Origin of the sequence: Halocatena pleomorpha (genome assembly GCF_003862495.1) — an archaeon.
Lineage (GTDB): Archaea > Halobacteriota > Halobacteria > Halobacteriales > Haloarculaceae > Halocatena > Halocatena pleomorpha.
Map to the genome: position 1 here is coordinate 1 of NZ_RRCH01000033.1, position 57,671 is coordinate 57,671.

The following is a 57,671-nucleotide window of genomic DNA, read 5'->3' on the forward strand; positions in this document are numbered from 1 at the left end:
AGCGCTATCGCCACGTCTCCAGCGAAACAGGTGAGTCCGTTACAGCAGGACCCTAGACGGGTTGAAGCAACCGACAGGAACACAGGTTGACGTTGGTGAACGATGTTACAGCAGGACCCTAGACGGGTTGAAGCCTTGGTGACTTCTTCAAGGGCTACGTCGGGTCGAGTTACAGCAGGACCCTAGACGAGTTGAAGCACGGCCGATTCATGTTTTTCGACGACCTGGTTCCAGAACTACCCTAGTAGGATTGAAGGGCCGTTCGAGATCACAGCGACCGGCCAGAAAGATGGTTTCAGAACCTACCTAGTAGAATTGAAGGAGGGATCGCTGGCGGGATCGTCGGCGTGTCATCGTGTTCCAGAATTGCCCTAATAGGATTGGAGGAGACGCCGAGAGCGACAGCTGAGGCAATTCAAGCAGAACTCTCACCACCAAGACGAAGATTCTCCACGATCTCCCCCGTTACAGCAAGACGGTAAACGGGTTGAAGCCCCTTACAGGAGTCTGATCAGCCGATACGCCTCGCCAACTGGGCCTATCGTCGCTTCACCATGATCGTTGCCGGTCAGATCACTCAGAGCAGCAATACCGAACTGCGTGGTGATGACCGGCCGCCCTGACTCACGGCCGGTCGTTTGTTTTGAGTATCCTTGAATGCTGTCAGCAGGCATGTTGCCTCCGGCCCCGACTTAGTGCGAGAGTTGCGTTGCGGTCGCAGACGCGATTTCGATTTCGATTTCGACCAGCGATTCCGGTGGGTCATCGGTGAGCGCTTGCTGCAGGTAGTCAGGCCATGTCGCATCATCCGGACCAATATATTTTGGAAATATCTCCCACGCCGCCTCGTTGACACGCGCTGCCTCATCAGCCACTGTTGCCGTTCCCAACAAGGTCACCATCCACCCTGCGTTTTCAGCAGTGTGTTGTTCGATTGAGACGGCGACTTGTGGATTCTGCCGTATATTTGCAAGCTTCTTCCCGGTGGTTAGGACCGAGAGTACTCCGTCGTCGTAGCCATACCAGACCGGAGCAACGTGGGGCCGGCCATTGACCGGGGTGGCAAGATAGGCCACGAGATCGGCATCCCTGATTCGGTCTGCAACAGCGGATGGAACTCCCATACACCGACTTCAGTCGCTATCAGTAAAGCTTAGCCGGCCGCAACTGAATTGCGAGAATACGAGACCCTTCCTTGTGAGACAAAAACAGAAAACACGCACGGAACCTCGTCTATATCTTCACCTTATCGCCAGAACCACTTAAAGAAGCAGCAGTCACGGTCTAACTCTCGTTCATCTCGATACCGGGGAGTGCTCCGATCGGTCTCGATCGTTTCGTAGTACTGGCTTAGATCGAGAGTGCCGTCGACTGCCCGTTCTGTTCGAGGGATCAGTCCTCGCGGGTGAACAGTTTGTGGTAGTCTTTGAGCCACTCTACGTCGCGGTAGGTCACGTCGTCGCTGATGTCATATTCCAGCGGACGTGGCTTCGTTCTCCAGTTGTCGAACACAAGGTTGATTTCGATACAGGGGCCGTGGTCATGAACACAGTCGAATCCGTGTTCATCTGGGCAGACAACGCTGAACCAGCGGATGCGGAAGCCGAAGTGCTCACAGACATCGTTGACGACTGCTGCATCACAGAACGGCGTGTGAATCCATATCTCCCCGCCAGCATACGCGTTGGCTTTGACACACCACACTGCATCGAGTGACTGAAAGCACTCGCCAGCACGATCGTAGTGGGCTTTCGTCAGCCGGTCCCACCAGTTGTACCGTGTGAGTACATCTTCGAGCAGTTCGAAACAGCGTTCGCACACGCTGTATGTCTCGTCACCAAGAGCCATGTCCTGCCGGCCGTCGTGGTGAGTGAGCTCGCACGCATCGCACGGCGGTCGAGACACCGTGGCGCAGGGCGGACGACAGTCCTCTCCCTCGCGAAGAGGAACGAGGCCACTCCTATCGCTTCCAGTCCGCTCAGTTGCATCAGCGTCAGTATTCTCAGTCATTGTCATCTAACCGAAAACCATCAGCCACGCGACGTGACTGGGGTTCCGGTCAGAAGCTGACCGACGACGGACGAGCCATCTATTCCAGCAACAGATCGTCTCTATTAAATAGTTTCTGTACAGCTGAATAATGCTTGCGTGCCCGGCGGTAGTGGTCTCTCAGCGGTTATACTGAGTGAATTGGATCAAGCGCGACCCATTTGAGCTCGTGCTGGGTAAGTTCGCGCTCGGCCCGGTCGGTGATCGAGGGAGCAATGAGGATGCCGCGGACGGTTTTGGTGGTGTATTCGCGTTCGGCGGCAGCGACATAACGCGCGAGTTGGCCGACGGCGTCGGGGCCGACGCGTCGGCGCTTACATTCGACGATGACGGGTGTCCCATTGGCATCCACCCCATAGATGTCGACTGGCCCGGCACTCGTCTCACGTTCGGTCATCCGAGGCTGAAAGCCCTCCTCGACGAGTGTGGGCTGTTCAAGAATGCGCTGACGGAGATCGTCTTCGCTGCCGGTCACATCGCGGTCGTGGTCCTCTTCAAGCGCATACGCCGAGACCTGACGCAGGTCGGTAAAGCGGATCTCAACGCGTTCGTCGGGTGCATCGCGGCGACTCTGGAGGTGGAGTTCGCCATCGATGAGCGTGATGTCGTGCGTACCGCCGGGCGGTTGCCAGTTGACGGGCTTGTGGCCGGCGGCGTGGTGAACGAGGAGTGTTCCATCAGGTTTGCAGACGACGAGGCGCTCGCCCGCCGGTAGCGTGCTCTGGGTGCGCCCATCATAGGCCACCGTACACCGACCGACGATCGAGCAAACATGACCGGCATCGAGGCTCTCATCGATGAGTTCAGCGGCCGTGTGGACATCCGGCCGTGATCGTGTTGTCACGCCCATAGCTGTTGTTGACCGGTCGCGCCTCTTGGAGGTTGATATACTGCCCGAGCACACCACCGACTGAAGTGCGTGTTGTCTATTAACGTGACACTCGAAGTAAGCGAAGTGGTAAGATCTACAACGGGATGCTGAGTCACGAGAATCCGAACTCTTCTTTCCATGAAATAAATTACCTGGCCCAAAACTACTCACCGGAGAACACGCACGGAACCTCGTCTATATCTTCACCTTATCGCTAGAATCACTTAAAGGAGCAGTGCACCGCTCGCTGTCACCCAGACAGTCGCCACTGACATCCATCCCGATAAGCAGGCCTTCCTCACTTGGTGAATACGCCGATACTATTGTGAACGCGCATCCCTTGGGCCGTCGTCAGGACGACGGTCCCTGTGAGGCTAATGAAATCACTCCCTCATCGTGGCGGTCGTCGGTCGCGGTGAGTACCTACTGGAGTGACTGCCGACGAAACCGAGCGACTGAACGAGGAACCGGACGATTTTGCCGGACGATAGTATCGGCAATGGGGACAACAACGTAGCGGGAGTACTCTCTCTACCGTGAGTTAGTCAGGCTCACCTTCTGCACCCGATGGCTGTTGGGACTCGCTCTGGGTCTGTGGGTGCACTCTCTCACTAGGAGAACTGCACGGGGGTGGCCGTAGGAGAATGTCAGATTACTTTATGGCTATTTTGCGATTTCACCGCCACTGTTGATCCTCCTCACGGGAAGCCGCCACGTCTTGTCGTTCTATAACGAGAAGTTCTTCGTTTTCTTCAGCCAGACATGTCTGTCGCCGTCGGTAGAGATAGTATCCACCAACGATGGCATTAACAAACGGAATACCACCACCAGCAGCATATAGTAGTCCCTGTGGTGCCCACGCAGTTGCGTCAGCCAGACGAGCGGCCTCATAGTAGAGGGCGACCGGAAGGATGATCCAACTATTAATTGCTACGACACCAGCAGCCCTACCAATAAAGCCGCCATTGACACCAGCAATCCCGAACAGAAGACCAATACACCAGGTGATGGTGCCAATCAAGATAAACCCGAGATATACGTCTGCAGATATGTCTCTCCATGAAAATCCTCTCGCTGTTTCCAGTACACGCTCATACGTGGAGCGCTCTTGTTGATCTGGGCTCGGAATCTGTGACGGACTGGCTGCGGTTTCAGTCGTACTGAGATAGGTTTCGAGGAGATCATAGGCATCAGTTTCATCGATAAGTGCGATGAGTTCGTTTCCGTCGACGAGTTTGACATTCAGTTCGGTCGCCCGGTCTCGTGCGTGAGTGGTAAATCGATTCGTTGTGACTATCACGACCGCGTCTGCGTCGGGCACCTGCTGTTTAAGACTCGCGTATTGTTGGATATCAGGCCCCCCCGACGGTTGTCGTCGGTCCATACCGTTTTGCCTGAATGAGGTGCTTTTGATCGAACGGATCGTTTTTCGTTGCAACGACATCAATGCCAGCATCATTACTGAGTTGAGAGACCGTCGTGGTCCATCCCTGTCGCTCCCAGAGCTCACCGACGAATGATTCGAATGAGTCGGCATCCATCGTTTGCAACTGGTCGAGGAGCGTGTCCGAATTGTGTGTGGTCGTCATTGTATTGCTGTGAACGTTCGTCGTTTACTGAAGTGATTCACACGCGATACCATTACCATCCCGATCCAAACCTGATGGATCGCCAGGTGTCTCTTCGAGGACCGTCTGAGCCTGTTCATGGGTATCAAAGTCAGAACAATCGTAGGGATCACTTGTGCCTCCGCTTGGTGGGGGGAGATCAACCGAGTCATCAGAGGTCGATGGCTCTGTCGTCGGTGGGACGGATGCTGGTGTGTCTGTCGTCGTCGGAGTCGGAGTCGGTGTCGGTGTCGGCGTTGGTGTTGGTGTTGGTTCAGGCGTCTCACTTGTTGTTTCTGGCGTGGATGATGTCGGTGTTGAGGTGGATGGCGGCGGTGTTTCTGTCGGGGACGGAGTACTCACGACAGTTGTCGTTTTGGTCGTTGGAGATGGAGTCGACGTCGGTGTCGGGTCGGGAGTATTTGATAGCGGTGGTGTCATAGTCACTGTCGGTGTCGGTGTCCCTGTTTCGGTTGTATTGGTCGTGGGACTGGCTGTCTCCGGACTCCCACCAGGGGCGACGACGAGAATGGGAACGACAAGGCCATACCCAAACCCACCGATGGTGGTAACCGTTCCACCGCCCTCCTGGATTCCCGGTAATCGAGAGAGGCGATCGGCGCACCCTCGGTAGTTAGTACCAAGAGCTAAGCCACATATAATTGGAAGTAAATAGACTGTAAATACTAATAAAACCACAGCGATGCTCAGATAAGATAGGGCAACAATGACGTTTCTTCTTGGCTTGTTTTGGTGGAACCCTGGCAGAGTCTGCAGACGTCCGGCTGTGAAATCCATATGCTAGGATGTATACTGGGAATATATAAATATCAATATCTGATTATTGTATAATATACAAACATGAATACATTAGATAATAATTTTTAGGTATAGACTGTCTTTTTGAGTTACTATATAGTGAGGCCCCTGTAATCGCTACTATACATCCCCTTGTTCGTCTTCGCTCCTTTGGGCACAAGTCAGGTACAATGAGGAGTGCTTTGAGAGGCACAAGACGTACATGGACTAGATATTGAGAAGTACTCAACGGGTGCAAAGACTACCACGTCCCCGCCAACGAGAGTGGGATGGGCGGAAACATGCTAGGAGTGGTCTGGGTGGAGCCCCGAAAGGTTCGCCTCCATTCTTTTTTCAGCGCATGATTTATATCCTATTTGCTGGTAATCATATAGGAGTTACTAGACATGGTCTTGTTGCTATTCGATCGCCTCCCGCTGTTGATGTGGGGACTATGTTTTGGTGTGGCGCTTGGGTGGTGGCTGTTCCAGTCACGGTCGCCGCCACAAACAACGTCGGGCCGCGAGCAGTATGAACCGGCAAGAATGAGTGAGTCGATCCGCTCCCAGCTCTCGGACAGTGATATTCCCGTTGAACGGATCGACAAACGCGATCCGGAAGGACCAGTGACACTTTTGATATCTCCAAGCTAACCAATTATTGGATCTATCTCTGAAGCTGAATACTGTTCATAGTCAGAAGTGACGTAATATGGTTAGAAACAGTGCTCATCTAACGAACCGATAAAGATCTAACCTAGTGGAGAGCCAAGCTACGGGGAATCTATACTAAACCTCGACTCGATCGATGTTTTCCAGTACGTTTTGAATCAGTTCAGGTCGGACCCCAAATTGATAGACATAATAACTCCCTCCCCTCGATCCCATGTTTTTTTCGTCAACAGTCAGAAATCCCTTAAGATTCAGCTGATTGAGCCGATTTCGAATCGTCCTGTCTGTTTTTTTCTGGGTTTGGAAGTGTGATGCTGCTTTTTCATATTCGTCGTATATTTCTCCTGTTTTGGCAGGCAAATTGTCCTTCTCGTGTAGCCTTAGCAAAGCATATAACGTAATATGGCTCTGTGCAGGGAGTGACTGGAGTTCACTTTTTATCTTACCCTCCTTTATGAGTGGTTCAGCCTCACGCATATGAGATTCGGTGACTGCCTTCGCGTTGTCACCCCTCGCAAGATCTCCAGCTTTAAATAACAGCTTGAGAGCTTGTCGAGCAGACCCGGACTCCTGTCCAGCAATGGCCGCTGCCAACGGGACGACATCGTCCTCTAGGACACCACTAATAAAAGCACGCTCTGCTCTTTGGTGCAGGATTGACCGAAGCTGATCCGAATCGTATGGCGGGAAATGGATCTCTTCATCGCAGAGCGAGTCTGTGACCCGGGCAGATAACTGCTCTCGAAAGGTGAAATTGTTACTAATCCCGATCACACCAACTTTCGTTATCTCGGGAGGGACGTTTCCGTTGTCGTTACATCGGGGTAATTCGTAAAGAATATTATCATCCTTGCCTACGGCGTCGATCTCGTCGAGGATGAATAGTACGTGTGTGGCGTCGATTTCTTTGAGATGGTCCCACAGAAATTCATACACTGTGTCTGGTGGATACCCAGTAGATGGAAGCCTCTGGTCTTTTGGACGAAACTGGTTCACCAGTTTCACGGCAACCTGATAAGATGAAGTTAGATTTTTGCAGATGATATTGATTGAGTGTACGTCTAGATTATCGATCTTCTTTTGGTCTGTTTGGAGACGATCGATGACCATGTCGGTTGCAACTGTCTTTCCAACGCCCGTTTGTCCATATAAAAAGATGTTACGTGGACGAGCCCCGTTGATAACCGGTTGAAGAGAAGATTGGTACTCTCTCAATTCGTCTTCCCGTTCTAGCAACGTCTCTGGTTGGTGACTGTCTCGGAGGATATCCTCATTCTCGAAGATGGAATCCCCTGGTGTGAACGGTTCTAATCCCATCGTCTATCGCCTTGCGTTCCATCCACATAAACCCCCTCGTTTCCTGAGTTTCCCGAGAGTGATTTACTTATATACTACCCCCACTCCCCTATTTCTTGAGTTTCCCGAGTGACGATTGTTTATAAACCCCACACTCTCCTCATTTCCCGAGTATCGAGAAAGTGGCTAGCAATCGGTATAGGCTAACGATATATGAGTGTATTTTCATTATATCTTACAAACAATAACGCTAGCTAGTCTCCTAGATAACTAGTTCTAGAAAATTGTCTCTAGTAGAGAACCAGATTTTCTCCCAGTACGGCAACTGTTTGATACACTTTTACTTATAGCTTTCCCTCTTCTAGCAACCATCTATTATTGGTGCAGTATCCATGTACAGTCACTCAGGAAACGAGGAGAGTGTGGGGTACTTAAACGAACCACTCTCAGGAAACTCAGGAAACGAGGGGTAAGGAAATTCAGCGGATTCTACCAGGAGCCACACTCTCCGGAAGCAAGGAGGGTGGGTGGTACTTAAAGAAATGGCTCTTAGGAAACTCAGGAAACGAGGGGGCCAAATCAAGAGGGCAACGTCCATATCCGAATCTCACCGGCACAACAACTGTCAATCGTCCTTCCTTTCCCTGTCCGTTGAATTTAAAAACGCATTGGAGTTGCTGTCGATCATCATCCCAACCACCCCTTTGAGTCACCGTCATGCTTCGATGAGGGGAGCGAAATATGCTGAGCAACTCATAGGTACGGGAGCATCTGCCAGAAAGCTTATTGTCGGCTGTTTTGAGGGCTGAGACAATGCTTCAAAAACAGACGCTTGCGGTCGTGGTGCTTGTGATTATGGTTCCGTTGGCTGGCTGTGCCGGATCGGACGACGCTGCTGCTCCGACTGACACTGAGACGACGACACCCAGTCCGGCTCAGACAGCTACGCCATCGGCAACAGTGACGACTACTTCCTCCACGACGACACCCACAGCAACACCAACGTCGGCCACCTCAACAACACCGCCGACGCCGACGAGTACCTCACCGACACCGACACCAACGACGACGACAACGACACCGCCGCCCACCGACTCGGACGATGTCGACAGTCCGATCGACGGTGGAACTGCGAGGCTGGCGACAGTCACGGACGTGACGGACGGTGACACGATCGAGGTCGAATTCACGGACGGCTCGACTGACACCGTGCGACTGATTGGTGTCGATACTCCGGAAACACTGCCACAGAATGAAGATCCGTCAGAATTCAATGTGCCTGACACCGCTCACGGGAGCGAGTGGCTGCTCGACTGGGCGGATCGCGCTACTTCTTTTGCTGTAGAGGATATCGGTAGCAAGCAAGTCCGGATCGTCACCGATCCCGAGGGCGATACACGTGGGTCCTACGGGCGTCTCTTGGCCTATGTGTACGTCGACGGCGAGAACTTCAATCAGGAGCTCATTGAGAAGGGCTACGCACGCCGCTATGACGACTCCTCATTTACGCTCCGCGATGAGTTCGGACAACTCGAAGAAGAAGCGCAAAGTAACAACCGTGGGCTCTGGGCCTTCGAACGCGCTGAACCGACGGAGACAGCGTCGACTGTTGACCTCCCGCCTCCGAGCAACGACGGCGACCTGCCCGATCCATACGACTGCGGTGACTTCGACGGGTATCCGGATGAAGTGCTCAGGACGTACATGCAGAATAATCCGGACGATCCGTCAGAGCTTGATGCCGATGAAGACGGAGTAGCGTGTGGGGTCCGGTATTAATTCCAGAAATCATATAAAAACAACGACCATGCACAATTATTCCCGGTCCGACGGTCTCGACGAGCGGGGACGCCCGCAGTGTCCACACTGTGAAACCCGCTTTCGAGCCGCTGAGAGAGATCGTGAAACCATCATTGATCCGGATGGAACCTCATACGCAACCATCGACGAGGCCGATTTTTCCAACGGACCGTTGTTCTGTCCGCCGTGTTGGGCGGCTCTAGAAACAACTCGACTGGCGAGGCAATCCATCGATGGAAGTGGGAATGCATGAGCTGCAGTCCTCTCCCGATCGTTCGTTCAGCAACTGGTATTCCGGATCCAGAATAGTGCTCCCATGGGTGGTAGGTATCATCCCCTCCACGAACAGAACGGACCGAGCGCAAAACTCCCGTCTATATCTCCACCTTGTTGCGAGAACGACTTAAATGCCCGCCGGTCGCGTTCTCGTTAGACTGGATCATCCTCCTGTTCATCGGTATCCTCCTCGTCGAGTGCCTCGCCAAGGCGCTCGGCGAGTATTTCATCTGCGTTCTCTGGACTCCTGGGATCCATTGGACGGGGGTTGGCGTAGTGCATCCTACTCTCGCGTAACTTCCGGCTCAAGTGAGCCGGATCGTAGGTGACACCGTAGCGTTCTTCGATAAGTGCGTGGATCGCTCGTGGCGTCCAGGGCTGGCCTTCTTCGAGAATATCACAGAGTTCGTCGAACTGTGCATTGGTGAGTTTCGGCGGGCGGCCGCCGCCGAAGCCTGGACGGAGGCCTTCAACGCCACCCTCATTCCACGCGCGTGTCCACCTCCGCGTTGTGGATCGGGAAATCCCAACGCGGTCGCCGGCTTCCTCACGCGTATCGTCGTGATAGAGGTTCTTCACATAACGCAGTCACCGGACGAGATGGATCTCGTCTGCCTTCTGAGCATCTGTAATCGCGTGATCAATCTCACCACCCGACAGATTCACTACCAGACCTCGCCGATTGCTCTTCATCGCCATAGAGAGGCTCTATAAGGGTTCAACTCTTTCGCAGATCACTCAACGGCGGGACTCTCTCCTTGATTCAGGTAGCAGACTGTCGCTCGGATACTCCTGGACTTCGAAGCGATCGAGGCCCGTGACAGGATGGCGCGAGCCTGCGATCGAGATCCGCCGTCGAATCTCTATATATCATATGACGCTATATACTTTTCAGACTGATATGCTGAGTGATATGTTCGCCGTCGACGGGACGAGAAGCAGGGTTTTGGTCTTAGTCAGCAATCGGTGGGTGACAAAGGCATCTTGTTGACTAAGGCTTCGTGCCGATTGGGGCGGACCCCTCTCACCCTGTCAGCAGGCATCTCCCTGCTGACAGACTGTCAGTAACCCCTATTCTTTGTATAGATAGCACCCGGTCAGTACGTCGTACTCAGATGAGTCGCTATGCGACCTACATTCGCGCCTCAACCGACTCCCAAGAGACTACCCACCAGCGCAGCGCGATCGATAGCTGGCTCGATGACCGAATGCTTAATCCAGAACCGACGCTATCGTTCCCGCGTTCTGGTTCGAATACGAGAGGATGCAGTGAACATTGAGATATGCGCTGGCCCATGCGTTGATCCTCATCCAGAGGGGGGAACAATCCGCGTAGCTCAGGCGGTGCGGGAAATAACCGTTGGCCACCGGATAGATTTCACGTTGACTGAGCAGCGCGACGTGACCGAGGACAAATATTTCAGATGGTTATCTACAAGATCGGCGCGCTGTTTGACCTCTGTCTCGAACTGCCCCAACGCTGTACCGACACCGACCACGGAAGCGCGCCGTCACCTCGGGCCGTCGATATTCGCCTTGTATGGCACATTTGTCGGCATATCCTGATGATCGTTTCTGTGGCGAGGCAGGAACGCTATCTCCCGGTTGTTGAGTGATTCCTGTGGTAACGGGTTCGCTTGGATTTCTCAGGAAGTCGTCACGATCTCCTTACTGGTTTGTTCTAAGAGGGATCGCACATTCTTCCTCTACCGATAAATATGGTCATTGCTTTACCTCCGTATCGAACTGGTTCCGGTATCGCTCTTCAATCGTGGTGAACAATTCCTCTCCAATGTCCGTCTGGATTCGCGGTTCGGCTGTTGCGAAGAACTCGTCCAAGTGATCGTACTCAATGAAGTTCTCGTTGTCTTCGGTCTTATCGTATCGCTCCTGACGTTCATATTTAAGAGCCTGTAAGCAATTGTCAATTAAATCCATGTCCTTGGTAAACTGAGAAAGCGGCGTGTTGCGAGCTTCATATTCTTCCCACAGCTCTTGGAATAGCTGGCTTGCAAGCCCATTCGCGAGGTCTCGCATGACTTCCTTTTCCTGCTGTTCCTTGGTGTCCGGATGAATTCTCTGCGCACCTTCTTCAGCTCGTGTTGGGATATCACCAGTCCGTGCCTCAGCGAGATCATGAACCAGCGCCATTGAAACCGCTTCATTTGGATTGATACCGGCCTCATCGGCAAAGAGAAGACAGAGCATAGCAGTTCCCCAAGTGTGGGCTGCAACAGATTCCGGGTCTTCGATTCCTCGTAGAACCCACCCCGATCGAAGTTCGTCCTTCAGTTCATACGCTTCTAAAAGTGAGTCAACTCGTGTCATAGGTTCTGTATTCCAAATAATTTGCTTGCAAATAAGTGTTTATCGGTGGCTCTTGGTAAAGTCAAAATCTCTATTAAGGAGAATGATTCTCCTGATCCTTCAGGGATTGGTTTAGGATGTTTTCTGCACAGATCCGACCAGAACAGAACGATTGGAGGATACCTCGCATCCGGCCCGTACATTCACCAACGACATAGAGGCCCCTAAGAACTGAGTAATCAGGATTCACATCGAATCTGTATCCTGTATAATAGAGACCTGGAGCGTAGACGCTGACCCGATCCCTGTATTCATCGGAGAGAAGATTTGACACAAAGTATTCTGTATTTTCTCGAACCTTCTGAGAAACGGGATCAGGGAAGAGCTGGTTAATGTCTCCCCACTGCCAGTATTTCACCGACGATTCAATTTGGGCATCCTTCGTTGGAGGAACTTCGGATAGATAGTCGATTAGCCGCTGACGGACGATCACCCCATTACTCATCTCTCGAAGCCGATGTTTCGTCGTTTTGTAGAGTGTTCCGTTCTTTTCGTCAGGCGGCATACGTACCCGGATTCCAAAGTTCGTGAGGTCCGTCTCGTCGTGTTGATCAACGTGCCCATCTAGGATTGAGATTCCTTCGTGCCAATACGGCGCGAGTTTCCCGCCCTTGCACATACAGAAGGTCCGAGCATCATTAACCTTCAGTTTAAGATCGTTGTGCGCGGCGTCGATTTCGGGATAAAGCTCTTTGGGAAATTCAAGGCGAACGCCTAACTCTACTTTGCTCGGAGGTGCGTCGATTCCAAATTGGTTATTGAGTGTGTCAACAAGCTCACGACCAGGGATACCAACACCAAGAATGACGTTGTCAGCGATGGCAGTCGATTCTCCGTCTTCTGTTAGGAGTTGCAGTTCAAAGGTGTTCGATTCGGTACGTGTGAGACTAGTTACCTTTGTATTAAACGACATCTCTACACCTTTTTCCGCTAAGTCGGATCGAATGTCGGCGTACGTGTTCTTAACATCTTCTTCATTCTCTTCAATTATATATGCATCATAGTACTTGAATCCAAAGCCAACATCGTCATAGCTCTCCTCTGCTTTCTCAATGGTCTGGTCTGAGAAAGTCGGTTCACGCATCTTAAACCGATCTTGAAACCACTGGAGAGACTCTGACATCTTATCTTCGACATACTCCTCAGAATCAGCGATCTCTTTGAGGCCGCTTCCAGCGGGTAGTGTACTGATCTTCCCTCCAGAGAGCAACGAGCTCCCTCCGAAGCCAGAGAGCACGTGGCACCCCTTACGGCGAAGACATCCTTTGTTATCAAGAACTGTACAGAATCGATTATTGGCTGCAGGTCCCATATCGAAACAGCGAACAGCAAGTGTATCTGTGTCTCCGAGTACATCTGCTGCTGCAATACCAGCAGGACCCAGCCCAACTATCGCAACATCCACTTTCTTTATTTCCATGTACAAAATATATTCAGATTGGATTTGCCATAAGTATTTCTATATGATAAAAAATATTATTAATTGTGTACTCAGAGAATATCGGCATGAAAAACCATAGACAATCTATGTGCAGAGCTGAGCTACGGCGTACCTTAGGGTCCCGCTCCTCGTCGTAGGCGACAGCGATGGCGTAGCCGATTGCAAGGTCACGCCTCTGGTCGGCAGCAATCACAGCAAAACACTCTGCCTACCGTTCGTCGGTCATCTCGGTTCGCTCAGCAAAACCGTTGCAGTGACGCTAATACACTCTAACATCGACATCCCGTTCCGTGACGAACGTGTTGTTTACGATCCCATTAAGGCGCATGGTTACTCGACAGGACGTATGCCGATGATGCGATTGCTGATGGATTTGTAGGCTGGCCACCGTCGTTAGCGATGGACCATGGCTCTGTCCGTAGATCGATACGATTTCGTGGTTATTCGGCTACGGAAGCGGCGGCTTGATCGACGGATTGACGGCCCCTACGAGTTCATCGCTCCGGGACAACTTCAGAGGCTATACAGGTCCAACCGCCTCAACATCATAGCATCCAGAATCGGGAATATCGGTCATGATATAGTAATATTCGTCTCCTACAAGCGGTCTGTAATCTCAGGGACTTGGTCGACACGAGACTCGTGCTGGTCCATGATCTCCCCCATTACAGCAGGATTCTAGATTGGTTGAAGTCTCGTAGTCGTTGTACTTCGGCACCGGCGTCGTGTACAGCAAGTCATGGTCGTGAATCGTCGCGTAGACACCGTTACTGTAGAAGCCTCGGCCCAACAGCACTTCGTCAAGATCGATGTACTGTTGGGCACTGGCCAGCAGTACGTCAACTACATCGCCTCTCAAATCAGTCGCGGCAGCGTCCGGTTCCCACTCCGAGCGTTCTTTGACTGGCTTGATGCCAAGGATGATCGGAACGTATATCCATGCTTCAGTCACCGTCATCCATGTAGCCGCTGACCATTAGCGGATATGCTACTTGTGGGATTTGTTCGTCCTTGTCAATCTACGGTCAGACGTGGTAGGAGACGTGCGTGAAGTCTGTGGCCACCACGTCGTGGCGGTCGTCGAAAAGCAGCTCCGGACAGTTCGTCGTGTTCAGGCAGCTATGAAATGGAGGCCGTTGAGAACGCCTTCTGGACTACTCGTATATGCAGGCGTCCCCTACTCCTTCTCGAGGAGTACGTGTCGATTACAGTATCACTGATGGCAGGGGGCGGCCAACGCGTGTCATCGTCGCTGCTGGAAAGGCATCGATTATCGGTCGTCCGGGAGGTCTTGATCACTGTGGACCGTAAGGACGGGTGCGCTTGAGGTTCGGAGCACTTGTTCGGCGACACTCCCGAGAAGGGCTCGAGTGACGCCCGTTCGTCCATGCGTTCCCATCACGACGAGGTCGATATCGTGCTCGGTAACGTAGTCGGTGATCGTTCGATCCGGCACTCCAAGCTGAATGACCGTTGTCGTCGGTTGATTCGCGTTGGTGGCTTTCTCCACGACCTTCTCGATGGCAGCTTCGTTCTCGGTGCGGTAGGCCGCCCGAAGCTGCTCGACATCGAGCTCGGTGGGCGTTGTGATGCCCACCGAACGGGTATCGATCACCGACAGCACGTGGAGTGTCGCATCGAACCGGATTGCGATCGCTATCGCGTGCTTGGCGGCGGCGTTCGCGGCGTCACTTCCGTCCGTTGGGATCAGGATGGTGTCGTACATGGGAGTTCGTATGAGTGTAGGATACGATCGACGATATCGGTGCTCGACGTAATACGCGGGAGTATCAGACCTCGAGACCGATTGTCAGGCCGAGTACGCCGATCGCGAAGGCGTACAGCGGGATGACGTAGCGCCGACCTGGTTCGGAATGACGCGGACGAGGTACGGTGCACCAATAGCTGCGAGAAAGCCGCCCGTAAAGATGGATGGTAACAGGACGAGGTCGATACTCACCCCCTGCGTGGACAGGGTAACGAACGTGAGCACGCCGACGATCGAGACGATGCTCTCCGCGACGGAGGCGATGGCGATCGCGCTCTTTTCGTAGACTCCTGATAGGATCTGACCCAACGTGACGACTGGGCCGTAGCCCCCACCACCAATGCCTTTGTTGATGCCGGCAAGCGCGGCAAACGCCACTAACCGCCGCGGTTTGTACTCAATTGTCGTCACGACGCGCGCGCGGATGATCCCGATGAGCCCCATCGCAAGGACGAGTGCTGCCACATACGTTTCGATGTATGATTCGGATAGCGATAGCGCAAAGTACGTCAGCATGATTGAAACGATGCTCGCGACAGCACCTACGCTGCCCATGAGAAGCATCGTTTTCGTCTCGGCGTTCACCGGTCGAACCGAGAACGAGGCGTTCTTCAACTCGTGATGGACGCCTCCTGAGATGATCCCGGTGATGGACTCGGAAATGAGCAGCACGGGTGTCACTGCCAATGGATCGTAACCGAGGATGAACAGGAGCGGCGCGAGGGCCGTCCCAAATCCCATCCCAGCAGCTGAGTCCATCAACTCGAAGGTGAAGGCAACCCCAACGACGGTAGGGATGAGTGGCAACAGCACCGTCTCTGCCGTGGTGCCGAAAAACGGCACCATCACCCCTAAGCCGAGGAGGTAGATGAGGCCCAGATAACCGAGCCGACGAAGCGTCGCGCGCGGTAGTCGCATCCGTTCCGAGAGCGTGTAGCCGACGTCTAACTGCTGGGCTTCCATCCCGATCGAGACCGGTTCGATATCGACGAGCTCTGCTTCGAGCTCCGCAATGTGTTCGACGGAGGCTGCTCCGTTCTCGGTATATAGTCGTCGTTAGGTGTCATTGTTACCTCCGTCCCTAAAATGTGGGGGAATGAGTTATCTATACGATGTGTAACACTATTACGTTTGCGTGTTTATCCACATAATCCAGATATTTGAAATCGAATATCAGATACTCTTCAAATAAATTAACAATATAGTTTTGTTCGGCATATGCGTGTGTGAGGAGTGAGGAAGTCTGCTGTTTTTCTCCTTATGCCATAAAAGTATGTTCGCTTCACTGACTCAGATCCTCCACATTACCCTCGTTCTGCACGTCACGAAGCTTGTCACAATTGAGCTGATATGCTGTGATCGCGAGCGTCCGAGTGATTAGATTTTTAACAAATATTGGATCAGCTTACCGAACCAAGTAGCATACCATAATTGGCTTTGTCTCGGCCTTACACAGCAAATACGCCCGTATTCCATACCAAAAAAATCCGTTTGCAGAAATACACCCTCCGAGCTATGAATGCTCGTATACAAGATTTTCTATATCGACATGCAATTTATGTTCACCATGCATATTCTGATGGTATGAACCGTTGGTTTTCCAGACTGTCACCGTCTGTATACACGCAATATATGTACGCAATCTGTCTGTATCGCGCTCCCAACCGAATATGGCTGACTCAGATGCACCCCCAACCGCAGCATGACGGCTTCTTCTGGGAAACAACAGCACAATCGTAAGCAACGAGGCCAGTACTATATTCCCCGAACGCTCGGAGCAGACCGACGATCCCGCATGGACGCTGCTCGATCTCAATGAACTCGTCGAGGCGTACTGGGAGCTCGTCGCTCCGGCGATGCGTCAGGAGGGACTCGATCCCGAGACCGAGCGCCCGACCCACGAATGGCTCTCGGCCCACGGCTTTCGGGGGCTGATCGACGCACTTCGGGAGTACCACGGCCGGACGTTCGGGGAGTTTTGGGCCAACGATCTCAATCTCAATGAACGTGACGACGGCTACGACTGGGGAACGACCCACGACCCGACGATCGAGCTTCTGGAAGCCTACCTCGAGAGTTGTTCCGAGCGCGGAGACCTCAGCGAGTCGTCCACTGATACGCTCCGGTATCGGCTCGCACACTACGTTCGCGCCTACCGCATAATCAACGAAACAGGCGATCTGCTCACGCCGGTCGCTCGCGATAGCGATGTCCCAGCGTATGAGGCGACGGACGCTGCGTGGGCAGCCTTCGACGCACTCGACGACGACCTCGCCCCGCGAACAATGCGCCGGATCCATGAAGCCGTCGACAGTTGGTACGCACACTTGGTGCGACGTAAACGGACAGCGGTCAATCCCGTTGCTGGGCTCGGGGACGAATACCGCTGGCGTCGCCGCACCGACACCACTGGTGATGCTCGTGCGAACCCGGCGCTCAACGCACCTACGTCCAAGCACTCTCTGACGCCGCCACGACACCGACCGACCGCCTCCTCGTCGTGGCACTGTTGTGGGGCCTGCGCTCAGGTGAGGTAGCTGCGTTGCACCGCTCTCAGATCGTGTTCAACCCTCCCGAGTCCGAAGTGCCCTACGTCGACTTTGAGGGCAACATCACCGAGTGATCGGCATGCTGTACATTGCCCGTCGTCCAACACGGGTGTACTGTATATAATATCGCAGGTGTCACACGTGTCATGGTGATTGTGACACAGATGCCCAGTGCCGAGTGATCTGGAGACACGGTGGGTGGAGCACACGATCTCTTCACCGACCGAACACTGAATTGCATGAGTCTGACAGAATGTTTTCACCTCCTCACCGTCTTGTCCCTCAGCACATGTCGCACATACCTCGGTATGTTCTTCACAGAGCGTCTCGCCACACGTGGTGCATATAGCACTGTGAGCGGAACAAATCAGGTCATCACAGGCTGAACACCGCTCAATATCTGTTTCACATCGAGGCGATTCACAGACGCTACATCGCTGTGTATGTGCGTCACAGTGGTGATCATCACAGTCTGAGCAGTGCGTGAGATGAGAATCACAATGGAACGTACCGCCTGTAGCGCACTCTTCACCACAGAGATGGCAGATTATTGATTCACAGATGTCGCAGAACTCGCTATGATCAGTACAGACTGCTGTTCCACATGAGGCGCACACGTCTGTAGACACCCCTGGCAAATATCCTCCCAACAGACCACACACGGTGTACATTCTTCAGCACCATCACAGTCCTCACAGTACGTCAATCCACAGCTCGGCACGAACTGAGACATTTCCAGTCGGACAATAGAAGCCCTTAGAGTCCCTCATCTAGTGGGCGTATATAAATGAAGAACTGCCAATATCACTGATCGCAAAAGCTGCTCCAGCAGTCCTCTTACTGGTGTTCTTTTTCGCTTTATTCATTGTGGGTCTGAATCACTACAGCCACGGTGGCTCTCGCGGTATTGAGGCGTCTCAAAAGACGAACTGACAATGTATTTCAGATTGCTCTAGCTTCGATGGACAAATCCTCCACAAACCAAGGCAAGAAGCATTTAAACAAATCGTCGAACGATTCTCTGACCCACTAATAATGCACCCAAAAATATTGAGACTAATTCATAAATTCCCCAATATTATTTTCACATTCTGACATTAAGCTATAATACAGTTCATCAAAATTTTCTGAGAAGGACGTCGTCCCAACATGGTTTATACTGCCGGGATCCATATCGTCCTGGCTTACATTATTTGGTCGAGAGATTATATCTGTTCTAATCCCGAGATCAGATAAGTTCTCTTGGACATCCTTGGTCGAAGAATCTGAGTGTAGATCGTCTGGATAGGCTCCAGTAGTCAAGAATATATATTGTATATCTAGTTCATCATATCGCTTCTGCAAAGCGTGTAGCTGAAGAATTACGTTGTGTTTATTCCTTAATTTTCCTGAATTTATTTCTTTTTCACCCTTAGTTTCGATGACAACTATTTTTTTCATACTATAATCGCATAGTACAATATCAAGTTCTTGCTCCATTTTAACTGGTTTAGTTAGTTCACAATTTAATTTTATTTCTTCAAATCCAAATTCAACACGTAATTTGAAAGCGAGGACAGCGTTGTATAGGAATTCTCCATTGTTATCTATCTCTAATGGTTTCCGCTCACCTTCATGACTAGCGATGAAATCATCACCCGTCTCAATCTCCGAAGGCGGATCTGATCCTGTTACGAGTTCCAATATATCGTATTCTTCAAATTTTTTGAATTCTCCGGGAATCGTATAATCTTCTGGGATCTTGTGAATCAAACCACTTCCTCCGAGTGCCCACAGATAATCTGGATTTTCCTTGATCTTTTGTGCAAGCCATGAGGACATGGATTGTTGGCACTCTTCACAGGCGTCGTTAGAGCCTTTGGCTGCGTAATCATCTGTAGCTGGAGTCTCAATTCCACTCATTTGATCCTCAAGTGTGCTTCCAAGACGCGATCTTCCCAGATTGAACCCCAGAAGTGATTTCACTTGGCATGCATCGCAGTTCCCGAACGCATGTCTTAGATGAGTTAATGGATAACGAATATTTCCTCTCCCATATGGAATCATAGAATTGTCCTCGCACCAGACAGAGGCGATTAAGTCATCATCAAGGATCATATAGGAGAAATTCCCATCGCCGCGATCTTGGTAATAGAAGGATAATAGACCCATCCTCCCAATATCGTCAAAAACACGTTGCTCTGCTATTTGAAAACTATTATTATCTTGAATTATAACATTATTTTCTCGAAGTATACTCAAAAACGCTGATTGTAGTCTTTCACTGTCTTTGCCTATGGTAAAGGTAAGACAATCACCCAATTGCTTTCCTTCTTTCATTCACATCTTGTTCCTGCAACAGCGGTGTATACTTCTCAATATCATGCAATTCGTCTAATTCGTAGACCGTTTCTACAAGTTCCTTTGTTGGTGTATTACTGAATTCTTGAATTATTTTATCTAAGATATTTCGTTCATCTGGAGTTAATTTCAATTCTTGACATTCGGTGTTAGATTTATACTGATAAAATGTACCGTTCTGAGATCGACCCGACAACTCAATAATTTCATGACCATCCATCTCCTTAACAGTGTCAACAATGTCTTCAGAGTAAGGACCGTAGTGGTATTTAATATACTGGATGTTGGAAATCTGTCTTCTTCGTCTAATATAGGATTCTCTATCTGCCAAGTAAAGAAGCTTCACCAACTTTGTTCTGGTGAGTACGTTACCCGAGAATTCACTCACGATATACTCAATCATATCGTTTATTTTAGCACCCCCGGGCATTTCTCTAGTACTATTCAACACTTACATAGTGAAATATTTTACTGTGGAGGAGATACTAGCTTCTATCTCAATTCCTTGTCTTACTCATCTTCTCCAAAATCCTTCTTCTAAATCCTCATTCCCACATTTTGCTTTCCTCGGCCGTGGTGAATCGCCAGACGTAGCTTGATTTCACGGGTTCAGGGACTGCTTGATGTTGTGAACTGCACACATCAAGATAAGCTCTCGAAATTCACCGTACCAAGTTCACGCACGCACGGCATCGCCGAGCGTGCGCTTGATCGTCGAGAAGACGGTTTCACACATCGTTCGTTGGCGGTATCGAGCGCGCGTTGTGCGCGTCGTAGGACCGGCAGTATGGTTACTGTGGCCGCGTTCGGTGGGAGCACGGCTAACGGCGACGGTCTCCGGGCGACGCTCGTCAGTCAGCTCGAATTCAAATACTGGCTCGGCGATGACGCGTATGCCGACTGGCATGCATCGACGGCAAACAGCAATTTCTCCACTATGCGTTCGATAAACTTCCAAGAATAGAGAATCTACCGGGGTTAGCCAGCGCGAGCCGGTCGGCGGGCGTCGTGGGGATGCTGGTTGCTCAGGATCTTCATCAGGTTGAAGATCGATACGGAGAGATGGCAAAGAGCCTGTGGACGAACTGTCCGAACCGAGCCGCGTTCCGGTGAGGAGACATGGAAACCACTGATCTAGTATCGTCGGGAATTGGCCGTTACGAGATGAAACGTCAGTCACTGACCGAAGGTACGGATGCGACCAGCCAACGTGTATCGAAGACCATGGCCGTCCAACAGCCGCTGGTCTCAGGAGACCTAATGAGCCTCGACGTAGGCGAAGCGTTGATCCAGTCGCGCGATAGCTGGTGGCTCGGCAAGCTCGGTGAGCCATCCGGACAAGCAACAGCAGGAGACGACTCCCGGTGCCAGAGAACGGGGTTGATATCTCCAGTCGGCCAAGGACCGATTACAGCGATTCACCCGCCATCAGCTGAACAACGGTGATCCGTGATTACGGTCAGAGAAATCACTGTGTTGGATAGGATTGAGTTTGCCTTTAGAGGCAAACTCTGTATAACATGATGCGGTCAAGCACCAATTACCTGGTTAGGTAATGTAGTACTTAGTTGTTTCGATTTTCAGGAGAAAATTTATATTGGTACAGTGACCCATATAATTTGGTGTCTCACCACGAGACATCTGTATAACATGAGCGGTCAACTACCCTTCGGTCGGCGTATAGCGCCATCGATCATCGTGGTGATGATCAATGGTTAACATGGACATTCGATGTCCAGAATGCGATGAACCAATGCTGATGATCAGCGGCGGTAGATACGAATGTCCAAATGGACATGGGATCTTTGATCCCAGCGACTACAGCAAGTAGGAACCTATAACCGTTGACCGGTTGCAGAGAAGATGACATGATGTAGACCAGTTGGTCTGTGGCGATAAGCCGCCATATCATCTTCAGAATCAGACGCCTATGGGTACGATCGAATATGTCGGCAACGCGCCGAACTTCCCATCACAGTGGGATTGTCGCCCACGTATCCATATCATTTTACAGGAGAATGCGTGATAGTGCGATTGATAGATCCCCACTCTTCACTCAATGGTCCGTTCGTCAATTACATCCCACATTTCAAGCGTATCCAGTTCAAGATGCTTGCGCTGGATTTTACCATCAGGATATTGAACATATTCTATTTTCTCAGGCGGAGCATCCTCCTCATTATCGACTGAATGCCACACCCTCACTAAACAATTCCCCGTGCCCCAGATGGTGATTTGTGTCGTGATATTCTCCTCGGGCCAGCCTTCATCAATCAATCGTTGTCTCAGGTCTGCTGCAATCGTTCGTGGATCGGGTTGGGCATCTATCGGGCTTACACTCATCGTCTTAGTATACTCCATTGAGCCAAGATATTGTATACATAACGGTATCATCGATTAATTAGTCATGTGTGAAAATAAGTCGTTTCCGACTCATTCGTCTTCTTCCAATGTTCTCGTCACCCATTACGGCGAAAATGACCAAAGTAATAAAATAACATATCATATCGTCGTACTGTGTTCATCGGTCTAAATCATCGTTGTGCAGCCCTGGTCGGCGTGTAATAGGGCGGATCCTATTTCAGCACGGCATCTAGACTGACATCTCATGTTAGTGTAGATATAATATCCTGTCCGACTTTCTACTTGTTGAAGACATTTTTGACCCACATTTTGGGTATTTCTTTTCAGTTAGGGCCATATGAGTTCTCCTTTGTTGCCGATTCCTCGACGATACCGTTCTTGGTTTCGATAGCACATGGTTTGAGGGAGTCTGCTTGTTGCAGGCTTCCGTTTCAATACATCCAAGACAGTCACGTTCACCCATGTATAAGCTCCACAAAGCTTATTTAATATCCATATAGAGCTGGAATTGGGTTAAGAGATACGCTCATTCAGCACAAGCCAAGTCCCTCAACCCGTGGAGGGCCATCACGACGCTCTATCACACCTAACTAGATCACGGATATCCCCCTGTTTTCGAGCTGTAAATAGAGGGACGGACAGGGGTCGAATCCTGCTGTTCCGACGGAAGCAGTCGTCAGCAGTGGCGAACAATGTCTTTTACTATTGTTCGTCACGGGCAAACTCACGTGCGCATCTAGACGAGAACAAATCGAAATGAGAGCACGAATGAGACACACGTCTATAACTGTTCCATCGGAGGATTCTTCATCTTGGAGTTGGTGTGTTCCGAGCGCAACTGATCAGTTGGCTCACGATCAGGAAACACTGGAAGTGGTGGTGTGTGATCCCCAGTTCGCCACGTAGTTTTTCACTTGTAATCAGGGGTGTCTGCACCGGTCGATCGGAACACACCGATACCGATGCTGCCAAATGACGTGTGGACAGCTACAGAGCACTGACCCCGTCGATCGGACCATGATTGCAGCTTGTCGTGGGATGACTAGGAGATTGTGTACTCGCCGTCATTGGCACCCAGGCTGTTGGTTTGCTCGTGAAATCCGGTGTATGTTTTATGAGGCCCCCAGATCAGTTGCAACCAGCTGGCACCCCACTATAGATGTGCCTGTTAGCATTCAGTCGATCGGCGTCATCGTGGTCGAGGAGATCGTCACGTAGGAGTACAGACTACGGAGCATATCGGGGAATAGAGTCGCATAGCACCCCATCGCATATTCCATTCAGATCACAGCGATACAACGCTGCTCGAAGAGCCATCCTCTGCGTGGGCGGCCCCTTATAAACAATCTGATTGTCGATATATATTAGTAAACTTTACTTGAAAAAATGATATTCTAATCATGGATTCGTCCGACTCTAATCGTTCGATTGAGGTCTCGTTCCATCGCTTCCGGCACAGATTGGTGTGTCTGAGACCGAATAGGTATTGTGCAATAACCAGCCCGATCGCGCAACTCATCACGGTTGGATTCGGTGTATACAGAAACTGGTCCCACTGATCGAACGCTTACTGTCGCTCTCAACCGATCGTGGCGATGTCGTCTGTGATCAGTCCATGGGGAGCCCCAGACCGCCACTCATCACGGAGCCATCAGTAGGGGTTGTCTCGGCTGTGGCTGTGGTCTGTGCCACTCCCTGTTGTCCGATCGTGCTCCCAATCAGCGTCTGGTGGGCTCGGCGGAGGCGTTCTGAGAGTGCTTGGTGGGAGATGTCCAAGGTCTCGGCCACCGTCTCAAGGCCAACGTCGCGTGGCACCTTGAAGTAGCCCATGTTGTCGGCTTGAGTAAGGGCCCTGTGTTGGGCGCTGGTCAGGCCATAGAGTGTGGACTGTTCGTCGTCAACGGTTTGAATCGAGACGACAGCTACGACTGGGGAACAGCTCGCGATCCAACCGTCGACCTCTTGGAGGCGTACATAGAGAGCCGTTCTGAGCGCGGAGATCTGAGTGACTCATCTGTCGACACACTCCGCTATCGGCTCGCGAACTACGTCCGCACCTACAACCAGAGGTCGGCTAGGTGGATTCGTCATGCATAGCCACTGGCGAAATTTAGACTGCCGATATAGATTTCGAGCCAAATCGTGCATGAGCAATCCACCCTCCTGAAGAGGATCCTTTGGCACCATTTCAACCAATCCTTCATGAATTGGTACGTAATCTACTACTTCCTTACATTGATATAGTTGGCTAGAATGTTGTTTATAGTGATCCTTTATGACTGAGCCTTTCTCGCTGATTTCAGGACCCGATCCGGCTGAAGCGACAAAGCGAGCATTCAGCTGGGCTTCCGATACGGCTGCGGATGATCCCAACACCATTCTTTGTTTGACACAAAGTCGCGAACGAGCGGACCATCTTTCACGCCAATGGCGAGAAGAGGAAGATCCTGTTCGTTTCACCGCAACAACGATAGACCAGTACATCGGTACGCTGTACGAACGGGCGAGTGTCTCAGTCGCCAGGAGTTCCCTGGCGAAGCCAGATCGGCTTCGTCTCGTTGAAGCAGCAATCGAACGATTCGAGGCGGATAGTGGCCCGTTTTCCAACGTTCAACAGCCGTCGAACGACCTCGTCGATCAGGTGCAGGGGTTGTTCTCGTTACTCGAGTACGCCGGGTACTCCTCTTCAGATGCAATCGAACACGCACTACACTGCGCGGGAACGATGGGTGATGAGGGAATCGATCCCGACCTCTATGGATCGTTCCGCGATGAGGAACCTGACACCCTCAACGGAGCACTCGCCGAGCAGGCCGCGACCGTCTCCAATCTCTATTCGGCGTATCGAGAGCTACGTGACGAAATTCATCCGTTGTGGACGGCAGAACCCCCGGAGCAATACCTGGAGTTACTTGACCAGGAACTCCTCGTAGACACACTCCCGGCCTCCGTCGACGCTGTAATTCTGGACGGGTTGACTCGACTTGCGCCCGCTGAGCGAGAGGCAATCGCCCGAATCGCGAGGAATCGTCCTACTGTAGCGGTCGTTCCGCTCGTACACGATTCGATGAGCGGCACTGGGATTGATCTCGGTGTGAAACGCGCACTTCAGGTATTTCTCTCGATCGGCTTTACGCTCGATTACAGTACCCCAACGTCTACTGACCACGAACGAATCGACGCCATCAGAAGTCTCCAAACCCCAACTCACACTGGATCCACGTACTACCCAACCGACGTGGGGATAGAATGGCTCGAGCCATCGACGGAACGAGAGGAGGTGCGGACGACCGCTCGACGCGTTCGGGAGATGCTTGCGCGTGATAGCGTCAGGCCGGCCGATATTGGCATCGTTGTTACCGACCGGTCGACCTATCGGGGCATCTTGAGCGAAACGCTCACCGGGTACGATGTCCCGTTCACGTTCACGAACGACATCGGTATCGAACAGACGCTCGTCGGGAGTGCTCTCGAAGCTCTCCTCAACCTCGCTGACGACGATCCGAAGGGCAGCTCACTCGGAGCCCTTTGCTCGAACGTCTTTGTTTCGTTGAGCGACCTCGACATCGACGCGCCAGCTATCAACTCTGCCCGAGACAATGCCTCTACGGACTCGCTTCAGGGAATTCTCGAGGAACTCGAAGAGGCTGGAGCGATTGAGACAGCAGAGGGTATCGACCGTCTCAACGACGCGGTCGCCCCAGCTGACGATTCCCTCGCTGAGTACGCGATGTCGCTTCGAGAGATGCTTTCGCGTCTCGGCATCGAAGATGCCGTCGAAGGATATGGTTCGCCGGACGAACCAACCGGGTCACACCAGCCTGCTTACGAAAAATCAGCGTGGTCGTCCATAGAGAGCGTGCTATCTTCCCTCGAAACGATCGCCCCTCATCTTCCTGATGGCGACCAACCGGGCCGCGTCCATCGGGCACTCCGAGCGGAGCTCGTGGGTGGGCCAGACCAACGAGATGGATACGTCCGTGTCCTTCCGCTGGCCGAAGCTGAAATGACGTCGTTCGATCACTTGTTCGTCTTGGGATTGACGTCAGGCTACTTCCCCAGCGAACAGGACACTATGGCGTTCTTCGGCGCAATCAACGACGCCGACGAGGAGTTCAGCCGGGCCCACACCGGCCGACGAGCACGGTACATCTTGGGGACGCTGTTGACCGGGTCCAGAAACGTAGTTCTCTCGACGCCCCGCCACACCGTCGACGGTACTGAACACGTCCCCGCACCGGTGGTATCGGAACTTCAGGAATCCGTCCAAGCACCGGAGGAGTCCGAAGAGCCATCTGACCAAGCACCCATCGTCTCCGCTGAAGACGTTCAGCGAGAATACGCAATGTGGGCTGGAGGGCAACAGTTCGATTCCCCGACCCGTGCTGTTGATGGCCTGAACACCACCGAGGCCCTCTCAGATGATGCTCAAGTCTTCGCTATTCAGGGTTTGAATACGGTCTGGCGACGGTCTCAGCCTGAACTGACCGTCCACGATGCACAGATCGGGGGGATCCTCGACGACGTGTTCCCAGCTTGGCGCCGGGGTCCGTATAGCCCTAGTGCGCTGGAAGATTACGCGAGGTGCCCGTTCGTTTTCATGGCAAAGCGCATTCTCGGCTTCGAAGAGGATTACGGCGAAGAAAACGACATCAGTCGTGCCGACCGGGGAACCTACGTACACAACATGCTGGCGGAATTTCACCGCGAGCTCCGTGAGGACACCCACGTCCCCGTCGACCTGAACCGGTCCGACGAGGACCGCCTCGAGGACGCACTACTCCACGCAGCTCTCGACCGACTTGATACTCTCGGCGACGTCGAAACGCCGTTTGCCCAACGAACAGTCACTAGATTACTCGCCGGACTCGGATCGCCCGTGGACAACCCGTACTATGGAACGCACGGCAGCGATGACGTGAGAGGTCTTTTCGGCCGCTTTCTCGACGAGGAGCTCGACGCCCATGAATCGGCTCAAGCCCGAGCGACCTACTTCGAGGCCGCGATAAACCTCGATTACGAAGACGTCGAATTACTCCAGGACGGGCCCGTTAGCATAGACACTCCACACGGGCAGGTGGAGGTTCACGGGATCGCGGATCGGGTCGACGTCGTCGATGGGGACTCGCGAGGAATCCACGTCCGTGACTACAAGACCGGTAGCACGCCGTCCCGGAACGACGTCACTCTCGGAACGAAGCTCCAGTTGCCCATGTATGGGCTCGTCCTTGAGTCCGTCTTGGAAGAGGAAACTGGGATTTCTCACGAGATGCTTGGGGGATCGTACTACAAGCTCAAATCGCCCGACGAGATCGGCGCCCTCACTGCAGAGGTTTCCTCCCGCGAGGCCGTTGATGACGAGGCTGGCACCCCAATGCTTCCGCCGCCGTCGCAGCCTTGGCGGCTGCCGTTCGACTCACGCAGAGAGTTCACCCGTCTCGTTCGCGATGTGACTCCTGCCCGTCTTGGAAAGATCGCGACCGGGATCGAAAACGGAGCCTTCCACCCGACGCTGCTTTCCGAGGATCTCGCGAACTGTAAGGATTGCTCCTTCAGGGATGCCTGCGACGTTCGTCACCATCATCAGCAAGATACCATAGCAGAGTTGGACGAAACCCGCCACTACGTTTCGGAGCGGGCTCGGGACGTAGAACTGGACCTCGACGCATACGCTCCAATGGGGGATGACTAATGGTGGAGTTCGAGCACTTGGAAGACCCACAGAAACTGGCTGCTCTGGCCCACGACCGCAACTATGCTGTCACAGCCGGGGCCGGTAGTGGCAAGACGACGACCTTTGCGATGCGGTATCTGAAGCTGCTCGAAACTACCGACGCTGACCCGCATTCGACCGCCGCAATCACCTTCACTAAAAGCGGTGCGACAGAACTCAAAGAGCGCGTCCGAGAGTCCGTCAGCGGTCGACTGGACGAAGCAGACGGCGGCGAGTACGAACGGTGGCGTGAGTACCATGATGCACTCCCGGAAGCCTACATCCACACTATTCACGGCTTCTGTTCGCGACTCCTCCATGAGCATGCCCTCGAAGCCGATGTGCCGGTCGGCTTCGACGTCATCGAAGGGACGGCGGCCCGGGGACACCAACTCGAGACCGTGGAGTCGTTCGTCGAGGATCATCTGAACGACGAACGAATCGAGGAGTTGACTCATATCTACTACCGAGATAGGCTCGAAGACCTTCTCGGAGATTTACTGGAGGAACATCACCACGCTCGGGAATGGGCGGACGAGTGGGCAGATCAAGATCCGTTGGACTACGTCGAATTCATCCGCGAGCGTTACTCACCTATCGACGTTGGCGAAGCACGGACGCTACTTGACCGTTCGACCGTCGAGGAGGCACTTCGGGACATCCGGCAGGTGGCGGACGAAGAGAACGCGGGCAGAAATCGGATCAGTATCGCCCAGAACGTTGCAGCGGCCGTCGAGACGCACGATCTCATCGGCACGCCTCTGAATGACGTCGCTACCCATGACGCTGCAGCTGCTCTCTGTGAAGCTCTCACCTCGGACGGAACGCCGTACTATGGTAGCTGGGACAGTTGGTGTTACGGCGGACACGACGACTGGGACGACGAGAATACCGAACGATACGACGAAGCAACGTCCGCGTTAGTGGAGGCACTTCCTGTCGAACGATGGGCCATTTCAGGACGGCTTGCCGTCGAGCACAACGCCGCCCCGTACTACATTAGTCTCGCATCGCTATTCCGTGATCTTCACGACACATACGAAGATCGCAAGCGACGTGAGCGAGTCCTCGACTTCGCCGACCTGATCGACGGTTGTATCGACCTACTACGATCGTCTCCGACAGTTCGGGCAGCCGTTCGAGAATCATTCGACCACGTCATGCTCGACGAGGTTCAAGACACGGACCCAAGACAATGGGAGCTGGTCGAGTTGTTGACCTCCCTGAACACCGAGTACGACGGGCTGAACGTCTTCGTGGTCGGCGACGAAAAACAGAGCATCTTCCGGTTCCGCGGCGCTGACGTTACACAGTACGCGGTAGAACGCGAGAGACTCGCCCAGGCAAACCAGCAGGCGTCGGTTTCACCGCTCGAAGAAACCTACGACGTCGGGGAGAGGAGAGATCTGTCGCGCAACTTCCGGTCACTTCCGGGCGTTCTCGAACCGATTAACGATCTTTTCGACGACCTCTTCGGCCAGGTTCCTCAAACCCATCAGGATGCGCCGCCAGGGATCAGCGGGGACGATACCTCCTTCGAGCCAGATCCACAACGTCTGGCCCCAGATAGAGCTGACGAGTCCGAGATCGGCCTGGGTGCGACTTTCGTCCTCGTACCGGAAGAGCGGCCAGTGCGGGAGGAAGCCCTCACTGAAGACTACCAGCTTCGTGAACTCTCCGAAGATGGCGCCACCCTCGATGCACGAGCATTAGCTGCCGAGGTCGCAGCCTTCCTCGATGACGCACCTGAGCGCTACGAAGTTACTGGCTATGAGGATGGCGAACCCCTCGAGGAACCTGTCGAGCTGGAACCGAAGGACGTGGCTATTTTACTGCGGAAACGGACTCACCTCGAATCGTACGAACGAGCTCTCGCCTCGCTAAACGTTCCCTACACGGTGGCTTCGGGGATCGGGTTCTACGAGAGCACGGAGATCACAGCCATCCGGAATCTCCTCGCGGTGCTTCAGGATCCAACCGATGATCTCGCACTGTTCGGCGTCTTACGCTCACCTCTATTCGGCTTCGAAGACACGGACGTGATCGGCCTCTGGGACAGTATCGAGCGGGACGACATCGGTGATGGTGAACTTTGGCGCGCGCTCCAGCGAACTGACCACGACCGACTGACCACTGCTCGAGAGCGTATCGAAACCTGGCGCCGACTCGCTGGCTGTAGTGGGCCGACGCCACTGGTGGAAACCTGGGACGCGTTACTCGGCCGGATAATCGAAGATACTGGGTATCTTGCGAGTCTCGCACTCGACGAGCGCGGCCAGCAGGCTATCGCCAACGTCGAGAAGTTCCGCGATCGCCTTCGGGAGTGGGGTGAAGACGGACTACAGACTCTCCCAGAAGTCGTCGATCGAATCGATCGCGAGGTCGAGCTCTCGAGCCGGGAGGGTGAAGCGGCAGTACCCGAGGATGCCGATGGCGTCAGGATCATGACCGTCCACGATGCGAAGGGTCAGGAGTTCCCGGCTGTATTCGTCCCGGGCCTCTCGACGGACTTCAACCTCCGACCAGGCTATGGCGAGAACATTGCTGAGTTCGAAATCATCGAGGACCCGCTGACAGACGACTGGCAGCCATTGCTTGGCATCCGTGCACCAGGAATCGTTGACGTCTTTGAGCAGCAAGACACGATCCTCAAACGACGACTCAACTTCTCCAGGAAACGCGAAGCCGTTGCCGAGGAGAAACGGATTCTCTACGTCGCTACGACGCGCGCCAGGGACCACCTCTTCCTGATCGGCACCGCTGGAAGCGACGACGAGTCGGTAGAATCACTCGATACCGGTGATCGGGGCGACCCCTCGAATTGGTACGATATCGTTGCACCAGAGATACTCTCCGACGAAGTTCTCGAAGAACTCGCTGTGGCCGGATCGACGGCGGTTCCGGAGGAGGGAGAAACCACCGTAACAGTGCGGTTTCCCAGGGCGAGTACGGAGTCCACCACGGGCGATACCGCTGAACCAATTTCTCTGCAACCTGACGTCGATGCGTATGAGGTTGAACCGGAATACGATATTGCGGCGTCGTACTTGGGTTCGCTCATCGAGGATGGGGCGCCCGGGGACATCGTCGTCGACCATACTGGACGGTACGTCTCTTACGAGCCCCCAGAGGACGATTCGGGTTCAAGTTCCTCGGGCGGGGAGTATACGGGCCTTCCTCGGAACGTTTTCGGCGACGTCGTTCACAAGGCCGTCGAGTTGCGCGTCGATCCCGACGACGAGTCCGCCCTTCATCGATTGACCGAGCAGGTCGCGACTCGGCACGAAGTTTCTTCCGACAACGTGACTCAAACCGACCTTTCAGATATTTCGCGTCACGTGGCTACGGCATCGGAGTATCTGACTTCCCTTGATGAGGGTGGCAGCGTAGACGAGAAAATGGTCCGAGCGATGCTGGATTCAGGACAACTGTACGGATACGCTGACCACATCTCGAAAACGGATGGCGGATACCACGTCATCGACTACAAGACCAACGACATTTCACGTCCACACCTGATCGATGCGAAGTCAAACTACTACGAGTGGCAGATGAAGGTGTACGCTGTGGCGCTTCACCAGTCTAATCCGCAGATGAACGTAGAGGCAACGCTGCTCTTTACCGAGGCTGGTGTCCGACGATCATTCCAGTGGAGTTCTGAGGAGCTCGAAGATCTGGAAACTGAGCTTGACGCTACCGTCTGTTCGAGACTCTCGACTCATCTGTGAGTAACCGTCTTCTGCTCCAGAGATTGCAATAGAGTTCGAGAGGTTGACGCGGTTCAAGATCCAGGACTCGCTGTAAGGCTGCAAACCAAGACTCGATACAGCCCGAACGAAATCTGGGGAAATCGGATTTAAGGTAGGTGAATGGGGCGAAATGGTACTGTTTGGCTGCTTGAGGACACTGGGCAAAACTGATTTAGCACCCCTTCTAATATTAGAATGGAATAAGTCTCTGGAGATCCAAACGGCGCTACGAGACAGGGCGCCAGATCAGCGATCAGGCTGATGATGCCCTGTATGAGCTCGCCCTTCTGCAGAGCGACGGGTTCGTCAGGAGAACGCACGCCGACGAACTCCATGACAACCTCGAAGACGGAAAAGCTGTTCTCAAAACGCTCCGTGATGCGTTGGAGCACCCGGAGGAGGCTGACAATCACGTGTACACCTTAGCTCGCCGAGTGAGAGAACACTACGGCGATATCGACAAGTACGCGATCAATCGTCTAAGCCGGCATTTGAACATTTTAGGACGAACGAAGGATGATCTGGAGTATCGCGATGACCTCGACGAGGTCGTAGAAGTGTTGGAGTTAGTCGAGGAGTTGGCAAAGAGAACGACCGACATGGACGCAGAACAACTGCGGGACTACGTTGCCCACTCGGATCATTGATCATCGTGAGGATGATTCGGTTGATCTGATCGCTCGAAATCGTCGAGGTACTATATCATTCACTGATATGTCTGGGGATAGGAGACACTGGAGTGGTAGTGTGTACTCAGAACTCGTTGAAGAAGGTCGTCGCTGTCCGTGAGGTGGTGGAGATACGTGCCGTCTTCGGTACGTAGTGCAAAATAGTCTGGCTACTTAGTAGTTGGTTTGCCCATTTGTTCCGCATCGATAACCACAATACAAAGCGATCCTCCTCTGGCGAAAGAATTACTATGCTATACATGGAATATAGATTGTGATGTCTGTTGATAATCGACGGACGAACGCAACCAATCCCGAAGGATCAGTCGCAGATCTTCTTATCTACGCTGAGCTACTGAACACGCCCAAACTGGCCCAATTGTACATCTACATCCTTCAACACGATACGGTCGCCATCGAGACCATCAAAGACGAGCTTGATCTCCCCCATGCGACCACCTACAAATACATCGGCAAGCTCGAGGAGATGGACATCTTGACTCGGCACAAGGAGGAAACACCTACAACAGTGAATGTCACTCCGATTCAACTCACACTAGACACCCCCCACGGAGAGGTGCTCGTAACGCCCGCACTCGTCGACGCTGTCGCCCGCCAGCTCGATACAGAAGACATTCGTGTCTTCGTCGAGCGCCAGGGGATTGCCAAACTCGCTGCTGCTCTCCACTATACCCGCCGGGTGAGAGACGGCGACCTCACCCAGCGAACGGCCGCCGAGAAGCTCGGAGTCCACGCGATCGAGGGCATCACCGTGATCACGGCTCTTCAGGACGTGGTCGGGACAGCCACGGCAGACGATTCCATGTTGGCGTCCGATGAGTAATGGTGGGGATGGAGCTTCCGAGGGACAGCATTGCCGTCCTCGATAGTAGTGTGCTCATCGCCATGGGTGGGCCATCGACCGATAAATACCAAGCCTTCGAACGGGTTGTTATGCAGCGGGACGTTTCCGTCCGGATTCCGACGCATGTGGCTGATGAACTCGGTGAGAGTCCGAAAACATACACATATCAGCGTGATCGGCTCCGAGCGGCACAGGATGCGGGGTGGCTTGATCAGGCACCCATCGACTTTTCGAATCCACGTGTGTCGGAGGCTATCGATCGAACGCGAAAGCGAATGCTAAATCTCTCTGTCGATGACGTCACCGAAGACGAGATCGAGAAAACAGACACCGTTCTCACAGGCGTAGCCTATCAGTACGCGATCGAACAGACAAGCCACGTCACTGTATTAGTAAGCGATACGATTGCCGAACAAGCGATCGACGACGTGCTCTGTGCGATGGATGTTGGGAATGAGACGGCCGTTATCGAAGGGCGAGAGTTTCTGGAAGATCTCCTCGATAAGGACTTTGAGAAGCGAAGATAATCTTTTCAGATCTCTAGTAATCTCCCCATCGCTGGGGCAGTTTTAGTCCACTAGAATCGGTCGAGGTTGTTCATGATTCACTGGTTGGTTATGATACAGGAATCGTTGGATAGGCGGGCTCAGAACGGATTGAAGAAGTGGTGTGCTGCCTGTGGGTGGTATTGATGCGTTCTATTCTCAGTACGTAGCGCAAATCAGTCTATACGCTTAGCAGTTAGTATAGTCGGTTGTCCTGTTTCGACAACGCAACAAACTGGTATAGGGGTTAAAATATGCTGAGAGAATAAAGTGCATATCGCTATATTAAATTCGCCAAAAATCCGCCCACTATTTCGGGACGTGTGAGCACGCAGCGACGACGGTGGCGATCACCGACGGCTGTTGAGGAGATGCATCCGACAGAACCAGGAAGCTGATTCCGATATTTCGGTGGCGGTCGCTGAAGAGAAATGACGACGCCATCAACATCACTCGCGTCCTAGCTCTGACTGATTGAGGAGGAGCTCGGTAGGCCTACCACGTATCGCTTGCCTGCGCGTCTATTTGGGATAGAGGGACTCAGTAGGGAGGCCGAGTCCCTGGTTCAACGTTTTGTACGCGTTCGTTACTCGTTACTCCTCTATATGGGCTATCTCGCTGATCTCGACCAGCAACCTCGAGAGACCGTTACACCGGCAGGTCCCGTACACGCTGGCTGCGGCGATGATCTCAATGGAGCGGCCACGAAGCAGATCTTCGTTCTGCACACTTCGGAAGAGCTTGAGGACACTCGTCAGCCGACGAACCTCGGCCCAAGCTGTGTGCGAGATTCCGTTCAGCTTTCGACCGCCAGCGACCACGGGTTAGTTCACGGCGCATCCGAGCGAGTCGACGTCGTTTCTGGCTGGAGAGGTTGTTCCCCTTGCTGTCGATGCCGCGACCGATTTCCGTTGATAGGCCTCGATCGTGGCGAGCCGCAGTGGGCGGGTCACCCGTTCGCTCACACTCCTTGTCGTCTGCCCGCCATTTCGGCCCGTGATCAATTCGCTGTTCATCGATAACCAGGCCACACCCCTCACAGACCGTTTCGACTGCGTTCGTCGTGACTCACCCCTCGCATTCGGGACACTGGTTAGCTCTCGACTCCATCTGGACGTCCTCGTTGAAGCCGTTTCGTAGATGTCTCTAGTTGCCATCGTTCTCACCATGATTCAGGGAACCCGCCAGTAGCGCGAGCCCCTCACCATTGAGGGGACAATAAACTCTATGTATGACTGAAGTACTCCTGCTATGAGGTGATGAGATTGTATTCCGATCCTCTAATTCCTCTATCTGGGGGTGGAGAGCTCTGTGAGTGCTGAAGTATTTCAAGCACGCCTTACAGTAGTTTTTAGTGATAAGGCATATTCAAGAGTAACAATATAAGGTCCCGATATTGTGATCACACAACCACCATTCAACGCCAACCTAGCGATACTGGAACCAGGTAAAGAGAACCACCAGGAAGCACTCAAAGGCATCAAGAATCTACAGTTTACGGAGAGTCGCTCATACGGTTTCAACATATCCGAAACAGGCGATATGACGATGGGGGGACACCTGGTAGAGAAAACTCTTGTAAAAAGAGAAACATTCGATGAGTCCACACAGCGAGTGGTAGACAAGGAGGTGGAGCAAACACTTCTGATCCCTTTCCAGCTTGACTTCGATATCGGTCTACTTTCTATATTCTCCGATCAAAGCGACACCAGTAAGCTGATCTCAAGGGTCGGTGAGGCCAGCGATTTCAACTTTCCAATTACCGAAACACAGCTTCCGATAGATAGATTGTACGCCGATCTACAGGACACGGCGTGGTCCATTGACGTGTCCAGTATACGAATCCAGAATTTTGAGGCAGAGGGTGGGATGTCCGGAACTTATACAATCAAGGATGTTGGGGATATGCGTATCCGTGCATTGATAGACTCACACAGCAGCGATATCACAATTTTAAGGGCGAACATCAAAACGCCGTCACAAGAGGCTACTTTCGGCTTCTTCCAGAGTGGTACAGTCCGACTGTACTCCAGCCTGGAGTCAGAGGACCCGCTGTGGACTGAGGTAAAGAAGATAACTCGAGAGGCATACGATGGCTGAAGAAGAACGTAACTCCGGCGATAGGGCCGAAAAGAGGCTCATTGCCCTGTTGAAGGAGTTCGAGTGGGACTTCATCGGCGGTGGAAGAGACATCGACTGTGAGTCTCGAAAGCACGAGAAAGACGAACACGGTATTGACGGCTATATGGCCTACAGGGACCCATACCTCTCATCTGAAAGGGGTGTCATTGTAGAATCTAAATCTAAACAGTGGGGCAGCTGGGGTCCTAGCTCGCTTCAGAAGGACGCAAAACAGGCCAGGACCGCCTTGGAGTGCTCTACAAGATCTAAGGATTTTGAGGAGAAGCTAAACAATTACGAGAGTAGGAGGAGAGATACAGCAATTCTCGGCGCCTACACCAACGACGATGATTACGACCATGAGACTTTCCAAGCCTATGTAGAGAGCTGCAGGGTCAAGAGAGGTGGAGGCCCCAACCACATCCTCATCCTCGGCAATAGAGAGCTTGGTCGTCTCGCCAGCATACAGAGGAAATACAGGGAGATTGAGGAAGCGCACACCAACGGTGAGGACATTATCGAAGGAGACCTCAACTTCTACTACCCGTCACTCCAGGAGCCAAAGGCTGCTCCTGAACGGCGTAGTACTATGTCGTTTGAATACCTGTTTTCCGACTTTGTCTACGCGAAGCTTCAAAAGACAGAGAGGACCGGTAGGGGTGCTGAAACGAGAGATATCAGTATTGTATTCAACTCTGCCGGAACTGATACGGACAGTCTTGAGTTCTTGTACTACTCGCTGCGCGACAACGAGCTACTGGACGCCAACGAGATCTGGATCTACTCGTATATGCAGCCTGGAGAAGAGGAAGACGAAATCTATGAAGCAGCAATCGACACGCTGGAGGAACGTATCCTTCCACCAGAGAAGCGGTTCGAGTTCAACCAGTTGCCGAAAGTTGATTTCAAATCATACGCAGATGACCTGAGGGAGGACTAACTATGGACGAGTACCCCAGCGACCAGGACTACAAAGCCATCGTTAAGGAAAAGTATGGACGTAACAAGGCACAGACCTTCTTCCGCAAACACTCCAACGTACTAGTACACTCCGGCGAAACAGAGGACTTGGCTAACCTTACACGCCGGATGTTCTTTGGATACGAACAGACTGTTTCTCTCAAAAAAGACGTACTGGAAAAGGATAAGAGAAAGAAAGCCACCGCATTCATCTTTGAGAGTGAAGTAGATGAAGAGGATCTCATAGAAGATCTGGAGACAAACATGGGGAGAGGATACCAGTATAACGAGAACAAAGACCTGGAAGTACAAAGTGTGGCCAAAACAGACGATGGCTTCGATATCAACCTGCAGTACGAGGATCGCAATCCGTCTCGACGTCCTCTCCAAAGCCAACAGAGCCGTTCGGTCACCGTCTCCCTCATACAGACAGACGAAGACGGGGTCTGGCAAGGAACCCAAGAATACCGCTACTCGGACGAGTTCAACGCTGCCAGCGACTTCTTCAAAGATTGGGAGTCAAAGAGACTCAGCGAGCGAAAACGGGGAATCAAGAGAGTCAATTTCAATCTGGAGACGATCCCTGCAGAAGACAGCGTTGAGATGTTCAACAAATTCCTCCGGAATACACCAGGGGAATGGAGATTTGAGCAGGTCCTTGAACTCGGTATCAAGCAAAGCGGAGAGGTCGGTGACATACTTGAGGAAGAAGAAGCCGAATTTGAGGACGAGGAAGAGATCGAGGAAGAACTGGACGAAGAGCTTAGGGGTATAACAGATGCTGTATTCAAGGGGACTAGTCTGAGAGAGAACCGGTTTGTGCAGGACTGCCTGGACAGCGGCTTTTACTTCAACTCTGTCAGGGCTCTATTCGACGACCTAGACTCAACAGACTCGATGGAGCTTGAGCTCAAGTTCAAACAACGACCAAAGACGACCTTCGACATCTCCATTGTGGAAGAGTATGAGCGACGTGATGACGGCTACGAATCTGGAACCCTTGGTCCAGATAAAAGAGGGAAGACACGAGAAGCGTTTAGAAGCTCCATCGTGGATCTGTACGGCGAATACACCGACCGAACCGCCCTGATCCAGGACCAATACGGGGAGGAGCTAATCGAGTTCAACGGAATCACTGGGAACAATATCGATCAGCTCCACAACCTCGGTATTGAAACGCCACAAGATCTCTACGATGCTGGACCCCAGACCTTGATAGATGAAGTGGAAGGAATCGGTAAGATGAGAGCCGAAGACTTCACTGGAGAAACGGTATCGGACTAACTCTAATAGCGGCCACAATATAGGCTCACTCAGGTTTCAAAATTCAGACTAGCAGCCCTGTGCGTCTTTCTCCCTGTTCCTGGCATAAATGTCAGACCGATTCTCAACCACCTCACATCTGCGCTAGCCGTCCCGAATCTATTCGGTGGTTTCGCATCGGTGATGCTCGCATTTGGGACTCTTCTACTCGGTACTGCAACTAGGCCCTACTTCGGAGGATGTATTTCTGTAAATGGACCTATCTCAGCAATATCACTCTAGAATTTGTTGTATGATGGCGATAGAGGGCTTGTGTCGGTATGCGACACGATACGGCGACACGGTCAGTTTCTCCCAGAGTGCGCGCTGGAGGTGAAGTCACTGTCTCTTCGACTTGATGATGGACAGGTACGATTTCTCATGTACAGTCTACTGTACAATTTGGACTGTCGAGCTACATTTCGCCGGTGGCTATGCATGACGAATCGTACCTAGCCGACTTCAGAGACTTGGATGAAACTACTAAGGATCATCTCACAGGCAATGCAAAGCTCGAAGATTCGGATGAAGGATGTGTTAATCATGTGCTTGGGGTAGAATTATATAGTTCTGTTTATACTCAGAGATATGAACAGAACATCGGTGTCTTCAAGCAATCTGAGAAGCGTCGGATACGACCAGGACAACCGTATCTTGGAGATTGAATTTAACAGTAATAGTGTCTATCGATATTTCGACGTTCCTTCAAGCATCCATGCAAACCTGATGAATGCGTCTTCCCACGGAAAGTATTTCCATAGGAATATCAAGGATGTGTACCGATATGAGCAGGTTCGATAAATCTCAGTTATATAGGTTGATTAGATGGAACTTCAACGGCTTGGAATATCTCGTTCAATACGGGAGAGCCATCAGATCTCGTCAATTCCACCTCAACTAAGCGCTATCGTTACTCCTTGAGTGGCGGATCCTGAGACGGGATATAGACCCGCTTCAGCGGGACCGTGGCCTGATACTCGGCTTCGAGTTCGTCGTAGTGCTGAATCAGGAGATCAATGAACGCATCCCGGTCGATGAGCGTCACCCGCTGTTCAGCAGTGCGTGCCGCATCCCGTGCATCCTTCGTATATCCACCAGTCGAAACGAACAATCCCCGTTCGCCATTTCCAAGGGTTCCCGTAAACGCTCGCATATCCGGAGACCCGACCGTCGACTGCTGGCGCTTAACCTGAACCTTGATGTAGGGCTCTTCGAATCCCAACGCGTCGGGATGTGCGATGACGTCAATCCCCCGATCCTGCCGGTCTCGAGTTTTCTTTGCATGGTACCCCATCGCTCGCAGGACTGCCGCAACCAGTTCCTCGAAGACGAATGGGTCCATGTTCGCCAGAATATCGGAGATGAGTTCGTCTGCTTGGTTTGCAACCTCGTCGACGAACGGGACACTCTCCTCGTCGTCTTCGCTCCCATCGGGGATATTCCCCGCTAGAACGGCCCTGATCTCGTCAAGACGGTCGTCCAGCGAAAACACCGTCAACGTGCTTCCGAGCGTGTTCTTCGTTGCCGTAGTAAACACATCCCGTGAGATGGAGTCCTTCCAGTCGACACGCCTGACGTGCGGATAGCCTGGTGGATGGTCGCCGGGCTCCCACTCGTAATCGCCTGTGACTTGCCCAATGAGATACTCCCGTTCCGTTTTGTCATAACTCAACACCAGATGACCCTCCTCCATCTCAACTGCAAATCGATGCACCTGCCCCGCACTTTGGGCAATGTGTCGGTCATTGTGTTTGGAATACGCATCGATCGCGTTGAACTGGGATTTCATCTCATCGTATGACCGGATCTCCGAAACATCGCCAAGCTCTGCCCAGCTGATCGCAACGAGGGAACGAGATTCGAAGTCTTCGACTAACTCGTTATCGTTTCCCGCGCGAACCATGAACGCTCGCTCTACAATCATACCAAACATATTTTAAACCGATAAATATCAATATTCGCATGTAGTGGCAACCCCACCCACTAAATACACCCACACGGTCCACATACCGGTCGTAATCTATCGAAAGTGATGCGTCCCAATGCTAGTCCAGACTTTGGACGCCGGTGGACTCTCCTCCACCGAAGTCAGCAGCTTCGGAGTGCGTCGGCTCGCGTTGCTGTTGCTCATACGCATCACGCCACTTCTCAATCACCGGTAAACTTCCGGCACCATGTTGTGTGCGCCGACCACGCACCTGTATCAGTGCTGGTGTATTCATCGCGTCGCCAGAAACAACCGCTTGGCCAGGTGTCAGTCCAGGTAACTCGCGGAGAACGTCTTCGCCCGCCGCCTCAATAGATTTCTTGATCGCGTCTTGGTCGTTCGGATTCTGAATCTGCATCGAAATCTGCGTCCCGCACTGGGACAACACGTCCTGATCGATCTTGGATGGCCGTTGGCTGATAATGCCCAGTCCGAAGCCGAACTTGCGTCCTTCGGACGTGATTGTTCGCATGATTCCGAGCGACGGGGCATCACCAGATGCCGGTGCGAACCGGTGTCCCTCCTCGAACAGTGCAAAAATCGGATGTTCGATCTCGGAGTCTCGGCCTCGAACAGCATCGAGCCGTTCTCGATACATCCGCCGGAGTAATACCGTCGTGATGAGTTGTTGATTCCGGCGATCTAACGTATCCATCTGTAGCACTGTACATTGGCCAGGATCTACGATATCATTTAGCGGGACATTGTCTTCGGGATGGAACAGATCGTTCCGTTCAATTGACCGGCGAAGCCGCCATTCTAGTGCACCGACACTCGCATCGTCCTCTCCGTATATCCCTTCCATCTCATTGATGAGTTCATTGATGCCCCACGTCCGACTCTCCTGTCGCTGCATCGAACGCCATGCCGTCGACAAGCGGTCTTGCATCCGATTGCTCGGATTGTCCAAGACCGCCATGACGTCGCCAATCTCCAGTTCCGAGATGCGAACGCGAAGGCGTTCAGGATCGTAGTACACAACGCCCGGCTCATATCCGTCCTCGCCTTTGAACGTCTCATGGCCTTGCATCTCTGCTAGGGTATCGTACTCGCCGTGCGGGTCGAATACGAGTAGCGACGCGCGAGCACCGGGGCCCATCATCTCTTCGATCAACACAGACGCCGTATATGATTTCCCGCTCCCAGTAGACGCAAGGATCGCCAAGTGCGTCGACGCGAACTCCTCAATTGGAATGTGTATGTTCGTCGCCTCTGGCGACCGATTCAATAGCCACCCAATGTGGGCAATTCCATCCAGGTCCGTCACATCAGCACTGTCGGTGTCACAGCCGAGGTTCGGAAGAACTGTTTCGAGTTGTCGGTCAGGCGCGATCGACAGAGGTGTCCCTGGTTCAGGGAGTTGTCGCGGATTAGCAAACGTTGTCATATCGGTATTATAATACCCGATGACTGTCGCTGTCAGTCGATACAGTTCGGTGTCATCGGTCGGGACTCCGAGTGTTGTCGCGACCGTCTCCGGCGCCACCTGAGGATCAGCGAGGAACCCTTCAGGCAACCCCCTGATTAGTTCCCGATTTGTGACGCGAGCAAACACCGACCGGTTCTCGCCATCGACTGTAACGGTGTAGGTGATGAACTCCCCCGTCTTGAGCGACTTCTCTGCAGGGGTGATGAAGACGAACTCGTTCGGGTCATCACCCGGCCCAGCGACGGTTCCGACTGCCGATGAGTGTCCGGACATTAGACCACCCCCCGACGTTCACGTGCCTGCCACTCGATATTCTGCTCAACCACGTCCAACGTCCGTTGGCTTGGATCATCCTCGGGAAGCATCCGTCGCAACCGATCGATCAATGCGACGATGACCTCTGAACCGAGATCACCTGCGATATCGACGAGTCGGTCGAGATAGGCTAATTGGAGCTGTTCGTCGACGGTGTGGAACGACAGGGCCACTTCATCTGGACAGTGATAGACTGTATCATCGACTTCCAATGTCCACCGTGGCATTCGATGGGTCGGATCCGCGATTGACCGGTTGTCAGTAATGACGGCTGTCCCAAGGAGTGCCACACCAGCAAGTGTGGTTCGCTCCTCAATGTATCCGGGCGTGAACTGTGCCTGATCGTCTTGGGCTAACCGGGGACCGGTTCGCCCCTGGTCAGGATCGACGAGCTTCGTGTCGTAAATCACGCCCATGACCGCGTGCTCCGTTCCATCGACGACCTTCTTGATGAAGACGGGTTGTCCGAACTCCCGCTCGTGGAGTTCTGGCGGCCGATCACAATCACGTCCCTTGAGGATCTCGACCACATAGTCGAGATGGCTATTCGAGGAAACGATGCTTCCAATTCGGACACATGAGTCGAGATTCGGTGTGACAACATCTGTTGCTGACTCTGTCATAGATTCACCTCTGAAGTGCTGCGTAGTGGGTGGGCGAGTGGTGCTCTGACTGCTTTTGTCGTTTTTTCGTTGGTCATCGGCGGCGAAGTTCTTTGCTCAGTGCTTTGGCGTTCCATTCTAGCGGTACATCGTTTGAGTCAGCCCACCGCTGCACGACCCGGTGGAACTCTTGCCGGTCCTTTTGGTCCAGCACAGCATCGCTATCCACCTGCTGGAGGATTTCGGGATATCCACGCCCGATACCGGCCTCTGCACGCACGATCTCGACGGTGTACTCGTACATCGACTCGTACCCGTCAGGACCGTCGCTGCGGCACAGCCATCCCGGGAACTCAATTCGGTCAAGGCCAGCACCTGGCGGCACGTTCAGATACGAAAATAGGATGTCATCACGGAATTTGTATGTTTCATCCTCATAGGTCGTCTGTAACGCGTCGATGCTGCCATCACGCTTTGAGATGAACGGAACCGTTGTGTCGCCCCACGGGCTCATCAACTCTGTTAACACATGCGCATCTGGAATGACGCGATCTGTCTCGAATTCCTCGGGTAACAAGAGTCGCGTCATTTTCACCAGTTCTGTCGCGCTCGAATCCGCGACGTACCCAACTAGTGGAATCTCGTGGTGCTGACTCGCCGCAATCACTCGACTCAACGTTGAGATGTATCGTTCTCGTGTCTCGGGTTTCAACGGATTCGTAAACGACGCGATCAGTGGCCCGTCGTAGAACACGACCGGTGTGTGGGTAATTTCGTCTGCATTATAGGCGGCAGCGAGGTCGGACAACCGGTCGATCAAGAGCCGCCCTTCATGTTCGAATCGATGATGGCCGACGAGCTGTGAATCGACGAACCGGTAGTCACCATTTTCTGGTTCCTGTGTCACCTCACCAGGCGTCAGGAGCTGTCCTTCAACGTCACGGTCAAATCGTCCTTCCGCATGGTGGTGGTTCACTGCCCACGCCGACTGGACATACGCAACCGGAACGTTGAACTGCGTAGTGGGTGGGAGCTGGGACCCGTCAACAGCCATCACGGGGATGTCACGGATAATGTCACGTGCCCACTCGTTAACCTCCTCGTGGTTTTCCCATTCATTGCTTTCCGAGTGCGGCACGATGATACTGGTCGCGTCATCGAATACGTCTGTTGGGGACGCGCCTGGATACGATACGTTCTGTAGCGCTTCCCGAATTTCCTCACTCGTCCACTCTTGGGGGAGTCGCTGGAATGCGTCCTGGTACCGCTCAACGATCCTGGAATCATCCTCTAAGTACGCTTTAATCGTCTCAACGTTGGCCTCTAACTCGGTGGCAACCCCATGTTTGTCAATCGGCATTAATTGACCGTCACCTCCGATATCTGCCGATCTTTCGTCACCGAAATGGTGTAGTCGGTCATTGAATCGAACGTTTCGTCGTGACTGATAACCGTAAGCTGTTCGAAGCTATCCAGTTGTTTTAACTGTGTGACTAAATTTCGTTTCTTCTGCCGATCGAGATTCGCCGTCGGCTCATCCAAAAATGCGACGCCGATTGATGCCAGCTGTTCGAGGATGGCAAGCCGCACAGCGAGTGCAGCCGCCATCTTCTCACCGCCACTCAACGTCGTAAACGATTTCCTCACGTCTGCATCGTGCACGACGATCTCGTAATCACTTGTCCACTCAAGTGTCTCGGCAGATGCTCCCCGAATCGTCCGGAACAACTCGTTCGCCCGCGTGCCGATCCGGTCGGTGATGATCTCCCGCATCTTGGGTCCGGCTTCTCTGACGTTCTCCCGAACCCATTCCGCGAACTGCTGGTCTGCCTTCAACTCCTTCAGCTGCTGCAGCTTCTCCTGGCGTTCTCCTAACTTCGTCTCCAAGCGTTCGATTTCTTCGTGTGCGTCGCGGAGGGTCTCCTCTTTCTCTTCGAGAGCACCTTTCGCTCGCTGTATCTCCCCTTTCAGATCCTCAATGTCCGACTCAAGTGTCTCCAGCCGATCCTCCTCAAACGATGCTTCCGTCTCTTCAAGTTTGGTCTCTGTCTCTTCGAGAGCTCCTTCGAGCTCCTCACGTTCATCCTGCAAGTCGTCGACAGTTTCCTGGCGAGCCTCCACTTGTGAGGCCTGTTGCTCGTGCTTGATATACGTCTGGTACGCCGACTCAGTCTCCTCTAGCGTCTCTTTGGCCTCCGCCAATTTCTCATCTACCTCCTCATACTCCTGCAACTCGTCTTCGATTTCCTCCAACGTCGAAGTAGCAGAGTCAAGGTCCGCGCGTTTTTCCTCCAGCTTGTCCGGCACGTCGGTGTGCTCCTGTACTCGGAACGTAGCAGTCCGGTACTCTTCGTATGCGTCCTTCAGTTCGTCCCGCTCCGCTTCGAGAGCTGGGAGTTCCGCTAACCCTTCTTCGAGATTTTCTAGCTTTGTCCTCGTCTCTTCCTTCTCTCCCCGGAATTTGTCGAGGTCGACTTCCAGTGACTCAATCATCTCACGGTAGATCGGGAGCTTATCAGCACGTCGCTTGACTTCCTGGGCCTCCTCACGTCGCTCACGCAAGTTGGATAACTCTTCACTGAGGCTCTCGCGTTCCGTCTTAATCTCGTCAATCCGGGCTTCACGTTGCTCAATCGCGTCCAACTGGTGTTCTTCGTTCAACGGACGGTCACACGTCGGGCACGGTGCATTCACATCCGTGTCACGCAACCGTTCCAACTGATTTTTCAGCCGTTTCCGTTCGTTCGTTAGTTGCTGTCGGCGAGCCGTCCGGTCATTGATTTCATTGTCGAGTTCTTCCGGATTCGTCGTTGCCTCCCACTCGTCCTCAATCTCTTCGACCGTCTCATCTAGCGACTCAATCTCTTCTTGCTTCGAGTCGATGTCTCTGGAAAGGCTCTGGATCTGCTCTTGTAACTCCTCAACCTCGTCCTCGCGTTGCTGCAGCGAGACGATCTTTTCGTCAAGTTCTTCATATCGTTCCGTCTCGTCCTTACACGTCTCCAGCGTTTCCCGAGCCGATTTTAACGTCTCTAAATCATCCTCAAGCTGTTCAACTTTGAATGTGATCGACGCGATCTTCTGTTCGTGATCGTTTTTCTGTTCAACGAGTTCAGCCCGTTCCTCCTCTCGTTTTTCTAATTCGTTCAGCCGGTCATTCACCTCCGTATGCAGACGGTATTCCTCACGATTGGCTTCACACTGCTCCTGAGCCGTCTCAGCGGCACGAAGCTCATCTCTTGCAGTCTCTAACGCTTCCCTGGTAGATTCAAGCTCCAGTTCTAATGAAGAGATAGTCTGTTCGAGGCTGTCAATCTCCGCCTGCACTTGCTCCAACTCATCACGTTGTGCATCTTTCGCGGCTACCTCACTCGTCATCCGATCAATCTTCGCCTCGATTGCTTCGATCTCCTCAGCCAGTGATTCCGCTTTCGCACGCTCGTTCGGCAGATCCGCCACTGTACTCGTGAGTCCCACAATCTCATCACGGAGTGCGCGTTGCTCTTTCTCAATCGCATCCGGAACCTCCTTGAGTCGCTCCCAGGACGTTTCATACGCATCAAGATTCAGTAGCGCATCGAACGTTGCCTTCCGGGGCTTGGGATTCTGCGCAAAGTCAGACAGAAATCGGGTCTGTGGGACACCAATACACGTCTTCCACAGACTCTGTAGTTCCGTTTTATCATCAACGTCAAATCGGGTGCATAACCATCGAATCAGCTCAGATTTAGAATCGATATCCTGATCAACCCAGTTATCGCCCTCGAAAGCATACTGGTGCACACCATAGTTCGACCGGCCAGCTGATCGTGTGACTCGGAATCGCTGCCGTCCGCTTTGTGTCTCCTGTTCGAACGTAACCTCGACAGTCCCGGAACTTGTACCCTCGCGCACGAAGTCTTTATTGTTGAATGGCAGTGAATCGAACAACGCGAACCCAATTGCTTCCTGAATCGTCGATTTCCCTGCGCCGTTCTCTCCGAGAATCGCCGTCACACCACCCTTGATTGGCACGACCGTTCGATCCTCGTATGACTTGATATCCTCCAACGCAACTTCCGTAACCCTCATCGCTGTACTACCTCGGTTTCATCGCTAGCCTTACCGACCGGTTCACCATCCATCAATTCCATATCTTCCTCAAAATCACTGTCCATGAATGGAGCTTCATCGATATCCAATACGACATCATCGGCTAACTCCGGAAACAGGTCGCGTCGTGCCGAACTCACCGAATCACAGAGAGCATCAACGGCCTCCTCAGCCTGTGCCATCTGATGTGCGTTCCCCAATACGTTAGCGACATCTGTCGCTTGCTCATCGTAGCTGGATTCGTTCGCTATCGTCTCGAACACTCGGTGTTCCAGCGCCGTCGTGTTCAACCGCCCATTTTTGAACACTTCGCCTTCATCGATCTCCGAGATTAGCTGTTGTACGTCCGCCGTCCGAATCCCCGTGTTCACCTGCACATATAGTGCATCGCACTCGTCTTGCAGCCACGCTGCGAGTTCGTCTGTCCGGAAGTCCCCACGATCGAACTGTAACGTCCCAGTGAACCGCAAATCGATAATCGGCGCTCGCGGTTCACCACGGGCCATGAATGTGTCCTGCCGACAATATTCCTCGATCCGTGCTTGCTCTTCGCGAACGTACTCTTGAAACTCGGTTTCGAGTTCACTCGGCGACTCATATGCCGTCACATCGAACTCTACGCGGTAGTATGGCCGTCGCTTCGTTGGATGATGGGTCACCTCATACTCGACCGTGTCATTAGCTGTTGCTCCGTTGGAGGACAGCGCAATCGAACAGTAGCCGTGTTCCCAGTCATTCCGACCTTCTCGCGTGTTGTGCGCTTCCGGAGAGCCAGGATTGAAGATCCATCCGGCAGACGCGTACCGCTTGTGAATATGCCCGAGTGCCAAGTAATCCACGTGTTCTTTCACGTCACGGAGTTCTGCATGCGTTACTGTCCCGCCTAGCGTCGGGACTTTATCCTCGATTCCGAAATGCGCCAATAACACGGTCGCAACCGGAGCACCGTGCTCTGTGTTCACTGCTTCAATTCCGTTTGCCACCTGTTGTAACGCCTGCCCGGTTCTCGCACCTCGCCACTGTAATCCGAATACTCGAACTGGCCTATCAAACCCTTCTGCCTCGATATCGTAAAATCCAGCGCAATCACCTGGTTCATCCGGATCGTATGGTTCGAATTGGGCTGTTTCTGAATCAGCCTCTAGATCTGCCTTCAAAAACACGATATGACCACGACGATGCAGGTAATTCAACCACGTCACCTCGCGCGGCGTCAAGTTCTCGTCGTGATTTCCGCGGGACACCAACACGGGGACATCGTCAGGTAACTGGCGTAGTTCCTGTTCGGCCTGGTCAAGGATCTTGGGGCGAAGATCTCGGGAGTGGAATAAATCGCCTGGTAAGAGAATCGCGTCCGTCCCGCGCTTCTTAATCATCTCCTGGAACGCAGTGCGCATGGTCGACACCATATCATCTTCTCGTTGTTTCAGGCCATACTGTCGATGACCAAGGTGTGTATCCGCAATATGTGTAAGCGTCAACATAGTGGTATCCATAACCAATAGACCTGAATAGTTTAAGATATTGGATCTGATGAGCTCGGATAGCGGAGACAAAGACAAGGGGGATCTTTGTTCGAGAAGGATGTGAATGTGGACAGTAGGGAGCGACGGTGCTTCGTGGAATCTGTTGTCGGAGTCACGACCGTCCTAAAGAGGATTCTCTCCTTGAAGGAAGATAGTCTAAACAAAACTTATGTACCACGCCCTCTCGTTTTACGAGTGAATTATATGATGTGGAAACTGATCGGGCATAGAGCTATAGAAGCTATTCGGACTACTATCTCTAGTGCCGGGTTCGACCGACCAGAATTCCTACTTGAAAGCACGATCGGTGTTAATACCCCAGAATCACTATCGACAGCACAGACTACTATCGCCAGTAAAAACTCAAAATCGTTCGTTAATAGTATTACCACTCAATAATTCCTCATATGCAAACAACACTCACCTATCGGACGAATCGCGACTTATTTTCCAATTACTATCTCGATGAGCATCTCCCCGAAACCGAAGCGTGGGACGAAATCAGCGAAGAAGAACTCCAGGAGGCCTACGACGATATTATGGGCCTCTGGGAGAGCGAGAAGAGTACGGCTCCCAAGCGCAACGAATCCCAACTCGAGGAGAAGTTCATTCGGCCGATGTTCCGGAAATTGGGAATTCCGTTCGAGGTCGAAGAGAGCACCAGTCGTACCCAACGCCGGCCAGACTACGGATTCTTCAAAACCGAAGAAGCTGCCCGTGACTCATTCGAACGTCGTGAAGAAGGTGGTGACTTCTATAAAAACGCCGTCGCCGTCGCAGACGCGAAACGATGGGGTCGCCCACTTGACACTCGGGGAAGCGGCGAGCACGATCGCGATTTCGAGAACCCGAGCTACCAGATCCACGTTTATCTGCAGGAAACGCCCGCCCGTTGGGCCGTCCTGACTGATGGGAAGAAGTGGCGGTTGTACTACGGTCCGACCAGTCATCGGCTCGACTCCTACTACGAGGTAGATCTCCCGACGATTTTGAAGAGTGGTGACCTCGCCGACTTCAAATACTTCTACCTTTTCTTCCGGCACGAGGCGTTCCTCGAAGACGCCAGCGGTGACTGCTTTCTCGACGACGTCTACGGCGAGTCGAACGTCTTCGCCCAGGAGCTGGGAGAGGACCTGCAGGACAACATCTACGAAGCGATTAAGATCCTTTCGGAGGGCTTTCTGCAGTACCCCGACAACGACCTCAACGAAGATGACCTCGAACTGATTCACGACAGTTCACTCATCTACCTGTATCGGCTCATCTTCGTGTTGTACGCCGAAGCTGAGGGTCGTAAGCTGCTCGACACAAGCAACGAGATTTACGAACAGTCCTACAGTCTGAATTCTCTCAAGCAAGAGGTCGCAGAAGAACTCGATAGTGGTAATCCGAGGTATCGTGACTGGCAGGACAACTTGTGGGACCAGCTGGACGAGCTGTTCAAGCTCATCGACCAGGGAAGCAACTCCCGTGGGATCCCTGAAAAGGATCTGTACATCCCGGCCTACAACGGCGGGCTGTTTCGCACCGATCCTGACGAAGACGACAGTCGAGAAGCGCGCTTTCTCGCCACCCACAATGTCGGCGACGTCTACCTCGCGCGAGTCATCGAACTCCTGACCCGCAGTCGGAATGACAACGGCGACGGGAAGATCTTCGTCGATTACTCCTCACTCGACGTCCGCCATCTCGGGTCGATCTACGAGGGACTGCTGGAGTACAAGCTCAACGTCGCCGACGAGTCGCTTGCGCTTTACGATGGAGAGTACGAGAGTGCCGGCAAGGGCGACGACATCGTCATTGAAGAGGGGGGAGTGTATCTTACGACGGATAGTGGCGAACGGAAGTCTACGGGCTCGTACTACACGCCCGAGCACGTCGTCGAGTACATCGTCGAGAACACGCTGGAACCGCTCGTTGAAGACATCCGTGAGGACCTGATCGGATACGATTCGTACAGCGACGGTGGATTTGCCGAAGAATTCGCTGACCGCGTCTTCGACCTGAAGATCCTCGATCCTGCGATGGGCAGCGGGCACTTTCTCACAAGTGCAGTTGACTATCTGGCCCGCGAAATCATCGACGCCCAGGAGAAGCAGGCTGCACAGCAGGGCATCGAGACTGTCGATGAGGAACACGACATCAACTGGGCACGACGAAAGGTCGCCCAGCTGTGTATCTACGGTGTGGATCTGAATCCATTGGCAGTGGAGCTGGCAAAGGTGTCACTATGGCTTCGGACGCTCGCCGCCGAACAACCACTTGCCTTTCTTGATCACCATCTCAAGACCGGCAACTCGTTGGTTGGGAGTGATATTGAAGACGTGCTGTCAAACAGTGATGACACAACGGAAGAAGGCCAACTCACGCTCAAGCAGTCGTTTGCCCACACACGCCAGCGGGCACTCGAACACGTCACTGACCAGTTCCAGTCGCTGCTCTCGATTGACAATGAGACGCTCGCCGACGTCAAGGAGATGGAGGCAGTCTTCGAGGATGTCCGAGACGATCCGCTCTACCAGCACCTGCTGGCGATGGCGAACGTCCACACCGCCGACGAGTTCGGCCTGGACGTTCCGGAGGACGCATACGAGCGGATGGCAACAGCGCTGCGGGACGATTCATGGAGGGAGATCGAGAGTCAGGACTGGTTCGAGAGAGCACAGATGGTGGCCGCCGAGGAGGGCTTCTTCCACTGGGAGTTAGAGTTCCCGGTGGCGTTCTACGGCGAAGACGGTGATCGGGAGGAGGAGGCTGGATTCGACGCAGTCATCGGGAATCCGCCATATATGCGGATACAAACAATCCAGAGCACAGATCCTACTATCGCAGAGTACTATTCCAAAATATATAATTCATCCACTGGGAATTATGATATATATGTCATATTCACGGAAGGAGGATATGATCTGCTCAAGGAGTCAGGTCTTTTAGGATATATTGAGCCACACAAATTCTTCAGAGGTGAATTTGGACAAGGACTCCGCCAATACATAGCTGATGAGAAGGCGCTGCATCAGATAATTTCCTTCGGACATGAACAAGTTTGGAATCAGGTATCGGTCTATACTTGCATCTTAACTTTGCGGAAAAGTGCGAACAACTCTTTCCAATACGCAGAGGTTGATCCAGACCAAATGACAAAGCAATCTATTGAATTTCGAGATATTGAGTCGACGTATTCTTCCGAATCCTGGGTTTTCCATACAAAGAATGTGACGGAAACTTTAGAAAGTATTGAGAATGCAGGGCCGACATTGGGAGAATTGACCGAAGTTTTTGTTGGTCTGCAGACTAGCGCCGATCAGGTCTATCTCTTGGAGAGAACGGGCAACAAGACCAAAGATGGACTAATTGAAGTTGTAGATCAATTTGATGGAGACACTTGGCAACTGGAACCTGAACTCCTTAAGCCGTACCTCAAAGGCGAGGATGTTCACCGCTATGAACCATTAGAACCGAGATACTGGGTCATTTTCCCATATAATATCAGTGGGAATACTGCTACTTTTGTGAAAGAAGACGAGCTACAGACAACGTATCCACATATTTATGAATATCTACAAGAACATGAAGGTGAGCTACGTGGACGAGAAGGTGGTAAAATGGATCATGAGCGGTGGTACGACTACGTATACCCGAAAAATTTGACTAAATTCAAGAGAGAGAAAATCGTCACCCCCGAGATCAGCTATGGGCCTAACTTCACATATGACCCAGGGGATACATACCATAAAACGAAAGTATATGGTATTTTGCTTAAAGATTCAACAAATATCTCTCTGGAATACCTGCTGTCTGTATTGAATAGTCCTGTTCTCTGGTTCTTCCTTAGTAACACAGGATACACTCTACGCGGCGGCTATTTCACGTTTAAAAGAAACTACTTGAACCCATTTTCAATCCCGAGAGTTAGTGACGCTGGAGATCCATTTGAAGTTGAGCGATTACAGGACTGGTACGAAGAGTATATTGATGGGGGAGAAATGTCGAGTTGTCCCCTGATCTCGGAAAATCTACGTGGAGGGACTATTCACGACTTCTTGAGCTGGCTTGCCAGTGAAATGATCAAGTATAAGAAGAAGAAGAATTCACTGAATCTTTCCCTCCTCAACTACCTCGGCAACTACAACGAAGGTCTCACCCTTCCAGACATCGGCCTCTTTCAGCCCACCACCCAAGACATCCTTAACACAACAACAGAGGAATACGAGAAGCTCCGTGTCGGATCCGTCAGAACCGAGCACGACAAGTCCACCATCACCATCTATGCTACCGCTCGTTACAAACCTGAGGACGAAGACGACTTCAAGACCGACCAATGGGGATACACGGAAACAGACTACCTCGAAGCATTCTCGCTCACTGACCTCTCAGAGAACGAAGCCACACTCATCAACGCGTTCGTCCCCGTTGCCGTCGAGAAAGGTGGCGGTTTCGCCGACTTCCGAGAAAACGCCACCAAGACCAACTCAATCATAGATCGGCTGAAAGCGATAACGCTACCCGAACTCAATGACGTCGCCGCCGACCTCGATCGGTACATCCAGGTGAAAGAACGTACCGACGAACTCGACGCAAAAATTGAGAAGACCGACCAGCTCATCGACGAAATTGTCTACGATCTGTACGATCTCACAGACGAAGAAATCGAGCTCGTCGAATCCGCAGTGCAGGATGACTGACTTCGATGTCGGCGATCACATCAAGTTCGCCGGCGGGGAGGGCGAAATCACCAAAATCGAAGCCCGCCCGAACGGAGGCCAACTCCTCCACGTCTACACCACGGAGGGCCAACTCCGCAAACTCCCGAATGGCTTGCCTCACATCGAGCGGATCGACTCCATCGTTGACCGCCTCACAGCGCAACAGATCGATTCGCCCGTCCACCACGATCTCCGGGAGCGTGCAACCCGCCTCGACCTCGCGTACCGGTACGACCGATTTCTCTCGCTGTCGAACAATCGTATCGAGATCGAACCGTACCAGGTGCAGGCCGCTTACGAAATCCTGAACTCCTACGACCACCGCTATCTCATTGGCGACGAGGTCGGTCTCGGGAAGACTATTGAGGCCGGTATCGTCACCGAGGAACTCATCGCACGCGGCCGTGCCCAGCGCGTGCTCATCGTCGCGCCAGCGCCGCTCACTGTACAGTGGCAACAGGAGCTGCGCGAGAAGTTCGATCGTAACTTCGTGATTTATGACCGGGAGACAGTGCGTACTCACCGCCAGTCGCACCCGAACCAGAACGTCTGGCAGCAGGAGGATCTCATCATCACGTCCATCGACTTTGCGAAGCAGGACGATATCCGCGAAGCCCTCCGCAATCTCGACGTTTCGTGGGACATTGCCGTGTTCGACGAGGCACACCACCTGACCGCCCGCCGAGGAAGTGACGACTCCATCGAACGCACCCAGCGCTACATGGTTGGTGAGGCCGTCGCGGAGAACTCCGACGCTCTTTTGCTACTGACTGGGACACCACACAAGGGCAAATCTGACCAGTTCTACTTCCTCGTAAGTCTGCTTGATCCGTATCGCTTCGGGCACGAATCCCAAATCAACCCCGACGGGCTCGACGACTTGATGATTCGACGGTTGAAAGACGACATGTTCGAAACTGACGGGACCCATATGTTCCCGGAGAAAAACATCGAAGCACTCGGGGTTGATATGTCGCCAGCCGAGCGGAAGCTGTACAACGACGTTACGGAGTACATCCGCGAGAACTACAATCTCGCTCAACAAGAAGAGAACAGGGCCGCTGGTTTCACGATGGTCATCTATCAGAAGCGGCTGGTGTCGAGTATCTACGCCATCCAAAAGTCGCTGGAAAATCGGATGCGAGCCATTCAAAACGACGCTGTCGCTGAGGATCTTTCAGAGGAGGTTCAGAAACTCCTCCCTCAGTATAGCACTGAACCGGAGACGTTGACAGAGGCCGAACGACAGCGCGTTGAAGAGGAGCTAGAAACCGTCACGATCACACTGAATCGCACACAGATCGAACAGGAATTGTATCAAGTCAAGCAGCTGTGGCAGCAGGCCAAGAACATCGAGACCGATTCGAAGGCGCAGCTCCTGCAGACGTTCGTCGAAGACATTCTGGCTGAGGATCCCGACGAGAAAATTCTAATTTTCACTGAATACACGGACACCCTCGAATACCTGCGCGATCAAATCTTCCCCGAACATGATATTGCACAGGTGTACGGTGATCTCGACCAAGACCGTCGTCGCCAAGAGATGGAGAAGTTCGAGCAGGAAGCGAACCTGATGCTTGCGACGGACGCGGCTCAAGAGGGACTCAACCTACAGTTTGCCCACATCATGGTCAATTACGATCTTCCGTGGAACCCAATCCGGATCGACCAGCGAATGGGCCGGCTCCACCGCTACGGACAGGAGCATACCGTCGAGATTCGGAATCTCTTCTTCAAGAACACACGTGAGAGCGAGATCCTCAATCTGCTAATCGAGAAGATGAATCAGATTGAATCCGATCTCGGGATGCGGTCAGAGGTCCTCGGTCGTGTATTGGAGAACGTGGACCTAGACGACACGATCATGACTGCCATCGCCGAGGATCAACCTACAGATCTGGTCGTAGCGAATATCGAGGCGACCATCGAAAAGCGTCGGAAAGCCCTTCAGACGGTGGAAAACGAATTTCTCATCCGCGACCGATTCGACCTCTCCGATGAGGACAAAGAGATCTTAGAGGTTATCGAACGTAGCCAGCACGGCAACGTCAACGAGGATGATATCGAAATACTGGTCCGACTATTCTTTGATGAATTCGGTGGCAATATTCGTGGTGTACGGCCGGGCCCAGCTCGTACAGGCGGCGATATCTTCCAATTCGATGTCCCAGACGTTCTCTCCGGCAATCAAGTCAAAGATCAGTATGATCAGGCGACGTTCGCACGCGAAGTGGCGATGAAACAAGAGGATGTCGAGTTCATCGCCCTCGATCATCCGCTCGTACAGTCGCTCATTGAGTTCTGTATTGACTCAAACCATATTCAAGGACAAGTCGCTGTCAAAGTCGCTGAGGATAATGAATCTACCCCCGGGATCCTCTTCAACTACCGACTTGGGTATGTATCCGGTGCGGGGGAGTCAGTGACTGAGAAGCTGAGCTCATTATATGTCACTTTGGACGAAGACGTTTCAACAACCAAGCCAACGATCATCGATACTCTGCCATCAGAAGAGGTAGCCGATAGCGAAACACTTGCCCGATTGACGTCGATGGCATCCGATTTACATGGGATAGCTGAGATGGAAGCATGGGATCAGGTCGAATCCTTCGCAGGGGAAGCGAGAGAGGAACGAGAACGTGAGGTAGAAATCAAGCGACAGCATGCGGAATGCCACTTTGAAGAACAAATTAACGAGTGGGAAGAGCGTCTAGAAACGTACAAACAGCATGACGAACGAGAGAAGGACATGTCGGCCCCCATCGGGAATGCGAAGCGTCAGCTCGAGTCTCTCCGACGTGAACGCGATGAGGAATTGACTCGGTTAGAAGAGGAAAAGCATGTCACGCCCGAAGAGCCTAAACTAGTCACTGCCTCCATAGTGTTAGATTCGACTCCTCATACCTCATAAGTGTCGAAATTGTGAACGTCGTCGGGTCAGGTGATTTCGGCACCGAATTAGATCTGGAAGTGCTTGAGGGAGATCTTGTTACACCCTATCTCGAGTACGATCCTTCTAATTACCACGGCCTGTATGTTAGACTCGAAGATACGGGTCCGTTGGTCACTGTTTACAGAAGTGGCAAATACATCATTAGCGGATGTTCGTGTTACGAGAACCTCGATAAGACGAACCTATGATTCCTGGCAAACATGGCCGAGTTGGAAGTTATCAAGCAAGAACGAGACACCGAGTTCAGTGTACAAAACGTCGTATGCACTGCGACGCTTAATGAGGGAGGGCAATCGATCACAGAAACGGGCACTCCGGACGAGTACTGCAATAGGATGGCCAAGCGACATGATTCTGTCACGACGCTAGATTACGCCCACGCAGATCAAGAACACCCCCCGTTTCGAGTTGTAAATGGAGGGACAGACCGGAGGCGACTCCTGCTGTTCCAACGGAAGCATCGTTGGTGCTATTGAGTGGTGTTTTTCACTGGTGTTCGTTACCTCACGATCTACGACACGCTTGTCGAAAGCGAGCGACCCAACCATGGCGACCGATCGCCACAGCGATCGTCACAGCTCTCCAGCCGTATCTGAGCACGTAGAACAGGTCCCCTGACAATCGGCTAGAGGACTCGTGGATCACGGTTGACGACACTGGCAAACGCGACGTTGTCTCGAACCTGATCGATTTCGACAGTGAGCTCATCACCAGGGTGGCCACCGGGAACGATCACGACGTACCCACGTTCAACTTTGGCGATGCCGTCACCTTGGTCACCGATGGTCTCGTCTCGAATCTCGCCCGTCTCGACTGGAGGGTCGGAGTGAGGCTGGCTCGTATGGTGCTGTGAGTGAGACTCCTGTGAATCTGGCTGAGGTCGTGCATCAGTGGAGGATGGTGCGTCAAGAAGTGCGACGCGGTACGTCTTCTCAGCAGCGAGCGCTCCCTGCTCGATTTCATTCGAGGGGACTTCGATAACGTATCTCCCATCGTGCTCTGCAACTGTTGCGCTGAACAAAGAGGTCCTGAAAGAACTGGGTCGCTGCCTCCCCAGTGGATCGGTAATCGCGTTCAAACTCATCTAAGGAGAGGTCTTCATCCAAACGCTGGCGAATCTCTTCGGTTTGCTCGTCAGTCATGGATATCGAATTCGGAGGAAGCGGTTTCTTCGAAGTGAATGGACATAAAGCACTATGCTCCGTCACATGTCTTAAAAGCATCCGTTCTAGACCAGGCTGAGAGCTAGGGTTGATCGCTATAGCGTCAACTGCTTGGAGGTGGAGGATCCGGTGGAAGAATGAATGACCCTACTCCCGGATACTGTGACAGAAGAACGACTGACAATTCTGAGGAGGCCTGCGAGTGTCATGATTACTATACGGATTGGTACTTGGTGATTCAAGTTCAGCGAGAGCCGTGATGAGCCACTTCTGTTGAAACGCTATCTCTGGATATTTGTCGAAAGCGTCGGTGAGTCGATCGTCTCTGTAACGTCACCATCGGCGTGTTCGAGCGTCGAGTAACGAGTTGAATGTTCGTGGCCCTCGGGCAAGTTGGCAAAGTCTCCACGAGATTGACGATAACTGTCTTGAGAAGAGGTATCTCTGTACGAAGGCTGAACAGGAAATCGTAGGCTTCGAACACCTCCGCACGTGTCAGCATGCGTACTGGACCCGTAGGGACTTCCTTGATGTCCTCTGGCTGTCTGCCAAATGCGATCTAGATTCTAAATGCCTCTATATATAATAATATGGGAGATTAGATAAAGATTAAATTAGTAAAATTATAATATTGCTCCCATAAAATTCACGCCGATTTTATCCAAACGACCGTTGAGTTGATCACTTTTAGTACAGACCACTCAAAGAATGAATTTCTTCACACTTTATCCATATTTTACTATCGTCTCTACGCTCTATCACAAAGAGATTGAATATA

Annotated in this window: 43 protein-coding genes and 2 pseudogenes; 19 read left to right on the forward strand and 26 right to left on the reverse strand. The window is 52.6% G+C overall.

The window, feature by feature from the left end:
- Window positions 1-497 precede the first annotated feature (497 nt).
- From EIK79_RS18230 to EIK79_RS14925, 6 genes are all read right to left on the reverse strand, one after another.
- The gene (locus tag EIK79_RS18230) at window positions 498-674 is read right to left on the reverse strand and encodes a hypothetical protein (protein WP_185715658.1); all 177 of its coding nucleotides are present in this window, start codon (window positions 672-674) and stop codon (window positions 498-500) included.
- Window positions 675-692: 18 nt separating this feature from the next.
- Complete coding sequence (locus tag EIK79_RS14905; RefSeq protein WP_124956090.1) at window positions 693-1,124, reverse strand: pyridoxamine 5'-phosphate oxidase family protein; 432 nt, start codon at window positions 1,122-1,124, stop codon at window positions 693-695.
- Between the two features lie 268 nt (window positions 1,125-1,392).
- The gene (locus EIK79_RS14910) at window positions 1,393-2,010 is read right to left on the reverse strand and encodes a hypothetical protein (protein ID WP_124956092.1); all 618 of its coding nucleotides are present in this window, start codon (window positions 2,008-2,010) and stop codon (window positions 1,393-1,395) included.
- Window positions 2,011-2,176: 166 nt separating this feature from the next.
- Window positions 2,177-2,899, reverse strand: a complete 723-nt coding sequence (nucS, locus tag EIK79_RS14915) for an endonuclease NucS (RefSeq protein ID WP_124956094.1) — start codon at window positions 2,897-2,899, stop codon at window positions 2,177-2,179.
- Window positions 2,900-3,596: 697 nt separating this feature from the next.
- A complete protein-coding gene (locus tag EIK79_RS14920) occupies window positions 3,597-4,304 on the reverse strand; it encodes a restriction endonuclease (RefSeq protein WP_185715659.1) in 708 nt (235 codons plus the stop codon).
- The gene (locus EIK79_RS14925; RefSeq protein WP_124956098.1) at window positions 4,273-4,509 is read right to left on the reverse strand and encodes a restriction endonuclease; all 237 of its coding nucleotides are present in this window, start codon (window positions 4,507-4,509) and stop codon (window positions 4,273-4,275) included. Before EIK79_RS14925 ends, EIK79_RS14920 begins: the two co-directional genes overlap by 32 nt.
- A 200-nt stretch (window positions 4,510-4,709) precedes the next feature.
- Here EIK79_RS14925 and EIK79_RS18530 point away from each other — a divergent pair, with 200 nt between their 5' ends.
- Together EIK79_RS18530 and EIK79_RS14935 are read left to right on the forward strand one after the other, a co-directional pair.
- Window positions 4,710-4,970 (forward strand): hypothetical protein, encoded by a 261-nt coding sequence (locus EIK79_RS18530; RefSeq protein WP_221621768.1) that lies wholly within the window; start codon window positions 4,710-4,712, stop codon window positions 4,968-4,970.
- A gap of 762 nt (window positions 4,971-5,732) precedes the next feature.
- Window positions 5,733-5,978, forward strand: a complete 246-nt coding sequence (locus EIK79_RS14935; RefSeq protein ID WP_124956102.1) for a hypothetical protein — start codon at window positions 5,733-5,735, stop codon at window positions 5,976-5,978.
- Between the two features lie 135 nt (window positions 5,979-6,113).
- Here EIK79_RS14935 and EIK79_RS14940 read toward each other — a convergent pair whose 3' ends face one another.
- Complete coding sequence (locus EIK79_RS14940) at window positions 6,114-7,313, reverse strand: Cdc6/Cdc18 family protein (protein WP_124956104.1); 1,200 nt, start codon at window positions 7,311-7,313, stop codon at window positions 6,114-6,116.
- A gap of 792 nt (window positions 7,314-8,105) precedes the next feature.
- On the opposite strand from EIK79_RS14940, the gene EIK79_RS18825 reads away from it, so the two are divergent.
- The gene (locus EIK79_RS18825) at window positions 8,106-9,071 is read left to right on the forward strand and encodes a thermonuclease family protein (protein WP_233738195.1); all 966 of its coding nucleotides are present in this window, start codon (window positions 8,106-8,108) and stop codon (window positions 9,069-9,071) included.
- A 450-nt stretch (window positions 9,072-9,521) separates the two neighbouring features.
- Here EIK79_RS18825 and EIK79_RS14950 read toward each other — a convergent pair whose 3' ends face one another.
- Entirely contained in the window at window positions 9,522-9,947 is a 426-nt protein-coding gene (locus EIK79_RS14950) for an IS630 family transposase (protein WP_185715661.1), read from the reverse strand.
- Between the two features lie 845 nt (window positions 9,948-10,792).
- On the opposite strand from EIK79_RS14950, the gene EIK79_RS14960 reads away from it, so the two are divergent.
- Window positions 10,793-10,984: a hypothetical protein gene (locus EIK79_RS14960; protein WP_124956108.1), complete on the forward strand. Its 192-nt coding sequence runs from the start codon at window positions 10,793-10,795 to the stop codon at window positions 10,982-10,984.
- A 106-nt stretch (window positions 10,985-11,090) separates the two neighbouring features.
- On the opposite strand, the gene EIK79_RS14965 is transcribed toward EIK79_RS14960, so the two are convergent.
- The 5 genes from EIK79_RS14965 to EIK79_RS14985 form a co-directional block, all read right to left on the reverse strand.
- Window positions 11,091-11,696: an HD domain-containing protein gene (locus EIK79_RS14965; RefSeq protein ID WP_124956110.1), complete on the reverse strand. Its 606-nt coding sequence runs from the start codon at window positions 11,694-11,696 to the stop codon at window positions 11,091-11,093.
- Between the two features lie 73 nt (window positions 11,697-11,769).
- Window positions 11,770-13,155: a hypothetical protein gene (locus EIK79_RS14970; RefSeq protein ID WP_124956112.1), complete on the reverse strand. Its 1,386-nt coding sequence runs from the start codon at window positions 13,153-13,155 to the stop codon at window positions 11,770-11,772.
- Between the two features lie 637 nt (window positions 13,156-13,792).
- On the reverse strand, window positions 13,793-14,134 hold the full coding sequence (locus EIK79_RS14975; RefSeq protein WP_185715662.1) for a hypothetical protein: 342 nt from the start codon (window positions 14,132-14,134) through the stop codon (window positions 13,793-13,795).
- Window positions 14,135-14,446: 312 nt separating this feature from the next.
- A complete protein-coding gene (locus EIK79_RS14980; RefSeq protein WP_124956114.1) occupies window positions 14,447-14,902 on the reverse strand; it encodes a universal stress protein in 456 nt (151 codons plus the stop codon).
- Window positions 14,903-14,986: 84 nt separating this feature from the next.
- Complete coding sequence (locus EIK79_RS14985; protein ID WP_233738197.1) at window positions 14,987-15,907, reverse strand: TSUP family transporter; 921 nt, start codon at window positions 15,905-15,907, stop codon at window positions 14,987-14,989.
- Window positions 15,908-16,800: 893 nt separating this feature from the next.
- Here EIK79_RS14985 and EIK79_RS14990 point away from each other — a divergent pair.
- Complete coding sequence (locus tag EIK79_RS14990; protein ID WP_124956116.1) at window positions 16,801-17,481, forward strand: hypothetical protein; 681 nt, start codon at window positions 16,801-16,803, stop codon at window positions 17,479-17,481.
- A gap of 1,068 nt (window positions 17,482-18,549) precedes the next feature.
- Here the strand turns inward: EIK79_RS14990 and EIK79_RS14995 are convergent.
- From EIK79_RS14995 to EIK79_RS15005, 3 genes and pseudogenes are all read right to left on the reverse strand, one after another.
- Window positions 18,550-19,812, reverse strand: a complete 1,263-nt coding sequence (locus EIK79_RS14995) for a hypothetical protein (RefSeq protein ID WP_124956118.1) — start codon at window positions 19,810-19,812, stop codon at window positions 18,550-18,552.
- Window positions 19,787-20,221, reverse strand: coding sequence for a Panacea domain-containing protein (locus EIK79_RS15000; protein ID WP_185715663.1), 435 nt, complete (start codon window positions 20,219-20,221; stop codon window positions 19,787-19,789). The genes EIK79_RS14995 and EIK79_RS15000 overlap by 26 nt, the downstream gene beginning before the upstream one ends.
- 213 nt (window positions 20,222-20,434) lie before the next feature.
- Window positions 20,435-20,587, reverse strand: a pseudogene (locus EIK79_RS15005) (transposase); the annotation flags it as partial.
- 155 nt (window positions 20,588-20,742) lie between these two features.
- Here EIK79_RS15005 and EIK79_RS19320 point away from each other — a divergent pair.
- Complete coding sequence (locus tag EIK79_RS19320; protein ID WP_368276912.1) at window positions 20,743-20,946, forward strand: TraM recognition domain-containing protein; 204 nt, start codon at window positions 20,743-20,745, stop codon at window positions 20,944-20,946.
- Window positions 20,947-21,093: 147 nt separating this feature from the next.
- The gene (locus EIK79_RS15015) at window positions 21,094-21,279 is read left to right on the forward strand and encodes a hypothetical protein (RefSeq protein WP_124956122.1); all 186 of its coding nucleotides are present in this window, start codon (window positions 21,094-21,096) and stop codon (window positions 21,277-21,279) included.
- 606 nt (window positions 21,280-21,885) lie between these two features.
- On the opposite strand, the gene EIK79_RS15020 is transcribed toward EIK79_RS15015, so the two are convergent.
- Together EIK79_RS15020 and EIK79_RS15025 are read right to left on the reverse strand one after the other, a co-directional pair.
- Window positions 21,886-22,176 carry a hypothetical protein gene (locus EIK79_RS15020; protein WP_124956124.1) on the reverse strand — a complete coding sequence of 97 codons (291 nt, stop codon included), beginning with the start codon at window positions 22,174-22,176 and terminating at the stop codon, window positions 21,886-21,888.
- A 1,629-nt stretch (window positions 22,177-23,805) separates the two neighbouring features.
- The gene (locus EIK79_RS15025) at window positions 23,806-24,198 is read right to left on the reverse strand and encodes a helix-turn-helix domain-containing protein (RefSeq protein WP_368276914.1); all 393 of its coding nucleotides are present in this window, start codon (window positions 24,196-24,198) and stop codon (window positions 23,806-23,808) included.
- A gap of 385 nt (window positions 24,199-24,583) precedes the next feature.
- Here EIK79_RS15025 and EIK79_RS15030 point away from each other — a divergent pair, with 385 nt between their 5' ends.
- The 5 genes from EIK79_RS15030 to EIK79_RS15050 all read left to right on the forward strand — a co-directional run bounded on the left by EIK79_RS15030 (window position 24,584) and on the right by EIK79_RS15050 (window position 33,719).
- Complete coding sequence (locus EIK79_RS15030; protein ID WP_185715664.1) at window positions 24,584-27,889, forward strand: PD-(D/E)XK nuclease family protein; 3,306 nt, start codon at window positions 24,584-24,586, stop codon at window positions 27,887-27,889.
- Window positions 27,889-31,638 carry a UvrD-helicase domain-containing protein gene (locus tag EIK79_RS15035; protein WP_124956130.1) on the forward strand — a complete coding sequence of 1,250 codons (3,750 nt, stop codon included), beginning with the start codon at window positions 27,889-27,891 and terminating at the stop codon, window positions 31,636-31,638. Before EIK79_RS15030 ends, EIK79_RS15035 begins: the two co-directional genes overlap by 1 nt.
- 404 nt (window positions 31,639-32,042) lie before the next feature.
- Window positions 32,043-32,306, forward strand: a complete 264-nt coding sequence (locus EIK79_RS15040; RefSeq protein ID WP_124956132.1) for a hypothetical protein — start codon at window positions 32,043-32,045, stop codon at window positions 32,304-32,306.
- A 298-nt stretch (window positions 32,307-32,604) separates the two neighbouring features.
- Window positions 32,605-33,171: a DUF7437 domain-containing protein gene (locus EIK79_RS15045; RefSeq protein WP_124956134.1), complete on the forward strand. Its 567-nt coding sequence runs from the start codon at window positions 32,605-32,607 to the stop codon at window positions 33,169-33,171.
- The gene (locus tag EIK79_RS15050; RefSeq protein WP_185715665.1) at window positions 33,171-33,719 is read left to right on the forward strand and encodes a hypothetical protein; all 549 of its coding nucleotides are present in this window, start codon (window positions 33,171-33,173) and stop codon (window positions 33,717-33,719) included. Before EIK79_RS15045 ends, EIK79_RS15050 begins: the two co-directional genes overlap by 1 nt.
- 545 nt (window positions 33,720-34,264) lie before the next feature.
- Here the strand turns inward: EIK79_RS15050 and EIK79_RS19325 are convergent.
- Window positions 34,265-34,894 (reverse strand): annotated as a pseudogene (locus EIK79_RS19325) (transcription initiation factor IIB); the annotation flags it as partial.
- A 241-nt stretch (window positions 34,895-35,135) separates the two neighbouring features.
- Between EIK79_RS19325 and EIK79_RS15060 the strand changes: the two are divergent.
- From EIK79_RS15060 to EIK79_RS19330, 4 genes are all read left to right on the forward strand, one after another.
- Window positions 35,136-35,837: a hypothetical protein gene (locus tag EIK79_RS15060; RefSeq protein WP_221621765.1), complete on the forward strand. Its 702-nt coding sequence runs from the start codon at window positions 35,136-35,138 to the stop codon at window positions 35,835-35,837.
- Complete coding sequence (locus EIK79_RS15065; protein WP_124956138.1) at window positions 35,830-36,798, forward strand: hypothetical protein; 969 nt, start codon at window positions 35,830-35,832, stop codon at window positions 36,796-36,798. The genes EIK79_RS15060 and EIK79_RS15065 overlap by 8 nt, the downstream gene beginning before the upstream one ends.
- A 2-nt stretch (window positions 36,799-36,800) precedes the next feature.
- Window positions 36,801-38,102: a helix-hairpin-helix domain-containing protein gene (locus EIK79_RS15070; RefSeq protein ID WP_124956140.1), complete on the forward strand. Its 1,302-nt coding sequence runs from the start codon at window positions 36,801-36,803 to the stop codon at window positions 38,100-38,102.
- Window positions 38,103-38,708: 606 nt separating this feature from the next.
- A complete protein-coding gene (locus EIK79_RS19330) occupies window positions 38,709-38,921 on the forward strand; it encodes a KTSC domain-containing protein (RefSeq protein WP_124956142.1) in 213 nt (70 codons plus the stop codon).
- A gap of 109 nt (window positions 38,922-39,030) precedes the next feature.
- Here EIK79_RS19330 and EIK79_RS15080 read toward each other — a convergent pair whose 3' ends face one another.
- From EIK79_RS15080 to EIK79_RS15105, 6 genes are all read right to left on the reverse strand, one after another.
- Complete coding sequence (locus EIK79_RS15080) at window positions 39,031-40,044, reverse strand: restriction endonuclease (protein ID WP_221621766.1); 1,014 nt, start codon at window positions 40,042-40,044, stop codon at window positions 39,031-39,033.
- A gap of 121 nt (window positions 40,045-40,165) precedes the next feature.
- Entirely contained in the window at window positions 40,166-41,809 is a 1,644-nt protein-coding gene (locus EIK79_RS15085; RefSeq protein ID WP_124956144.1) for an ATP-binding protein, read from the reverse strand.
- Window positions 41,809-42,474: a hypothetical protein gene (locus EIK79_RS15090; RefSeq protein ID WP_124956146.1), complete on the reverse strand. Its 666-nt coding sequence runs from the start codon at window positions 42,472-42,474 to the stop codon at window positions 41,809-41,811. Before EIK79_RS15090 ends, EIK79_RS15085 begins: the two co-directional genes overlap by 1 nt.
- Window positions 42,475-42,547: 73 nt before the next feature.
- Window positions 42,548-43,813, reverse strand: a complete 1,266-nt coding sequence (locus tag EIK79_RS15095) for a DNA double-strand break repair nuclease NurA (protein ID WP_124956148.1) — start codon at window positions 43,811-43,813, stop codon at window positions 42,548-42,550.
- Complete coding sequence (locus EIK79_RS15100) at window positions 43,813-46,524, reverse strand: AAA family ATPase (protein WP_124956150.1); 2,712 nt, start codon at window positions 46,522-46,524, stop codon at window positions 43,813-43,815. Before EIK79_RS15100 ends, EIK79_RS15095 begins: the two co-directional genes overlap by 1 nt.
- Entirely contained in the window at window positions 46,521-48,041 is a 1,521-nt protein-coding gene (locus EIK79_RS15105; protein WP_221621767.1) for a metallophosphoesterase family protein, read from the reverse strand. The genes EIK79_RS15100 and EIK79_RS15105 overlap by 4 nt, the downstream gene beginning before the upstream one ends.
- A 437-nt stretch (window positions 48,042-48,478) precedes the next feature.
- Between EIK79_RS15105 and EIK79_RS15110 the strand changes: the two genes are divergently transcribed.
- From EIK79_RS15110 to EIK79_RS18840, 3 genes are read left to right on the forward strand one after another with little or no spacing between them, the layout of a single operon-like run.
- A complete protein-coding gene (locus EIK79_RS15110) occupies window positions 48,479-52,756 on the forward strand; it encodes an Eco57I restriction-modification methylase domain-containing protein (protein ID WP_124956152.1) in 4,278 nt (1,425 codons plus the stop codon).
- The gene (locus EIK79_RS15115) at window positions 52,749-55,688 is read left to right on the forward strand and encodes a DEAD/DEAH box helicase (RefSeq protein WP_124956154.1); all 2,940 of its coding nucleotides are present in this window, start codon (window positions 52,749-52,751) and stop codon (window positions 55,686-55,688) included. The genes EIK79_RS15110 and EIK79_RS15115 overlap by 8 nt, the downstream gene beginning before the upstream one ends.
- A gap of 11 nt (window positions 55,689-55,699) precedes the next feature.
- On the forward strand, window positions 55,700-55,918 hold the full coding sequence (locus EIK79_RS18840) for a TATA-box-binding protein (protein WP_267900548.1): 219 nt from the start codon (window positions 55,700-55,702) through the stop codon (window positions 55,916-55,918).
- A gap of 437 nt (window positions 55,919-56,355) precedes the next feature.
- Here EIK79_RS18840 and EIK79_RS15125 read toward each other — a convergent pair whose 3' ends face one another.
- Entirely contained in the window at window positions 56,356-56,814 is a 459-nt protein-coding gene (locus EIK79_RS15125; RefSeq protein ID WP_124956156.1) for a TRAM domain-containing protein, read from the reverse strand.
- Window positions 56,815-57,671: the final 857 nt, after the last annotated feature.

Excerpts from the sequence above, each read along its gene's own strand:
- EIK79_RS15020 (WP_124956124.1), bottom strand. The coding sequence starts at position 22,176 with ATGAGTGTAAGCCCGATAGATGCCCAACCCGATCCACGAACGATTGCA.
- EIK79_RS14975 (WP_185715662.1), bottom strand. The coding sequence starts at position 14,134 with ATGACGGTGACTGAAGCATGGATATACGTTCCGATCATCCTTGGCATC.
- EIK79_RS15115 (WP_124956154.1), top strand. The coding sequence starts at position 52,749 with ATGACTGACTTCGATGTCGGCGATCACATCAAGTTCGCCGGCGGGGAG.
- EIK79_RS14925 (WP_124956098.1), bottom strand. The coding sequence starts at position 4,509 with ATGACGACCACACACAATTCGGACACGCTCCTCGACCAGTTGCAAACG.
- EIK79_RS15085 (WP_124956144.1), bottom strand. The coding sequence starts at position 41,809 with ATGTCCGGACACTCATCGGCAGTCGGAACCGTCGCTGGGCCGGGTGAT.
- EIK79_RS15080 (WP_221621766.1), bottom strand. The coding sequence starts at position 40,044 with ATGATTGTAGAGCGAGCGTTCATGGTTCGCGCGGGAAACGATAACGAG.
- EIK79_RS15100 (WP_124956150.1), bottom strand. The coding sequence starts at position 46,524 with ATGAGGGTTACGGAAGTTGCGTTGGAGGATATCAAGTCATACGAGGAT.
- EIK79_RS14965 (WP_124956110.1), bottom strand. The coding sequence starts at position 11,696 with ATGACACGAGTTGACTCACTTTTAGAAGCGTATGAACTGAAGGACGAA.
- EIK79_RS18530 (WP_221621768.1), top strand. The coding sequence starts at position 4,710 with ATGGCTCTGTCGTCGGTGGGACGGATGCTGGTGTGTCTGTCGTCGTCG.
- EIK79_RS15045 (WP_124956134.1), top strand. The coding sequence starts at position 32,605 with ATGTCTGTTGATAATCGACGGACGAACGCAACCAATCCCGAAGGATCA.
- EIK79_RS15125 (WP_124956156.1), bottom strand. The coding sequence starts at position 56,814 with ATGAGTTTGAACGCGATTACCGATCCACTGGGGAGGCAGCGACCCAGT.
- EIK79_RS15015 (WP_124956122.1), top strand. The coding sequence starts at position 21,094 with ATGAGCCTCGACGTAGGCGAAGCGTTGATCCAGTCGCGCGATAGCTGG.
- EIK79_RS15110 (WP_124956152.1), top strand. The coding sequence starts at position 48,479 with ATGCAAACAACACTCACCTATCGGACGAATCGCGACTTATTTTCCAAT.
- EIK79_RS15050 (WP_185715665.1), top strand. The coding sequence starts at position 33,171 with ATGGTGGGGATGGAGCTTCCGAGGGACAGCATTGCCGTCCTCGATAGT.
- nucS (WP_124956094.1), bottom strand. The coding sequence starts at position 2,899 with ATGGGCGTGACAACACGATCACGGCCGGATGTCCACACGGCCGCTGAA.
- EIK79_RS14935 (WP_124956102.1), top strand. The coding sequence starts at position 5,733 with ATGGTCTTGTTGCTATTCGATCGCCTCCCGCTGTTGATGTGGGGACTA.
- EIK79_RS15065 (WP_124956138.1), top strand. The coding sequence starts at position 35,830 with ATGGCTGAAGAAGAACGTAACTCCGGCGATAGGGCCGAAAAGAGGCTC.
- EIK79_RS14990 (WP_124956116.1), top strand. The coding sequence starts at position 16,801 with ATGCGTCAGGAGGGACTCGATCCCGAGACCGAGCGCCCGACCCACGAA.
- EIK79_RS14960 (WP_124956108.1), top strand. The coding sequence starts at position 10,793 with ATGGTTATCTACAAGATCGGCGCGCTGTTTGACCTCTGTCTCGAACTG.
- EIK79_RS15090 (WP_124956146.1), bottom strand. The coding sequence starts at position 42,474 with ATGACAGAGTCAGCAACAGATGTTGTCACACCGAATCTCGACTCATGT.
- EIK79_RS15070 (WP_124956140.1), top strand. The coding sequence starts at position 36,801 with ATGGACGAGTACCCCAGCGACCAGGACTACAAAGCCATCGTTAAGGAA.
- EIK79_RS14985 (WP_233738197.1), bottom strand. The coding sequence starts at position 15,907 with ATGGAAGCCCAGCAGTTAGACGTCGGCTACACGCTCTCGGAACGGATG.
- EIK79_RS14980 (WP_124956114.1), bottom strand. The coding sequence starts at position 14,902 with ATGTACGACACCATCCTGATCCCAACGGACGGAAGTGACGCCGCGAAC.
- EIK79_RS14970 (WP_124956112.1), bottom strand. The coding sequence starts at position 13,155 with ATGGAAATAAAGAAAGTGGATGTTGCGATAGTTGGGCTGGGTCCTGCT.
- EIK79_RS15105 (WP_221621767.1), bottom strand. The coding sequence starts at position 48,041 with ATGGATACCACTATGTTGACGCTTACACATATTGCGGATACACACCTT.
- EIK79_RS14995 (WP_124956118.1), bottom strand. The coding sequence starts at position 19,812 with ATGAAAGAAGGAAAGCAATTGGGTGATTGTCTTACCTTTACCATAGGC.
- EIK79_RS15095 (WP_124956148.1), bottom strand. The coding sequence starts at position 43,813 with ATGCCGATTGACAAACATGGGGTTGCCACCGAGTTAGAGGCCAACGTT.
- EIK79_RS14910 (WP_124956092.1), bottom strand. The coding sequence starts at position 2,010 with ATGACTGAGAATACTGACGCTGATGCAACTGAGCGGACTGGAAGCGAT.
- EIK79_RS19330 (WP_124956142.1), top strand. The coding sequence starts at position 38,709 with ATGAACAGAACATCGGTGTCTTCAAGCAATCTGAGAAGCGTCGGATAC.
- EIK79_RS18825 (WP_233738195.1), top strand. The coding sequence starts at position 8,106 with ATGCTTCAAAAACAGACGCTTGCGGTCGTGGTGCTTGTGATTATGGTT.
- EIK79_RS14905 (WP_124956090.1), bottom strand. The coding sequence starts at position 1,124 with ATGGGAGTTCCATCCGCTGTTGCAGACCGAATCAGGGATGCCGATCTC.
- EIK79_RS18230 (WP_185715658.1), bottom strand. The coding sequence starts at position 674 with ATGCCTGCTGACAGCATTCAAGGATACTCAAAACAAACGACCGGCCGT.
- EIK79_RS14920 (WP_185715659.1), bottom strand. The coding sequence starts at position 4,304 with ATGGACCGACGACAACCGTCGGGGGGGCCTGATATCCAACAATACGCG.
- EIK79_RS15035 (WP_124956130.1), top strand. The coding sequence starts at position 27,889 with ATGGTGGAGTTCGAGCACTTGGAAGACCCACAGAAACTGGCTGCTCTG.
- EIK79_RS14940 (WP_124956104.1), bottom strand. The coding sequence starts at position 7,313 with ATGGGATTAGAACCGTTCACACCAGGGGATTCCATCTTCGAGAATGAG.